The following is a 57,671-nucleotide window of genomic DNA, read 5'->3' as shown; positions in this document are numbered from 1 at the left end:
TTGAAGAGTGAAGCAGGCTCTTATACGGCGAAGAGCAGTGGCACGACCGAGGCGCTTGAAACCTATACGCTTCCGAGTGTGCAGCAGGCCCGATATGTGCGGATCCTAGCCAAGGGCAACACCCAAGGCATTTGGAACTCCATATTGGAAACCAAGATATACGGTCAGCCACAGGCTGGACAATTCACGAGCCTGCCCATACAAGATGTAAAGTGGAGCACAGCTCCTAGCAGTGCCAATGACGGGTGGAAATCGATCGACGGCAATCTGACAACGTATTGGACAGCGGAGGGTTCCGTTCAATGGATAGCGTATGATCTGGGTTCACTACAAGACATTCACGCTATCGCCTTGGCTTGGTTTAAAGGAAATCAACGTACTGCGTTCTTTGACATCGATGTATCGGCAGACGGAGAGCAATGGTCGCGCATCGATATGGGGATGGGGCCTTCTAATCCGGGTCAACTGCCGCCACGTGGGGCTAATAAAACGAATTTCAGCAAGGCTGTCCGTGAGTCCATTGAGGCTGCAGCTTTGAGATATGTATTACTGAATGACGTGGATCAAGGAAATCAAGCTGTTCTTATGATGAAAAACTTTCTGAATTCGGTTGATTTCTCAAACCCTAACCAATACCATCAAATCGGCGATACGATCAATATGGCCGCCATTGTATACGATTGGTGTTACCCTCTGATGTTTGACACAGAACGGGATGCAGTTGTCATTAAGATGAAGGCGCTTGCGAATTATTCGGAAATCGGATATGACAATTTAGTGACGAATGCCGTGGAAGGCCATCCCAGCGAAAGTATGGTGATGAAAGATCTGTTTGCGGCCGGTGTTGCGGTGTACGAACGTGATACCGAAATTTACGAAAAGGCCGCGGGGGCTGTCTTCAATAAATATGTACCTGTGCGCAATTTCTGGTATGAATCGGGCATGCATCATCAAGGCGACTCTTACGGCATGCAAGGGCGATATGAGCCGGAGCTATGGTCGCAGATCATTACGCGCCGTATGGGGCATGAAGACCTCTTTACCGAAAAGCAAGGGGACGTCTTGATGCGGGCTATTTATACCCGCAGGCCGGATGGCCAATTGCTGCGTGACGGGGATTCCTATCAGGACGTCTATACGATCCCGAATGTAACTTGGAAATATGAGACGGTATCAATGCTGGCAGCCTCTCAATACGAAAATCCTTATGTGCGGGATATGTTCCTCAAGGAATACGTGCCGGGGTCGGTAGATGCAGTCATGGAGATGCTGCTTGTACCGTCCAATATGGTGAGCCGCCCAGTCGATGATCTGCCGCTTACCCAATATTTCGGATCGCCGATGGGTTCGATGGTGGCGCGTACCGGCTGGGATGACCCGGTCGGCATTAACAAAAATTCTCCATCCGTCGTCGCAGAGATGAAAATCGGCGGATATTGGTTCGGGAATCATCAGCATTTGGATATGGGCAGCTTCCAGTTGTACTACCAAGGCTCGCTTGCGGTGGACAGCGGTATGTATTCAGGTGTTTTAGCGCCAGGCCAGACAACGACTCAAGATTATGGGAGCGATCATGACCGTAATTATTTTAAAAGAACCATTGCTCACAATTCCATGCTGGTGTACGATCCTTCCGAAGTTTTCCGGTACAGGGGGTGGCAACTGGATAATGACGGCGGGCAGCGTTGGGCAAACTCCACCTATGCCGAGGCTCATTCCCTGGAACAGCTGGTGGGGAAAGATTACAGCAGAGCCAAAGTAACAGGACACGAATACGGAACCGATCCGTACGCGCCTGAGTACAGCTACATCAAGGGGGATCTGACGCAGGCGTACTCGGATAAAGTGAAGCAATTCGAACGCTCGATGATGTTTTTCAATTTGAAAGACAGCACGCATCCGGCTGCTATGGTTGTCTTCGATAAAGTCGTATCGAAGGACAGCAGCTTCGAGAAATATTGGCTGCTTCACAGCATGGAGAAGCCCGAAGTGAATGGTTCGGCTGCAACCATAACAAGGAACAATAGCGACTATTCAGGCAAGCTGGTCAATGAAACGCTGCTGCCTTTGAATGCTTCGGTTGACATTGTTGGTGATCACGATTACAACTTTCAGGTATTTGACACGAGCTATGATCAGTGGCCCCTCGAGCCGCCGAATCTGCCGCCAGGACAGTATACGATTGAGCAAGGGGCGTACCGGGTCGAGGTTAAACCGACCATTAAGGCGGAAACGGACTATTTCCTCAATGTTATGCAGGTAATGGACAGCGGACAGACAGTGACGCTGCCAACCCGGCGCCTGGATGCGGACCTCATGACCGGCGCGCAGATTGACGACCGCGCGGTCTGGTTCAGCAAAAGCGGCAAACGATTAAATCAAACGGTGACTCTGTCCGCTTACGGCTCGCAACCGGAGATGATGTTGACGGTAGCGGATCTGCAGCAAGGCAAATGGCGGATTTCGATGGCCGGGAAGCCCGATCAATTCGGCGAAGTGAGCGATGAAGGCGGCGTACTGGCCTTCCATGCGCCGGCAGGCAGCTATACGCTAACTCCGCTCGGGATGATCGACGATGTTGCGCCTTCTACGAGAGCGATCATCTACGGCGATACGGGAGCGGGTACATTTAATAATCATGCGGTAACGGTAAAATTCGAGGCGAACGACAAGCTTTCCGGCGTTAAGAAAACGGAATACCGCTTGAATGGCGGCGCTTGGACGACGTTTGCAGATTCCGTTTCCTTAAGCGGCAGCGGCATCTACACGCTCGAATACCGCTCCGAGGATAACGCGGGGCATGTCGAGGCTGCGAAGCAGGCCGTTGTTGGAGTAGATACGATCCAGCCGACCGTTGTGTGGAGCGGAATCGCCGAAGGTGGCGTATACAGCAGCCCTGTAACCCCAACGGCAGCGGCAACTGATGAATTGAGCGGCATCGCAAGTGTGACGTATAAGCTGAACGGAGCGCCTTGGACAGCCGGAGGAGCTATCTCGGCGTTGGGCAACCACATCCTGGAGGCTGTGGCAACGGATCTGGCGGGGAACAAGACGACATCGACTGTAAAATTTGCGATTCAGGCCGTCGCAGGCTCATCCGTGACGCTGTCCGATCCGCAGACCGTGCGTCCCGGTGAAGTATTTACGCTTCAGCTTGGCATCGCGCAAGCGGTGAATATATCTGCCCTGGATATCAAGCTGAGCTATGATAAAGCCGTGTTTGAATATGTAGGCGCGGAGAGCGATCGTACGGGAACGTCTATCGCGCGCACCCAGCATGATGACGTAAACGGAACGCTTCGTTTCCTGGTCGCTAATGCAGGGACAACGGGCGTCATGAACGGGGATTCCCCGGCTCTGCGGCTGCAGCTTAGAGCCAAAGCCGAAGCGGCCGGCGGAAGCGGAGTGATTGCCGTTACGCAAGCGGTACAATCCGATGGTCAAGGTGCGGAGTCGTCGTTAGGCTTAGTCTCACGGACCATCCAGGTCGTGAACCAAGTGACCAAGGCCGAGCTTCTTGAAGCTATTGCGGGTGCGGTATCCCTCCGGGATACCGCCGTCGAAGGCACGTCGAACGGCCAGTTTGTGCCCGGCACACTGACCTCGCTGAAAACGGCGTTGACGTCGGCGATTACAGGAGCTCAAGCGGTGGCTAACCAAACGTCGGCAACTCAGGCAGCGATTAACCAGGCTGCCTCCGACCTGCAAGCGGCGGTCGGCGTATTCGAAAGCGGACGGATAGTACCCGCAACCGGGAATGTGGCCGATCCGCAAAACACGGGCATTACGGTCGGCGATTTAGGTTTTGTAGCACTCCGCATGTGGCTGACGGAGGCGAGCTCCGAGTGGGCAGCGGCGAAAGCCGCGGATATAAACAAGGACGGCACTATTGATATTTTTGACCTTACTTTTATTGCGCTGAGGGTAGAGTAATGGTTTGGAGCGATGAACCGGAGGGAGCTGGGCAATGAAATGAAAAACAGACTGCGCGGTTGGGCGGCAGGGCTCATGCTGCTGACGGCAGTCTCCGGTTATAGTAACGATGCAAATGCGGAAACGGGAGAGGGACTTGCCGGGACGGTATTCTTCGGCAGGTCCCCTTCCGGTCTGCAGGCCGGAGATACGTTTGCCATAGAGATCAAGGGCAGCGGCTTGGTCGATCTGTACGCTTATGAGGCGGCCATAGGCTTCGATCCGGATAAGCTGGTTCCAGGCGAAGCACAAAGCGGGCTGCCGGGCGGTTACGACATTACAAAGGAAGAGCCGGGAGTTATCCGCATGGCTTCTACCCGGATAGGCAGCGGGGAAGGGATAAGCGGCGAGCGAGTGATCGGACGCTTGACGTTCAAGGTTCGCCAGAGCGGAATGACCAGGCTAACGCTGGATCGAGTAGTGCTATTGGATTCACGCCTGGAGCGGAAAACGATTGAGCATGCCGGCGAAGCGGAGCTGTCCGCTGCAGGCGAGCAGGAACAGAACGGCCAGAAGGCTTGGATTGATCCAAGGGACAGCGAATAATCTGTTCCTGCCGGAACGGATGCAAGCACATTTCTTTATTTGGACCACCATTTCTTGAAACCGTCTGCTAGTTTCGTTACATACCGGAGGCCTATAATAAATGTAAGAAAACGCTAACATCTTGTTGTACAGCTTAGGGGTCATGGTCCAACAGCCTATAAATAAAGGGAGGGTACACATACAATGAAAAAAATGGTAGCCCTGGGGCTAGCCGCAGCGTTCACGCTTACAGCGTGCTCGAATAATCAAACGTCCGAGGCGCCTGCAGGCGGATCGTCTGGAGAGTCGGGAGCGTCGAAACCGGCTAAGCTGAGTTTAAACTGGTCGGTAACCGGGGGGCTTCTGGCTAATGTAACGCTGCCGTCCGCCGACAAAGATTTTGTCAAGAAAACCATTGAAGAGAAGTTCAACGTAGACCTTAAAATCGATTATATGGGGGTCGGTAAGGAATATCACGATAAGCTGAATGCTACGCTGGCCGGGGGCAGCGCACCCGATCTGTTCATCGCCGGCGGAGCCGAGTCCCAGAAATACATTAACGACGGCATAACCGCGAACCTGACTCCGTTTTTTACGAAAGAAGCTTTGCCCAACTACTACAAATGGGTGTCCAAGGAGGAAGTGGACGCGTTCCAGCTTAAGCAAGGGGAGTTCGTGCGCGGCATCCAGCCGTTCCAGCGCAATACGTATGCAGCCTGGTATATCCGCAAGGACTGGCTGGATAAGCTCGGGCTGAAAGCGCCCAAAAATTATGAGGAGCTCACCGAGGTTCTGATCCAATTCACCAAGAACGATCCGGACGGCAACGGCAAACCGGATACGTACGGCTTTACGACTGCGGGCAACGGGGTCAACCTGCCGCTCGAATTCCCGCAATGGCTGAATAACGGCCTTGTCGCCGACTTCATGATCCAGGGTGATAGGTATGTGGATAACCGTACGGATCTGAAGGTCCAACAGGTCATTGATCAGGTGGTGGAGTGGATCAACCTGGGCATCGTAGACCCTGACTGGTTCCTGAATAAAGGAACTGCCCCTCTTGATAAGGCCGCGCAAGGAAAGGTCGGATTTCTTTTCGGAGCAACCAAAAATTTTGCGCTTGATAGTGTAGCTACGAGCGTCCAGAACCGGACCAAAGCTCTGGATCCGAAAGCCGACTGGCAGCCGATCTTCCCATTGGATCAACCGGTGATCTGGAAATATAACGTTCCGGAAATGACGATCCTGATCAGCAAGACAACGGCTGACAAAAACCCGGAGAAGGTGAAGCGTTCGGTTGAAATTCTCGATTGGCTGACCAGCGAGGAAGGGTTCCTCTTGACTCACTACGGGCAAGAAGGGAAGCATTACACCAGATCCGGCAATAAAATTACCCTGAATGCCGCAGCGTTCGAAGCGGACATTGCCAAAGCAGGCAACTGGATCAATGTATATGGCGTATTTACGCCGGATGAGCCGGAGGTGCTTGGCCTTGAGCTGATTGACTCCCGTGTATCGGAGCATGACCGCGCTATTCTGAAGACGGTGGAGGGCTACCCGAAGCACAACGCGCTGCCCCCGGTAAGTCTGGTTCCGCCTGCCGGCATCAACATCGGAGACTTCCGCAAGGAAATGAGCAAGTACCACGCCAAGGCTGTGCTTGACGATAAGAGCGGCAAAAACTGGCCGCAATACCGGGAAGAGCTGATGACCAAGTTCAAGGGCAGAGATATCTTCAACGAATATACCAAGCAGTTGAATTCCGTTCTCAAAGACAAGCAGCTGGCAGAGTTTAAATAAACGCGTCAAGGCATCGAGGGGAACCCTGGATCATTCACGGGTTTCCTTCTGCCTTCTACGGCAGATACAGCCAGGAGGAGATGGCAATGGCGGAAACCATAGCTGTTAAAGCAGATAAGCCGGCAACGGCAAGAAAAGTAAAGCAGGGCAAGTGGCGGAGTATTGTCCGCAACAAATGGTTTTACCTCATGATGGTACCCGGACTCATCTATTATATATTGTTTCATTACGCCCCGATGGCGGGGACGTTGATTGCTTTTCAGAATTACAACTTAATGAAGGGCGTTTGGGGAAGTCCCTGGGTAGGCTTCGATAATTTCCGTGTGATATTCGAGACGCCCGAGTTTCCGCAAATTATTCGCAATACCCTGCTTATCAGTGTTTACAAAATTGTGGGCGGCATGGTGCCTGATGTGATCCTTGCCTTGATGCTGAATGAGGTTAGGGTGCGCTGGTTCAAAAAAGCAGTTCAAACGATTACGTACGGCCCGTATTTTCTTTCCTGGGTTATCGTGTACGGTCTGGTATTTTCCTTCCTCGCTCCGGGCTCCGGCTTAATTACCACGCTGGTGCGCGATGGGGGAGGGGGGCATATTGATCTGCTGACGAACAAGGATTTCTTCCGGCCGATGCTGGTTCTTACGGAAATCTGGAAAAACACGGGATTCGGGGCCATTATTTATTTGGCGGCTCTCGCATCCATTAACCAGGAACTTTATGAGGCTGCCGTGGTGGACGGCTCCGGGCGTTGGCAGCAGCTCTGGCATATAACCCTGCCGGGCATCCGCGATGTGTTCGTCCTCCTGCTCATTATCCGGATCGGCGGCATTCTGGACGCGGGCTTTGACCAGGTATTTATCTTCTTGAATGCCCGGGTGTATGACGTAGGGGATATTGTGGATACGTGGGTGTACCGTTACGGCTTTGAGCGCTTGGAGTTTGGCGTAGCGGCGGCGATGGGCGTTTTCAAGTCTATCGTGGGACTTATTCTGGTGCTGGGGGCGAACAAGCTGGCTAAAAAGGTCGGCGGCTCCGGCATATGGTAAAAACGGTTAATTAAGATCGACTAAAGGAGGGGATCCGACATGTCCTTCGTCATACAGAGGCATAGGACCAAAGGGGATAAAGCGGCCGATGCGGCGATTTATACGGTATTGGCTTTGTTCGCACTCGCTACGTTGTTTCCGCTGTACTATGTGGTGATCGTATCGGTGACCCCTTATGTGGAAGTGATGCGCAACGGCGGGTTTGTCATTTGGCCCGAGCAGTTTACGTTTAAAGCGTATGAGGAAATATTCGGAAGTCCGCGCATTCCTCAAGCTCTCAAGATCACCGTATTCATCACGGTCGTGGGCACGGCGCTCAATCTGGCGGTCACCACGCTGCTCGCTTATCCGCTTTCCAAGAAACACATCCCGGGACGCAACTTTATCCTGATGGCGCTTGTGTTCACGATGATCTTCAGCGGCGGAATCATCCCGCTCTACATTGTCGTGCGCAGCCTTGGGTTGTACGACTCGGTCTGGGCTCTGATCATTCCGGGAATGGTGTCGACGTTCAATCTGCTGATCGTGAAGACGTATTTCGAGAATTTGCCGTCAGAGGTCGAGGAAGCGGCCAAAGTGGACGGCTGCGGCGATGTGACGACCCTGTACCGCATCGTTCTACCGTTATCCGCGCCGATTATGGCGACGATTGGGTTGTTCTATGGCGTCACGCATTGGAATGAGTATTTCAAGGGCATCTTCTACCTGTCCGATAAAACGCTGATGCCGATGCAGGTAGTCTTGAGAAGCATGATCCAATCGCCGAACGTCAGCACGGAGCTGTCCTTGAACTTCCTGGAGATGGACACGCTTCCTCCGGAAACGGTCAAGATGGCTGTCGTCGTCGTTGCGACGCTGCCGCTGATGGTCATCTACCCGTTCCTGCAAAAGTATTTCATCAAAGGAGCGCTGCTCGGGTCCGTAAAGGGGTAACGGGGGGCATTCAAATTCAGTAAAGCGTCAAGCGCACGGAATAGCTTTCGAACCGGCAAGAAGAATCTCCGCTGAAGCGCAGCGGCTCAGCTTGGGAAGACTTCGCTAGAAATTTCTTCTATAATAATAGGATCAGGCCGAAGGGAGAAGTCTCTCATGATCCGAAGGATGACAGGAACCCGCTTTGCGTCCAGCGTCAGTACCAAGCTGTTCGTCCTTACCTTTTTGTCCGTCATCGTGCTGTTTGTGATCCTTGCTTTGTTTGGCTACCAGAGGCTCTTCGGTCCTATCCGGCAAAATAACGAAAAGGCGCTGCAAAGCTCGGTTGTTCAGGTCGAGAACTATATCAAGACGTTAATGAATTCGATTCAGACGCAGCTGATCTTCCTCTCGAATCCCGTGCTCTACAATAAAATGGACGCCGCCGATTACGATTCGCTGGTCGAGGATATTATGACGTTCCATCAAGATGAAATTCACAGCATTTATTTGATCGAATACGACAAGGTTAAATTCAGTTATCCTTATGGCTACCGGTTTTCCATTCTCCCCGAACGGATTGAGGAAATCAAAAGCAAGGCCAGCAAATCAGGCTTCTGGTGGAGTCCTCCCTATACGCTGAATGCGCGCTCTGTGATTACGGTCGCCAAGCAGATTGACAGCAACCGGGCTGTGGCTCTGGATGTGAATTTGAATGCCTTGACCGGTTCCCGGATCGTCCAGGGTGGGCAGCAGCGAATCTACCTGTTCACCGGCCAGGGGGATTATTTGTCCACCAATACCTACCTGGCTTATCCGGAGATGTACAAGGATCATCTCGAGATGATGGAAGCGCTTCGGGCGCTAACCCGGCAAAGCGGGACGGCCTATAATACCGTTCATACGACATATGGCGATTATACGGTGCTGAGCAGCAACCAGAACCGGTGGGACTGGTTCGTCTTCTCGGTCATCGAGGAATCGCATGCGTTCCCGCTGCTGAATTCATTGAAGCGCCAGATGCTGATGGTGCTGCTTTTGGCAGTCATCCTGGCCTTCATCGTGTCGGCGTGGATTACGAATTATATCCGCAGACCGGTGAGCGCGATTACGCGGCAGTTCAAGGCGGCCGCCAGAGGCGAGCTGGATGTGAGAATTGCGCTGAAGCGCAGCGACGAATTTACGCTTATCGCGGACGGCTTCAACCGGATGATGGGCAACCTGCAATCCTTGTTCGAGGACTTGAGGGTAGCCGAGGAGAAGAAGAGGCATCACGAGCTGAAGGTGCTGCAGTCGCAGATCCACCCCCACTTTCTCTACAACACGCTGAACGCGATCTACTGTCTGGGGGAAACGGGGCAAGCCGGGACGATGAGCCAGATGATCGGTTCGTTAATGGGCCTGCTGCAATATTCCACCGATAAGGTCGGCGACATCGTGACGGTGGAGGAAGAGCTGCGGCAGTTGGATAACTATGTGCAGATCATGAGCTTACGGTACGGGGCCGTGTTCGAGCTTGACGTTGCTGTGCCCGAGGAGGACCTCTCTGCCATGATCCCCAAGCTGACCTTGATTACGCTGGTCGAAAACAGTATCTTCTACGGGCTCGGCGCAAGCAGGACTAACCATATTATCGTATCGTCGCGGCCCGAGGCCGGCGAAGGCTTGGTGCTGGAGGTGTCCGATACCGGTACGGGTATCGATCCGATGAAGCTGGCTGCGCTTATGGAAGGGGAAGCGGCTCCGAATCCGTACAAAGGTCTGAACAATCTCGGCCTGCGCAATGTGCATGAACGGCTGCGTCTGACTTTCGGGCATCCGTACGGCCTGCAATTTGAGAACGAGCCGGATGAGGGACTTACTGTCAGCATACATCTCCCAAGAAATAGGGTGCAGGGTCAGTTGGCGTAAACGGAGGAGGCGGCAGCGATGTTGAAAGTACTGATCGTGGATGATGAGCAATGGGTGCGCGAGCGGTTCTCCGACCGTATTCCATGGGCGGATGCGGGATTTCGGCTTATAGGAGCTGCCGCGGGAGCGGAGGAGGCTATCCGCATGATGGAGCGGGATGAGCCGCATCTGCTGATGACGGATATTACGATGCCGAACATGAGCGGGCTGGAGCTGGCAACCTATGTGCGTAAACGGTGGCCGCGCGTCCGGGTCGTTATTTTGACCGCATACGGCGAATTCGAATATGCCCGGCAAGCCATTGAGCTTGGGGTGGATAACTACTTGATCAAGCTGGCGCAGACACCGGAGCAAATATTGGAGGTTTGCCGCAAAGCGGCGGAGGCCATCGAGCAGGAGTTGGACATCGAGCAGAAGCTGGAAATGCGCCGCAAGCTGGAGTGGGAACGGGAATGGGAGAAAAAGCGCCAGTGGACGGAGCGGCTACTCAAGGATCGCGAACGGGCGGGGATCGGTCAGAGGGACGGAGCTTGGTTCGGGAGCATGCCCCAAGACGGCCATATCGCTGCGCTGACGCTGGGCTGGAGCCAGCCGCAAGGTCCCGGCCCCGGTTCCGACTCCGGAGGAAGCGTATGGAGCGCCACGGAGGATGGCCTGCAGCTGCAAATGCAGATCGCCGAGTCGCTGGAGGAGCGGCTCCGTACGGCTCCGGCAGGAGCCGGCTGGGTCGTGCTGCTGCCCGTCCGGCTGAACCGGATACATATCCTGGCCGGCTGGAAGCAGCCGCCTGACGGCTTCGGCCTGAATCGGCTGGCCGAGGCCGCACTGGACATCGCGGAGGCAGCCGCCGGGACGAACGGCATGGTCTACGCCGGAGCCATCCGCAGAGCCGGCGAGCATCCGCTCGAGGCCGGCCGGATTGCCGAAGGATTGCGACAAGGGATGGACGGACTTGCCAGCTGCTTCTACAAGCCGCATACGCATGCCGTCATCAGGCAGATCCCGGCCATGCGGAGGCTTGACGAAGAGTCTGCGGCGGAACGGATGGCTCCTCTTATAAGAGCGCTTCAACGGGCAGACGCCGCAGCGTTTCAAGAGGCGGCCGCGGCGATGACGGCGCTAACCGAGCCGCCGCTGCATCCGGATGATCTGCTTCGCATGACGCGGCAGCTGTTCCATCCGGGCATTGTGCATTTGCCCGCTTCCGTGACCGGCCGGCTGGACGAGGTCGACCAGCTCGAGTCCTGGCCCGCTTATTGCGGCTGGTGGAAGGAGACGATTCGCCTCGTCAGCGAGTGGCTGAACGGGCGTTCCCTCCCGCCGTCGGCGGTCCGCCGCGAGGTGCAGCTCATGTGCCGCCATATCCGCGAGCATTACAAGGAAGACGTACAGGTTGCCGAGCTGGCGGAGCTCGTCCATCTGCATCCCTCTTATGCCGGTCAGCTGTTCAAGCAGGAGGTCGGCGAGAATGTGTCGGATTACTTGAACCGCGTGCGGATGGAGAAGGCGGGAGAGCTGCTGGAGCAGACGACGATGAAAATTTATGAGGTATCCGGCGCGGTCGGCATCTCGGATTACCGGTATTTTTGCAAATTGTTCAAGAGCTATACAGGATCGACGCCCACACAATACAAACAAAATAACGCCTAATGGGATGGAGCGGACCTAAGCTCCCTCCCATTTTTTTTAACCGCCTGCCAAGCGGCTCCGCCGCCCTTACCCCGCTAACTAAAACGGTTGGAGCGATACTGGCTCGGGGACACGCCTTCCCGCTTGCGGAAAGCCCGGGAAAAATTGTTCTCGTCTACGAACCCTACCTGCTCAACAATTTCTTTAATGGACAGATGGGTCGTTTCGAGCAGTTCTTTGGCCTTCTCAATGCGAATTTTGGAGACATACTGCATCAAGGGAAGGCCGTTCTTGGTTTTAAAATAGCGCGTGATATAAGAAGGCGTAAGCGACAGCTCCTCAGCGACTGTGGAGAGGCTGAGGTTGCAGTCCATATAATTGTGGGAAACGTACTCTAATATGGACGTGTACAGCCGATTATTATTGGCGTCTTCCCCGAGGCTGTCTTGTATGCTGCGAGTCGCATCAAGCAGATTGGCACATGCCTCTGCGACGGTGTCAGATTGGAATTCGGATAGCGACTCCAATTTATACTTGATCGCTTCGCGATGGGACAGCGGGATATTGTTGACGAGCTGGTTCAAGGTGAAAATGATTTGTTGAAAAGTGCGGCGGAAGGCGGCGGCATCCTCCAGCCGGGTAAATTTTTCCTCCATCTCCTGGATCAACAGCTGCAGATGCTCCGCGTCCTTGGAGCAGACCGCCGCATGGAGCGCTTCGGCCGAATCGGCAATTTGCCGCTCATCGACCGTCGCGTGCTCCATTTTTTGCTGAGACCATTCCGATGGAGTGATAATAGACTGTTTGCCGGCAAAAATCCGATACTCCGCAAGCGATGTGGCCGAGCTGAACGATTGATGCAATTCATTCGTTGGCTGAGGCTCTCCAATCATGCAGGACAACGACAGGGAAAAATGCCTCTGCATAAACGCGATGATCTGCTCGGAAAGAGCGCGGCTGCGGGCTTCCCACTGATCGGCAAATTCGTTATTCCACGAAATAATACCGACGATCCCATTGTCGATGGCCAGATCAAGCGCATAGTTCACGCCATGCACACCGGATAAATTTTCCAAAATATTGCAAATGGTATGTTTCATCAACCATTGCTCGCTCAGCGGTTCTTTGCTTAACTTGGCATTATAATCATCGAAAATGATGACAACGACGTTGCTGGTGTTTCGCGTACCGAATAGTTTGTGCAAGGCCTCCCGGTTATCCTGCGTCGTATTGTCTACGTTCAACTTCCCCATTAAGACGGCCAGCAACAACTGGTTCCTCGTCAAAACCTCCTGATTATGCATCATAGTAGACAAGTGGATGCTCTCATCTCTCATCTGCTCGATGTAGCGGGTTAGCTGGCTTAGTTCATCATTGCCTGTCGTAGACTTGTCCTGCGGCAAGACCGGAAAACGATTGGATAACTCCTGGATCGGTTGATAGCTTTTGTGGGCGGACCTGAAGCAGAGCACGATTCCCAGAGCAAGAGATACAAGAAATATGGTGAGTGAAATCGCGAGCGCCACGTAATATTCGTGAAAATAGTCCGTACTGCGAATGGCATTCACCACACGAAACTTCTGTTTCGCCGACGTTTCCTGCATGAAGAGGTAGCCGGAGATGCGTGATTCCGGATTTTGCGCCGCGGCGGCAAGTTCGCTCCATGTTAGACCGGAAGATCCGTTTAGATATAGAAAAGGCATATTGTGCTGATCAAAGACAATCAGGCTGCTGCCCCTGTCGATGGTTTGTTGGAAATTGCCGAGCAGAGCCGGATAGTTCAGCTTGTAGATCATAATGCCGCTCGAAAAGGGCGTGCTATCCAGCGGAACCAGAAGCAGCAGCACTTGTTCCTTGCCTTCAGGGTTGGCATCGCCCGCCAGCGAGGACAGCAGAATAGGGGATCTTAGCTGCTCCAGCTTGCTCTGCAGCAGTTCCGGCGAGATTCGGCCATCGCTCACGAGCCGGCTATAGCTTTCGGGCGTATAAATGCCGGTATCGGTAAAAATGCTGTTTTTAAGCGAGCTGTAGGGTGTGTTTCGATAGAACAACCCGATGGAATCGAGATCGGCGGAAAGCGCTTTTAATTTCTCCAGCTCATCGGCGATCAAATACGGATATTGTAATTGCTCTTGTAATTGGTAGGGAAGCAATTTGGTGTCCCGGGACAAGGTCAAGGTCAATTTCTGCAGATCTACGATGCGCGTGTCCAGCAAGCCGGTCATATGCGCCGTAGAGCGATGAGTATTGTCCATAAGCCGATTATAGGTATTGGATAGCGAAATAATATTGGTCAACAGCAGTAACAGACCTGTTACGGCCAGGATCAGCAGATGTCTGAGAAGAAATTTTCGATAGAGCTTGGACTGAATCGCTTTCCGCATAGTAACCACTTCCTCTGACCTGTTCGGTCTTGATTTCTTTACGAGTATATAAATTTTGCGTTATGTTATCAATTCATAGAGGCCGAAAAGCTGAAAATTGACTAGGTATTGAGAAAAATGCAGGGTGTTATTGGGGAGCTAAAGCCATATTTTGCTGAGAAAAGCCGATTATCAATCGTTGTCGGGGCATCCAACTCTATTTTATACTCAGAGCCATAGGAAAGCGGTTCAGGCGCCAAATCGTTTTCCAAGTGTCAACTTTTGTATAGTTCGACGAAGGAGGCAGCTAGATGACCACGAAGACCAAGGCTGCAAATGAACCGATACCCAGGTCTGCCCTCAAAAGATTCAGATTGGGAAATAATTGGGACTATCTGATTTTCGTTATCCCGGTTGTCCTTTATTTTCTTATTTTTTGCTATGGACCTATGTATGGTGTGCAGCTGGCATTCAAACGATTCAACCCTATTCTCGGCATTATGGATAGTCCATGGATCGGTTTCGATAACTTTGAAAGGCTTTTCAATTCCTTTCAATTTTATCGCATTGTTAAAAATACGCTGGTCATTAATTTGTTCAAAACACTGATCAGTTTTCCCATTCCGATCCTGCTTGCCCTTATGTTCAATGAGATGAGAAAGGAGAGACTGAAGAAAACGCTGCAGACGATCACCTATGCACCGTACTTCATCTCGACGGTCGTCTTTGTGGGCATCATTCATTTATTTCTCGGCGGGGAAAACGGCTATTTGAATCATCTGCTCGGAATGATCGGCCTCGATGCCATTCCCTTTCTAACGAGTCCCGACTATTTCGCCGGTGTGTATATCGGTTCCGACATTTGGCGCAATAGCGGCTGGAATTCCATTATCTTTATCGCGGCGCTGGCGGCCGTAGATCCGCAGCTGCATGAATCTGCCCAAATCGATGGGGCCAGCCGGTGGAAGCGGATGATTCATGTGAATCTGCCGTGCATTATGCCGGTCATTGTGATCCAGTTCATTTTGCTCATGGGGAAAATGATGACGCTCAGCTATGAGCGAATTCTGCTTATGCAGAACAGCTTGAATATGGAAGCGTCAGAGGTCATCTCCACTTACGCTTACAAGACGGGTCTGATCAATATGGACTATGGATTTTCTACCGCTGTCGGTCTCTTTAACAATGTCATCAACATCGCTTTGCTGCTTGCAGCCAACAAGCTGGCCAAACGATACAGCAGCAGCAGTCTGTTCTAAAAAGGAGAGGTGAGCATGGAGGCCGTTACCCACAAAATTCGGGAGTCTAACGGGGATCGGATTTTTCTGGCCATTACTTATACGCTTATCGCGATTCTTGTGGTCATTGTGCTTTACCCGCTGCTTTATGTCGTGAGCGCCTCGTTCAGTGATCCCAAGCTGGTAATAGCCGGCAAGATCGGGCTGATCCCGAGCGGATTTAACCTGGAAGCGTACCGGCGGGTATTTACGAATACGGAAATATGGATCGGCTACCGCAATACGCTGCTCTATACGGCCGTAGGAACATTAATCAATATTTCGATGACCATGATGGGCGCCTATCCGCTGGCTCGCAGAAACTTCCCCTGGCGTCGCGGGCTTATGGTATTTTTCACGATCACGATGTTTTTCAGCAGCGGAATTATCCCTATGTATCTGCTTGTGAAGGGTTTGGGGCTTTACAATTCAATGTGGGCTTTAATATTGCCTACGGCGATCAGTGTATATAATATGATTGTCGCTCGAACGTTTTTGGAAACGAATATCGATGAGCAGCTGTATGAATCCGCCTACATGGATGGCAGCGGCAATATCCGATCCTTTTTCTCCATTGTCCTGCCCCTGAGCGCGCCGATTATGGCTGTTCTTGTGTTGTTTTATGCGGTGTATCATTGGAATTCCTACTTTGAGGCGATGATTTATTTGAAGGATCGTTCGCTGTATCCGCTGCAGCTTTTCCTGCGGGAAATTCTCGTCATGAATCAATCCGATAATGTGATGATGGATTCGATCGAGATGGATACAAGCAAATTTCTCGTTGCCGAAGGGGTCAAATATGCCGTTATTATCGTATCCAGCGGACCGATTCTGATGCTGTATCCATTCCTACAGAAGTATTTCGTCAAAGGGATGATGATCGGTGCGCTTAAAGGTTAAGCGGATTACTAATTGAGGAGATGACTACGAATATGAAAAGAAAATTAGCCTTGCTGTCAGCTGCCATGCTGATCACCTCCATCCCGGTACTGAGCGCTTGCAGCGACAACGATAAGGGAACAGAGCCCGCCGCAGCCGGCGACAAGAAAACAAGCGCCAATATTACCAAGACGGGGATGCCGATCGCAAGCGAGCCTGTTCATCTGAAAGGGCTTGTCTCCAAATATGAGCTGGTCAAGGACTGGAACGAGCATAAAGGCTTGAAAAGCTATGAAGCGAAATCCAATGTCATCATCCAATGGGATACGGTCCCGCAAAACGCCTTTGACGAGCGCAGAAATCTGATGTTTGCGTCCAATGATCTGCCTGACTTCGTGATGCGGGCCAATTTGTCGCCGCAATTGATTACTTCTTATGCGGCAGCAGGTCAGATTATCCCGTTGGACCCTCTGATTGAGGCTGGTTATGCCCCCAACCTGGCAGCGCTTATGAAAGAAAATGACGGAATTCGCAAATCGATTACTTCGGCTGACGGCCATATTTATTCCCTTCCGAATATTAGCGAAGCGGATGGGCGCATCTCCTCCTCCTGGATCAATAAGAAGTGGCTGGACAAGCTGGGGATGCAAATGCCGACAACGACGGAGGAGTTTTACCAGGTGCTCAAGGCATTCAAGGAACAGGACCCCAACGGCAACGGAAAAGCGGATGAAATTCCCATCTCGGGATACAAAGAAGGCAACAAAAATTACGCAGATCAATTTCTGAAATCGTTCTACGGCAGCTGGGGATTCGGAGGAAATTCCGGGATCATCGCTCCTTTTATGGATGTCGACAGCCAAGGCAAAGTGCGGTATATGGCAACGGACAATACGTTTAAAGACATGATTACCTTCTTCAATAAGCTCTGGCAGGAGGGCTTGATCGATAAGGAATTTTTATCGCAGGATATGAAGCAGGAGATCGCGAAGATTGATGATGAGCGAATCGGCTATGTGGCGAAAGGCAACAACAATTTGTGGATGGGTAAGAACCGGAGTCATTACGTCCAGAATCCTGTCTTGAAAGGGATCGACGGCAAAGTGTACTGGGCGGGGATCAGCCCGAAAGTCCGGGATCTAGGCTCATTCGTGATTACAAGCAAAAACCCGAATCCCGAAGCAACGCTGCGCTGGGGAGATTACTTCCTGAGCGAGGAAGGGACTGCGCTGGCTCGGCTTGGGATCGAAGGCGTTACGTATACCGTCGGCAGCGATGGATTTTATAAGCTGAAGGACGAGTTCGCGAAAAATCCTAACGGACTTACGGTGGATGAGGCGCTTTCGGACTATACCATTTTCCAAGGCGGCGGCATCCCGCAGCGCGTCACGCAAAAGGTTGACCAAAGCGCGGCTGTGCTGCCGGAAATGATTGCGAATAAAGATGTCATTCGTCCTTTCCTGGTGCCGGATGAGAAGTTGATGATTCCTACGTTTACGGAAAAAGAGAATATCGAATTGAGCACGTATGCAACGGATATCGAAGCTTATGCCGATGAAAACATCGTCAAATTTATAACAGGCGCCAAGCCGCTCAGCGATTGGGATAAATATGTAAGCACGCTGAATAAAATGCAGCTTGATAAATACTTGGCGATCTATCAAGCAGCCTATGATCGCTGGAATCAGAAGTAATTCGTATTTGGAGGAGAGACAACCTATGAGGTTTTACGGCACAAGCGCAGCCGAAGGGATACCGAACCCCTTTTGCTTCTGCCCGGTTTGCAATCATGCGCGCAAGATGGGGGGAACCGAGATTCGCCGCCGTTCGATGTTCCGGATCGATGAGCAGATGTGTATCGATCTGGGCGCGGATTCATTTCAGCAAGCGATCGAGTATGGCGACTTTACGAAGCTTCGGCATGTATTGGTAAGTCATACCCATGAAGACCATTTCAGCTATATGATGATGAATGTTAGAAATATGTCGATCGATCGCTTGGAGGAGCCGCTGCATTTCTACTTTACCGATCGAGCTTATGATATCGTCGATTTCTATCGTCAAAGCCGGCCGATCATGAAAGGGATGACGGCCGATCTGGAGGCGCGCGGCGTCGTGGCCTTCCATAAGCTAGAGTTTAACCGGCCGGTTACGGTCTCCGGTATGCAAGTAACGCCGCTGCGCGGGAACCACCGGGGCAATATGGGGGAGGATTGCGCCAACTATCTGATTCAGAACGAGGATGGCCGGAAGCTGTATTACGGCGTGGATACGGGCTGGTATTTGCCGGAGACGTTCAAGCTGCTTGAGAACGCCGCCCTGGACGTATTGATCAGTGAATGCACCTTCGGATTGACGGAAGGCCGCGGCCTCCATCCGGGCGGTCATCTGGATGCCTTCAGCTGTATGGAGCTGTTCCGCCAATTGCTGGCGCAAGGCACTTTGCATGCAAACTCCCGCATTTATCTTACGCATATCAATCACTTTACCTCTACCCATGCCGATCTGGTCAGCTGGATTCAGGAGCAGTCGTTCCCATGCCCGATTACGGTGGCGTGGGACGGCATGGTCATTTGATCGATGCCAAAACGCGCACCGACGGAATGTCGGCGCGCGTTTGTTTTGCTGCCGAGCGCCCGGCCTGATCAGCAGGACGCTCTTGATTGACATCGGCTACAGGTTTCTCTCTATCTCTAAACAAAGCCCCAGATGATGTCCTCATTGAGATAAAATTGGCCTGTCGTACCGGTTCGTCATCGACGTCGGCACGATAGAGAAGGAGTAAATGATTAGTTCCGAATAAAGAGGCACGCCTACGCCGGTGTGCCTCTTTAGTTAAAAAACGGACTAAACAGGCGGGAAATCATCAACTTAATAAACATTCATATTTAAAATGTATTTAAAATAAGCTATGATATAAAAGGAGAGAGCACCTAATATTGAAAAATGGAGGCGGTTTCATGAACGATTGGATTCAGGCGGGTACGGTAGACGAACTTCGAGATCAAGGACCCAAGCTGATCAAGGGAGGCATCGTGGTGTTTTATCACGAGGATGAAGTGCATGCGCTGGACAATCGGTGCCCCCATCTCGGTTTTCCTCTCCATATGGGAAGCTTGTGCAACGGAATTTTGACCTGTCATTGGCATCATGCGCGGTTTGACGTATGCAGCGGCGGAACGCTCGATCCTTGGGCGGACGATGTGCCGGTACATGAGTTAACCGTTCAAGACGGCGTGATTTGGGTCAATCCGCTTTCCCGCAACGGCAATCAAGTACAGCTGTATAAGGACCGGCTTCGGAACGGCATCGAGCAAAATATCGGTCTTGTCATAGCCAAGGCCATCGTCGGGCTGATGGAGGCGGGCGTGCCTGAGACGGAAATCGCAGCGATCGGGATCGAATTCGGGGTCAAGCAGCGCAGGCAAGGCTGGGGCTCCGGCCTAACGATTTTGACCGCCATGGCCAATATCCTGCCCAAACTGGATAAACAAGGACGGATTCTGGCGTTGTTTCAGGGATTGCTGCATACGGCGCGCGATTCGGCCGGAAGCGGAACGCGTTTCCTGCTTGATCCGCTTCCCGATACGACCGTCTCCGAGGAACGGCTGACGCAATGGTACCGCGAGTGCATCGAGGTCCGGGATACGCGCGGAGCGGAGCGGCTGCTGTTGACCGCCATGCAGGCGGGGGCCGATGAGATGCGATTATTCACCATGATGAGCATGGCGGTGACGGATCATTTCTATATCAACGGCGGCCATACGTTGGATTTTCATAATAAAGCATTCGAGAGCCTAAAGTATGTCGGAGAGGAGCAGCGCAAGTATGTCCTCGCGTCGCTCGTCCCGATGCTGGGAGACGCCTCGCGCAGCGAGGAGCTGCACAGCTGGCAGTCTCCGGTCAATCTGGTACAGCCGTTGACGGAAGCGTTCGAGGAGCTGTCCGTCAAAGGCGTTTCATCCGGTGACGTGGGCTCCTGTATCGACGATGGGGAGCTGCTCCAAACGCTGCTCGGAGATGATCCGCTGCGGACGGTTCGCGTGCTGAAGGAAGCTTTGCTCGGCGGCGCTTCTCCGGTGCGCCTCGCGCAAATTGCGGCATTGGCGGCGGCGGAACGCGTCGTCCGCTTCCATACGCAGAACGATTTCGGGGATTGGATTGCGGTATTGCATACGTTCACGCACGCTCATGCCGTTCACGAAGGGTTGATCCGTTCCTCCAATCCGTGGCTGGTCCGCGGCATTTTCCATACGGCGGCGGCGATCTACCTCGACCGGTTCCTGAACATCCCGGCTGCCCCGAGACCGGCAGCGAGCGGCGCGGCTGAGGAAGCGCCGCAGCCCGCGGAGCTGCTTGAGATTCTCGACAAGCAGCAGCAGGTGGCGCCGGCGGCGGCCTGGGTGATCCGCTACTTGCGCAGCGGCGGCAAACCGGAGCCATTATTCAACATCTTGGGTCACGCGCTGCTTCGGGAGGATGCGGAATTTCACTCCTTCCAGATGTACGAGGCGGCCGTGGCGGAATATGACCGCTGGGCTTCCGAGTCGGGACCGTTCGCAGAGAAAGCCTGCGAAACGCTGATTTTGGCGGTTACCCGTTATTTGGCGGCGCATGCTCCGACTTCCCGCGAGCGGCCCCATACGGCGAAAATTGCATGGCGGCTCCATCGCGGCGAGAAATTGTTTGAAGAGGCTTAGAGGAGGCTATGAAAAAGAGCTGATTAAGGAGTATTCGCATGCTCAAATCCCAAAGACTGATAGAGCTTATGATGACCGTCAACCGGAAGCGCCGGTTCAAAGTCCAGGAGCTGGCCGATGAATTTGGCGTATCCAAGCGGACGATTCTTCGAGATTTGCAGGAGCTGAGCGAGCTTGGAGTGCCTTTGTACTCGGAAGTAGGCCCGCATGGAGGATACCAGGTAATCAGGGAGCGGGTGCTGCCTCCCATCGCCTTCACGGAGGAAGAGGCGGTGGCGATGTTTTTTGCGGTGCACGCCTTGCGTCACTATGCTTCGCTGCCGTTTGAAGCGGAATCCGCCTCGGCATTAAGCAAGTTTTATCTTCATATGCCCGGGGATACCCGCGACCGGATCGACAGCATGAAGAACCGGGTTGACTTTATCACGCCGGCGAGGCGCGATGCTTCGCCTTTTTTGCCCATGCTGCTCGATGCGGCCGTACACCAGAAGGTGCTTGCCGTTAACTACGAATCCAGGGATGAGGGGGCGAGCAGCCGCCGGATTCAGCCTGTATTTCTGTATGCGAACAACGGTTACTGGTACTGCACGGCGTATTGCTTCGAACGCCAGGGACTCCGCGTGTTCCGGGGGGATCGAATGCGGGATGCGGCGTACGATACGTCCGGGACCGAGCCGCTGAACCTGAGCGGCATAAGTGTGACAAGCCATGAAGCGGCTTCGCCTATGGAATCGCTTCGCCTGCGGGCGAAGCTGAGCCGGGCCGGTGTCCAGCGCTGCGAGGCCGAACTGTGGCTTGCGCCTATGCTGCAGGTGGGGGAAGACGGAAGCGGGACGATTGCTGCCAATATGCCGCGGACAGAGTTGTCTTTCTATGCCGAATTTTTTATCGGATTGGGCGATGAGGTCATGCTGGAGCAGCCGGCGGAGCTGAAGGAAGCGATCCGGCAGCGGCTCTCGGAGCTGTTGGCGCGCTATTCGTGAAGTCGGCATTTCTCAGGGCAGGCAAGTAAAAGGCTCCCGCCAAAAGCAGGAGCCTTTTTACTTTTCTTTCATTTAAGCGGAAGGACGCTGGGTGTAGATCTGAAAGGTCACGCCGAACTTATCTGTTACCACACCGAAGGCCGGGCTGAAATAGATGGACTGTAAAGGCATAACGACGTGGCCTCCCTGCTGCAAGGCGTCGTACAGCTGTTGCGACTTGTCCGTATCGGGCGTTGTGATGCAGATTTGGATGCCGTCTCCCATCTGGCTGGCTTGCCCCGGGAAAGTATCGTTGACATACAGTTCGGTCGCGCCGATTAACAAGATCGAATGGGCGATGCGCTCCTTGGCTTTTTCGGAAACAGGGTCGGGGCCTTCTCCATAGGTTTGTTGGAAAACAACTTGAGCCTCCAGCGTTTGTTCATAAAATGAGATAGCCTCCTTGGCATAGCCATCCAAAGAGATAGAGGGGGTTAATTGCAAAGCCATCGTAGCATGCTCCTTCCAAAAATGAGGTTGCCTGTCCGCGCTGAGGCATCGGGCTTGGTTATAAATATACAGGCCAATAGTGACAGATGTTGTCATGAATAGAAAAAAAGGAACTCCGTTCGCGGCTGACCGCTTATCGGAATTCCTCTATGGAGTAACGGTAAGGCCGGGCCGGCGTTAAAGATTGCCTGCACTAAACGTGTCGCCGCCGTTCATATCGCCGCTTTGGTAGCCTTGCCGGAACCACCGCATCCGCTGCTCGGCCGTCCCGTGCGTGAAGCTTTCGGGAACGACACGGCCCTGGGCCCGTCTCTGGATCGTATCGTCGCCGACGGCGCTGGCTGCGGTTAACGCCTCTTCCAGGTCGCCCTCATCCAGCAAATTCATGCTCTCGGCAAAATGTGCCCATACTCCGGCCAAGTAGTCCGCCTGAAGCTCGAAGCGAACTTGTATTTTATTGTATTCCGTCTGGCTCAAGCTCTTGCGCAGAGGGTCAAGCTTCCCGGTTGTCCCGAGCAAGGTTTGCACATGATGGCCCACCTCATGGGCGATGACATAGGCCATGGCAAAATCGCCGGGCGCCTTGAACTCCCTCTGGAGCTGATCGTAGAAGCTGAGGTCGATATACAGCTTGTGGTCGCCCGGGCAATAAAAAGGCCCCATAGAGGAAGCCGCGGCCCCGCAGGCGGATTGAACGCTATCCGTAAACAAAACCAAGGTAGGCTTTGTGTAAGTCAAGCCGCGCTCTTGAAATAATCGGGTCCATACATCCTCCGTATCGGCAAGAACGACGGAGACGAATTCGGCCAGCTCCTGCTCCTGGGCGGTTTGCGTATAAGGAGCGGACGTGCTGGTGCCTGCAGTACCCATACGCTGGAGCATGTCCCCTGGGTTGCCGCCCATAAGCATAACGATGATCACAAGGATGATTCCGCCCACTCCGCCGCCAATAAGCTTGCCGCCTCCCATGCCCCCCATACCCCGCCGGTCTTCCACATTCGAGCTTGCCCTTCTTCCTTTCCATTGCATAGCGCTTCCTCCTTCTGTATAGGCTGACGGCATGCCGCCGTCGTATTCATGCTGTGTATACAGAAGTTATACCCGGGATGATGTTCGTTCAATCTCGGAGCATCTTCGCCAGCGCAGTACATAGCTTCGGATGGCTGGGGCGCAGAGGCCGGTTTTATCCGAAAATAAGCAAAACGCCCGCATTATTTTTCGCTTTTTCCGAGCCGGGACCGCCTTTATGATGAGTAAGGGTGCTTCAAGTTAGGCGATTTCCTGAAAATAAGATCAACCGCTTGAACGAACAGGGCCGGGGAGGGAATAAACATCATGAATGCTATACGTCAACTGCTGCATTTTGGCTATCATCAGGCGATGAGCTGCCTATTTCCCGTCGCAATCTTTGGCACGCTGGCTATTTCCAATGTCATAGAGATGCCTTTTCTTTACCGCTATGACGCTATTCTGCTTGTCCTGCTTATCGTGCAATACGTGATGTATCGAAGCGGGCTCGAGACCCTGGATGAAATTAAAGTGATTTGCGTTTTCCACGTGATAGGGCTGCTGCTGGAGCTGTACAAAGTGAGGATGGGCTCATGGTCATACCCGGAGCCGGGATTTACGAAGCTGCTGGGCGTGCCGCTCTATAGCGGGTTCATGTACGCCAGCGTAGCCAGCTTTATGTGCCAGGTATGGCGCAGGCTGAGGATGGATATGACCGGCTGGCCGGGGCTGGCTTCGGCGGGCTTGCTCGGAGGAGCCATTTATTTGAACTTTTTCACCCATCATTTTATTCCCGATTTCCGCTGGTGGCTGACGGCGCTCGTATGTATCGTCTTCTGGAAAACGTGGATTATTTACCGGGTGCGCGCGGTCACGTATCGCATGCCCTTGACGCTCGCTTTTGTCCTCGTAGGCTTTTTCATCTGGCTGGCCGAAAATATCGCCACTTTTTTTGGCGCTTGGAAATATCCTGACCAGCACCAAACCTGGCAACTGGTCAGCTTCAGCAAGATCAGCTCGTGGTTTCTGCTGGTTATCATCAGCGTGATCATCGTCGCTCAGCTTAAATATGTAAAGGCCGGGCGGCAGTCGGGCGATTCCCAGCGCACTTAGCGTACCCGGGTAAAGCCGCCGGCCGCGTCCGCTTATTCATATAGTCGTACCCCCTGGCCGCAGAAGGCCAAGGGGTTTCAGTATGCCTGCGGCGGATAGTCGCCTTCGCCATGAATGAACGATGCAAGGAAGCGTCGGCCGGCCGGTTACCTCTTGGTGAAGCCGTTTTTCCTCGGCTTATGAACCGGGCGATGCGACGCCTTGCTTGGCCGATCGGCGACGGTAAACGATCAGCGTAACGGCATTCAAGACAAGTGTAACGATGAGAAGAGCGGCGGCGGCGGACACTACGGCGTCCGTGATGTCCAAAAGAGCGGACCAATCCTCATGCTTGATCAGATGAGCGGTGTAAAGCATCTGGAGGCAGAGCGAGACGGCGCAGCAGCTCAGGCTTAGCACGGCAAGTACAGCGCCATCCCGGCGCTTATCACTCGTCGTATAGAGCCATAGATTAAACACTGGCAGGATCCAGGCAAGCAGTCCAAGCAACAGACTGCCGAGATTTAACAACCCCATCATGTCGAGGCCCCCTTTGCAGGTATGACATGTTTATAGCGATTCGGTTATGGGTGCGGAGACGCCGGCGTTGAGCGCTGAGGCTCATCAGCAGGCCCAAGCCGGAAAGGGCAGGCTTGCCAGCTGCGAGTAGCCTCGCCCGGCTACGAGAAGGAAAAAGGAAGCAGGCTGCGGAACGACCGGATCGGCTTGAAATGCTTGACCAAATCACGCGCGGTTACGGGCTCGGGCCGGTCCAGCCAGCCGGCGGTATGAGCGAGGGCGCCGAGCAGGCGCTCGGGCCGAACTCCCGTCTTCCGCAGCGTGGTCAGAGTAAGATCCCGGTCCCGCTTGGACAGCCGCCGCCCGCCGGCATCCGCCAGCAGCGGCACATGGGCGAAGCTTGGCGGGCGAGTCCCCAGCGCTTCGTACAGAGCAAGCTGCCTCGGCGTCGAGTCAAGCAGATCCGCTCCGCGCAGGACATCCGTTATGCCCATGGCCGCGTCATCGACGGTGACGGCGAGCTGATAGCTGAACATACCGTCGGCGCGCTTGATAATAAAGTCGCCCAGTCCTTTGCTGGAGAAGCATTGCGGGCCGGCCAGCCCGTCGGGGAAGGAAAACTCCCGCTCCGGCATAATAAATCTCAGGGAAGGCGCCTTCCGGGCCGCCCGGACTGCGCGTTCAGCGGGCGAGAGGAAGCGGCACGCCCCCGTATAGACGGCGCCTTCGGACGCTACGCCATGCGGAGCATTGCCTACCATCGAGAGCTCGCTGCGGCTGCAGTAGCAAGGGTACACGAGGCCGGAATGGTGCAGCCGCTCCAGCGCCTGCTCGTACAGCCGCTCGCGCCGGCTTTGCTCATAGGGCGCATAAGGGCCGCCCTTTCGAGGGCCTTCATCCCAATCGAGCCCCAGCCAGAGTAGGTCGTCCTGAAGCTGTTCCGTGTAGACGGAGCGGCACCGGGACTTGTCGATATCCTCGATGCGAAGCACAAACTCGCCGCCGAGCTGGCGCATCTGCAGCCAAGCGGCCAAGGCGGTAAAGGCATTGCCGATATGAAGAAAGCCGGACGGAGTCGGTGCAAAACGTCCGCGTCGGTTCATGGTTCACACTCCTTGCAGCATGCCAAAAAAGAGCAGCTATACCGCTCTGCCCGGCATCATAAGGTTAGGAATCAGCTGCCCCTTGTCTCAGGGTTAAGCCATATATTAGCATGCGCGGACATACGCTGGCAAGCCGCCGCCGCGTCGAAAGGGACCGTAAGCAGTAACCGGAAAATCGTCTAAACGCACCCGACTGGTGAGCAAAGGTATGGGAGTTGTACGAAAAACCATCTAAACGCTCTCGCATGGTGACTTCAAGCAGAGGAGTTGTACGAAAAACCGTCTAAACGCCCTCGCATGACGGCAACGGCCGGCACAGCCAGACGGTATGGGTCGGCGAGTCCACGAACTGGACGAATACATCCGCATTCGGGGAATTGAAGTTGGCAGCGCCTTAAGATAGGGCAGGTTGAAAGAGGTGGTGGAAAGTATGGATGTCATTCGTCGCGTTCAGGCGAATCTTCATCTGAGTAATCATCGCGGCCCGGCCGAAACGGGACGACTCATAGCTGCATCAAATTGATAGGGATGTGCGCGTTAGCTCATTTCTATTTGAAAGCCCCTCTATGCCACAGAAGGCAAGGGGGCCTTCCGTATGCCTGCCGCCTACCGATGTGCCGGGAAGCTGGACCGGAATGCTATAGAACTCTGACCGTAAGACCAAGTCTGGCGTTTTTTCCTGTTTGCATAGATCTGACATAGGATATACGTTGCATCTTTAAATTATGTTATAGCAAGAAAAGTGAAAACGATTACATACATAACGGATTGCCGTCAATAAACAAACAAAGGGGAACGCTGCGATGTTCGGTTTCAAGCTAAACTACAAACTATTTTACCAATATATGGACCCTTACATCGTTGTCTTACTGGTTCCAATCATTATTATCGGCCTTACGGTGTACAGCTATTTCATACAATTGCTGCGGGAAGAAGTCATCCGCGGAAACTTGAACCTGTTGGCCCAGGTAAAGGATACGATCGATGTCAAAATGAACGAGTTCGGCAATATCGCCTATCATATTGCTTCCAACCCGAATCTTACTCCCTATGCGGCAACCAAAAGCGCATATAGCGAAATGAACGCGATATTCGAGCTTCGCAATTACCTTTTGCTGTAAACGCCGGTGCCAAAAGCAAAGATGTCGAAGCCTTGTTCCGTTATGCGATTAAGGAAGCGGGCTGGGATTACCAGGCATGGACGCCAACGCCCGTTCCGGGGAGCGCCATGGATGACGACTACAGCAAGGGCCTGTTTCTCGGTGAAAAAGCATTTCAAGCCAAGTATAGTCTTGTCACCAGCGTGACGTTCGATAATCATGCCGATTATCAGGAGGCGGAGCTTGTCGTCGTTCAGTCGCGGGCGGCGGATACAGGCTTGTGGGCAAGAGCTGCGGCCTATTCGGCTCCTACGGTTCCTTATAAAATGGCGACGTACAATACCGTACTGAAAATCGAATTGCGGAACGGCAGCGGTCCGGCGACGGCGCTAACGACAAATCTTCCTATGGAAGCGCAGGGAGCGGCAGGCTTGATCCTTCGGGTCAGGGGCATGTTTTATGAGCAGGCCTACGGACTGGGGTGACCGACAGGAGTTACGTCTAAACCAATATTAGATGGACAAAACCAGGCAAAAGAGATAACATAAGCTTTGATAATTTCATAGATTGCCAGATAAGGGTGCATGCAGTCCATTGGGGCTGTCTGCTTAATAGGGAAGTGCGGTTGAAAGCCGACGCGGTCCCACCACTGTAAATGAAGAGCGACTCTTCACAGAAGCCACTGTCCCGCTCGCGGGATTGGGAAGGCGAAGAGAAGCGATGACGCATGAGCCAGGAGACCTGCCTTTATCTAGGATGTTTCTAATTCTTTGGGGGTGGGAATGAGAAACAAGCGAGTAGTTTTGGCGTGGCCTGATAACGGCCGCTACGCCGGTTTGTATGGGAAATCGCTATTGAAATGAAAGCCATCCTTGTGTTCGGGGATGGTTTTTTTGCGTGGCCGAAATGAATGATGAAGCAGGAAAGAGGAGTGCAGATGATGTATCGATTTATACCAAAACCACTGATTGCGCTATGGATGTCGCTGATGGTGCTGTTCTCGTCGCTGGGCGTACTGACCGGGCCGGTTCCAGCGGCTCAGGCGGCAGCCGGAACGGGGCCAAGCTCGATTCGGGACTGGCTGCCGGCGCCCGGACAATTCGTCAATGAAGCAGGCTGGGGAGGCAAAGACGTTCTCGGCGACGGATGGACCAATAATCCAGGCTCTCCGGGCGTGTCGCTCGGTTCCTTTGGCGGCAGCATTGTGTTCAAGTTTGATGAGCCCATTAAGAATGACCCCAAACATCCGTACGGCGTTGATTTTACCGTATTCGGCAATGCTTTCGCTGGCAATGAAGAGCCTGCAGGCGTGGCGGTCGCCCAGGATGACGGGACCGGCAACCCGGGACCATGGTATTCTATTGCCGGATCGGAGCATTACGAGGACGACACGATCTGGGATTACCGGGTCACCTATACAAACCCCGAGCCCGAATTCACAAGCCCGAACGGAGTCAACATCCCTTGGGCGGACAATCAGGGCGGCAGCGGGTTTGTTAAAACGAACAGCTATCATAAGCATGCTTATTACCCGATTCCATCCCATTATCCGCTGGCCCCGGCTGATTTCAACAATCAGTCCTATACCTATGCCGGCGTCAAAATCAATGTAAGAAAAAATGCATTCGGCTATCCCGATACGCATGGAAACGGCAGCGCGCCTTACGATGTGCCGGCGAATCCCTATCTGGCGTCGCCGGTCAATGGCGATCCGATCGATATCAGCTGGGCGGTAGACAACGAGGGCAAGCCTGTAAGCCTGAGCAGCGTCAGCTATGTCAAGGTATATAACGTCGTACAGATGGACGGCGGCGCACTCGGAGAGATCGGCCCCGAAATCTCGGCGCTGCATAAGGTATCTCCGAACGAGGATGTCCAGGAGACAGCCGATCTGACCGGCATCGTTCTGCGAGGGGTAGGCACGGACGTACCGGTAACGAAGGAGGTTTACGTTACAGCGGGCGTTTACGCCTATGAGCATATTCGCATCAACGCCGATAAGATCAAGCTTACGGCCAAGGGCAGCGCTTCGACTGTATTCGTCAACAATCAGAGGGGCGAAGCCGGGACGGAAGTCGATAAAGAGATTACGCTGAGCGAAAGCAAGCCCAAGCTGGTCCGGGTAATCGCCCAGGACGGCATTCATGCTCCCAAAATATATGTGCTGAGCATTACGAAAGGCTCGGAGTCCGCAACGGCGGATAAAACAGCGCTGTATGCAGCCATAAGCGACGCGGAGAAGCTGGCTCCGGGGCCGTATACCGAAGCCAGCTGGCAGACGCTGACCGGCAGCTTGGCGGCAGCCAGGATCGCCGCCGGGAACGACGCGGCCACCCAGCAAGAGGTGGATCTTGCGCTATCGGCGCTGACATCCGCTATCCGCGGACTGGAAAACAAGACTGCGGAGCCGCAAACGATCTCCGCTTCCCTGACTATAAGCGGGTATAGCGCCACAGCCGGCAAAAGCGTTACGCTGGCTCTGTCGGATATGGTGGTGGAAAACGGCAAGTCCGCCGCTTACGCCATCGGGAAGCTGCTGAACGAGCGCGGCGTTTCGTTCGTGAATGAAAGCGGCAATTATATTACCAGTATCGGCGGATTGGCAGTAGGAGACGGCGGCATCAAGAGCGGCTGGATGTATCTGGTCAACGGACAATTTGCCATGGAAGGCATCGGGGATTATGTGCTCAAAAACGCCGATGCGATCACGTTTGTCTATACGGACGACTACGAGCAGGACATCACGGCGATAGCCGACAAGACGGCGCTGAACGCCGCAATCGCCGAGATCGAGGTTCTAAAGCAAGGCATTTACACAGACGCGAGCTGGCAGACGCTGCAGCAGAAGCTGAAGCTGGCCAAGCAGGTAGCGGCTGACAGCGGCGCGATCGCGTATCATGCAAGCAGCGCGCTGGCGGCATTGAACGCCGCCTACCAGGGTCTGGTTCAAGCGGAGACGATTGCGGTATCGTTCGCCGTGGAAGGCTACAGTGCGGCTGCGGGCAAGGACGTCAGCCTGCCGGCAAGGACGCTGACCGTGGCGAAGGGCCAGACGGCCGCGGCTGTTATCGCCCGAGCGCTGGACGAAGCGGGCGTGTCCTTTGATGACAACGGCGGCGTATATATCTCAAGTGTCGGCGGGTTGGGGGCATTTGACGGCGGCCCTAACAGCGGCTGGCTTTATAGGGTAGATGGAAGCTATCCCAACGTAGGCATGGGAGATTATACCCTCACACGAGATGCTTCGATCATACTGCGATATACGGATGATTACAGACAGGAGTTTCCTGAAGAGCCGGATACAGTCAAGCCGGATATTCAGGTAACCGGGGTCTTAAACGGTCAGGAAGTATCCCAGCCTGAGCTGAACTTTCAGGTAAAGGTGACGGATAACTCAGCCGAGCCGATTACGCCGGCAGTAACGCTGAATGGCAAGGTCCTCTCCGGAGATCACGGGGGTTATCGGGCGACGCTGGTTCCGGGGACCAATACGATCCGGATCACGGCGGCAGACTCGAGCGGCAATACGGCTGAGTTAACCTTAAGCGTCAATTATTCGGTTCCGCACACCGCTACGCCTCAAGAGCAGCTTTCAGCCAATCTGGCATATTTGCTGAAGACCGTTGACAAGCCGAAGTTCGGGACAGTGAGCGGAGATTGGTCGGTGCTGGCTATGGCACGTGCCAATCACCCGGTGCCGGACGGCTACTATGAGCTTTACTACAGCAACGTAGTCAGCGAAGTGAAGCGATTAACAGACTCAAATAATGGCGTGCTGGACAAAAACAAAAGCACGGAGCATGCGAGAGCGATTCTCGCATTGACGGCGATCGGGAAAGATCCCCGCGATGTCGACGGCTATGACCTTACGAAGGCGCTGTCGGACTATGATTATATTCTCAAGCAAGGACTCAACGGACCTATATACGCCCTGCTCGCGCTCGATAGCCGAAATTATGCGATTCCCGCCGCAGCCGAGGGCAAGAAGCAGGCGACCAGGGATAATCTGGTGGAAACCATCCTTAGCTATGAAGCCGGCAAGGGAACAAGCGATGCAGGCGGGTGGTCGTTGACCGGCGGCAAGAAGGCGGATGTCGATATAACCGCCATGGCGATCCAGGCGCTTGCGCCGGATTACGAGAAGAAGGAAAATGTCACGGAAGCCGTTAATCGGGCAGTCGTGTGGCTCGCCAAGTCCCAGAACGGCGACGGCAGCTATTCCAGCTTCGGAAGCACAAGCAGCGAAAGCCTGTCGCAGGTGATCGCCGCTTTATCCGCTATAGGTATAGATGCAAGCGGCGATGAGCGATTTGTTAAAAATGGCCGGTCGGTAATGGATGCCTTGCTGACGTTTGGCTCGCCGGACGGCGGCTTCCGGCATGTCAAGTCGGGGCGGATCGACGCGATAGCTACCGATCAAGGCACGCACGCCCTCATAGCCTACGACCGGCTGGCGAACAAGAAGAACCGTCTTTATGATATGACGGACGTTGCTGTGGTCGAGCCGGGCAGCGAGGAGCTTCCTTTGCCGGGCGGCGATCAGCCGCGGATCGATATTCCGGCGGACAACAAGCCGTATACGATCCCGATCACGAGTGCGGATGCAAATAAAGAGATTACGGTGAACATTCCAGAGGCGAGCGGAGCCGTTATCCGTGTCAGCTTGCCTGCGAATAGTCCCTTGCCTCAGCTTGCGGCGGTCAAGGGGCCGGTGTCGATGCTTATTCCCAAGGGAGCCAGGATCGAATCCGGCGATGCTTCCTCGCTCGAGCTGATCACCTCCAGAGATAAGGCCGATTCCGGGCTGAGCCAGCAAGTAGGCAGCTTGCTTGCCGGCGGACGGAAGCTGGACGCGGTCCATCAGGCGATCACGCTCGGCGGCAGCGGGGCTGTACAGTTCAATGAATTCGTTACGCTGACGCTAGCCGGTATGAAGGGCAAGGAAGCCGCGTTTATTCAGAACGGGGTGCCGAGCCTTATTCAGAAGGTAGCGGACGACCAAGCCGGGCTTGCCGGCGGCAAGCAAGAGTATGCGTATGACAGCGGAGAAAATCTGATCGTCAAGACAAAGCACTTCACGGACTTTATTGCATTTACTTCGTCGGCTTCGGGGAATCCAGGCGGCGGAGGAGGAGGGGAAACGGACCCTCCGCCGACAGGTACGGTTACACTGTCTGTCGAGAAGCGCGCGATTCAGAAGGATGACGTGATTCCTCCGACCCGCGTGGCGCTAAGAAGCGGGGATACGGCCTGGAGTCTGCTGAAGCGGGAGCTCGACAGCCGCGGAATTCGTTATGAAGCTAGGTGGGACTCTGTTCGTAACAGCATTTATGTCGAATCGATTGACGGTGACAGGGAGTTCGACCATGGTCCAGTCAGCGGCTGGCTGTACTATGTGAATGACGATATGCCGAATAAGGGCGCAAGTGAATTCCAGCTTAAAGATGGAGACATTGTCAGATGGCGTTATTCCAAAGATATGGGAGAAGACCTCAAGTCGCCGACAACGGGCCAGCCCGCTACAGGCGCAGGAGGAGGCGGAGGAGCCGCTCCTGCCGCTAACAAGACGGTCATCGATATTCCGTCCGATATTACGAGCGACTATGTCGTGAAGATCACGAAGGAGCATAAGGACAAGGAACTGGTCACCGTCAACATCCCGAATGTCAAGGCGAAGGTGATCCTGAACCTGGATGAGGTCAAGGACAGTCTCCCTGCTCTGACCGCCGTCCGCGGCGATGTGACGGTTACGGTGGACAAGGGGACGGCGCTGAAGTCCGGCGAGCGTCAAGTCGAGCTGCTGACCGCCCTGAACGCGAGCGATGCCAAGCTGCTGGAGTTGGTTCGCAACGGGCAAGAGGGCAGCGATGCCAAGCCGGTCAAGCTAAGCCATGCTTATGCGCTGGGCAGCGCCGGTCAGCCGCCGGTGTTCGATAAGCCGGTATCGATCGTGATCCGCAAGGCCAAGGACCAGCTCGCCGGCCTGATCGAGGGCGATACGTTTACACCGATCGTCTTGTATGATTCGGAAGCGGAAGGCGCCAAAGCTGTGAAAGGCCGGGAAAAGGCCGCTTACGCTTTTGTCCAAGGCCAGGACCTGGTGATCAAAACAAATCATCTGGCAGCGCTGGTGACTTATACGAGGGTGGCTGAACAGCCGGTGAAGGAGCAGCCTGCCGGTCTGGAGGCGCTGTACGCGGATGCCTCTTCGATCGCCGATTGGGCGGTAGATGCGATCGGAGAAGCTACGCAGCAAGGCTTCGTCAGCGGCGGCAGCTACGGCCGGTTTAATCCGAAGTCGGCCGTGACGCGAGCGGAATTCGCCAAGATGCTGTCCGGTGTGCTGGGACTGGATACGGATGCGGCTCCAGCCGCAGGCTTCCATGACGTTACAGCTGAAGATTGGTTCTATCCTTATGTAGGGGCTGCTGCTCAAGCGGGAATCGTGACGGGCTATAATGACCGGTTCTATCCGAATGACCTGCTCAGCCGTGAAGAGCTGGCGGTTATCGTGGCCAGAGGGCTTGCTCTTCCCGCCGCTGGAGCGCAGACGGCTGCGCCGGCGGATATCGACGAGGTGGCGGACTGGGCCAAGGCGGAAGTACAGTCCGTCATCGCGCACGAGCTGATGTCGGGATGGGACAACCGATTCCAGCCGGGCGGCGAAGTCACCCGGGAGATGGCGGCCGTCGTCGCCATGAGAGCTTATCGCTACAAGGAGGCGGCTCCGCAGGAGCCCCTCCCTCCTGCCCCGTCTGAGCAGCCCGAGCGGCTGCAGCATGAGGCTGCCTCCAAGCAGATCGGCGCTACGGCGGCTTATCTGCAGCAGACGGTAACCGATCCGACTATCGGCACGATCGGCGGGGATTGGACGGTGCTGGCTCTGGCCCGCTCCGGCATCCCCGTCCCCGATGCTTACTATGCCAAGTATTATGCCAATGTCGAGAAGCGTTTGAAGGAGCAGGAAGGCAAGCTGCATGCGGTCAAATACACCGAGTATAACCGGGTTATCCTTGCTCTGACCTCGATCGGCAAGAACGTGGATGAGGCAGCCGGCTACAACTTGAGGGAACGGCTTGCGGACTATGATGCGTTAATCAAGCAAGGGATCAACGGCCCTATCTTTGCCCTGATCGCCCTGGACAGCAAAGGTTACGAGATCCCTAAGCCGGAAGGCGTGAAGACACAGACGACAAGAGAGCTGCTGATCAAGTTTATATTGGACCGGGAGCTGTCCGGGGGAGGCTGGGCGCTTGGCGAGCAAGCGACTGTGGCCGATGCGGACATTACGGCGATGGTTGTCCAGGCGCTGACTCCTTATTACGAATCGAATAAGGACGCGAAGGCTGCGATAGATCGCGCGATTGGTTGGCTGTCCAAGGCTCAGACGGCGGACGGCGGGTATGCGAGCGGGGAGTCGGCCAATTCCGAAAGCGTCGCCCAAGTGGTGACCGCCTTGTCCGGCCTCGGCATCAATCCGCATACGGATGCCAGATTTATCAAGAACGGCAGCTCGGCCGTGGACGCTCTGCTGGGCTTCGCCGCGCCCGGTGGCGGCTTCTACCATGTGAAGCCGGATGGGGTAGACAACGGCGGCGCCAAGCCGGGCACAGTCGATCCGCTGGCAACCGATCAGGCGCTGTACGCCCTTGTCGCTTTCGACCGTATGCTGCAAGGCAAAAACCGCTTGTACGATATGACCGATGTGAAGTAGGAAGCTGTGACGGCCAACTCGGCAAACAATAACGGATAGGCTTATGGAGCTGGTCCGATGAAGCTTGCCGGAGGGCTCAGGCCGAAGGAAGGTTTGAGCAGGGTGATGCCGGGCTGCGGAGCTAACTGAGTATAAGGTGTGATAAGCCATGTCGAGGAAAAAATGGCTGGCTGCTCTGGCGGTGATCGGGCTTCTGGTCATCGCCTTCTTCTGGGGCGGAGACAACCCGAGTCATACGGGCAGACAGGCTGCCGGAGGTCCCGAGGCGTATGGACCGGGCAGGATGGCTTCGCCCGAAGCTTCGAGTCAAGCCGGGAGCAGAGCTGCTGGGGCAGAATCGGAGAACGGGAACGCGGCGGGAACCGGCGCCGGATTGGGAGACGAGACCGGAGCCCGGTTCGGGGAGCGAGCCGGGAGTGAAACCGGAGCAGCGGCTGAGGGCGGGAGCGGTCAGCTGGAAGCAACACCGCCGGATAAGCTGCCGGCCGGCGAGTCCGGTGAAGCGGCTGCTTCGCCGAAGAACAGCCCGGTCGGGGACTCGCTTGCGCAGCAGCCGGGGCCGACCGCAGAGGCTGCGGGTCGCGGAGCGAAGGGCGGCAATGCGGAGACTTCCCGGCCGGAGGCTGCACCGGCCGGGAAGTCCGGCGGCGTTTCGGCTGATGCGGCTCTGCCCGGTATAGGCGGGAAGGAAAGCCAGGCTGAGCCGCGATCCGAGCTTGCGCCTGGCGGCGGCGCAGGCACAGCCGGAACCATAGCCTCGTCCGGCGAAGAGGATAGGGCGGCCCGGGGGACTGAATCTCCCAAGGGCAATTCCCTCACGGAGACGGTTCCCAAGGGGAAGCCGCAGCCGGTCGAGTGGCAGGATGCCAAGATCGACAAGACGAAGGAGGGGACGGTCACCCTGTCCGTCAGCTGCAAGGCCATCTTGAATAATCTGGATCGGCTTGATCCGGATAAGAAGGATATTTTGCCGGAAGATTGCTTGATCTACAAGCCTCAGCAGGTCGTTTTCTACGAAGGAGAGTCGGTGTTCGATGTGCTGCTGAGAGAGATGAAGAAGCATAAGATTCATATGGAGTTTGCCATGACGCCTGTCTATAACAGCCATTATATCGAAGGCATCCATAATATTTATGAATTTGACTGCGGAGAGCTGAGCGGCTGGATGTACAGGGTAAACGGCTGGTTCCCCAATTATGGAAGCAGCCGGTATCCGCTCAAGGACGGCGATACCGTGGAATGGCTTTATACCTGCGATCTGGGGCGCGACATCGGCGGAGATCCTGCGGCGGCGGGAGGCGGGGGATGATGCGCGACGCTTTCTCAAGCTTCCATCCCGCTGTCAATTTTGTTTATTTTACAACCGTTATCGTAGGCAGCATGATCTTTATGCATCCGGTGCTGCAAGCTATAGCGCTTCTGAGCGCGAGCGCCTACGCCTTGCTGCTGAGAGGAAAGAGGGCGGCCAGATTCAATCTGCTGTATATGGCGCCGCTGCTTCTGCTGATGGCGGTCGTCAACCCGTTGTTTAACCATGCGGGGATCACGATTCTGGCCTATTTGCCCAGCGGCAATCCGATAACGCTCGAATCCCTGGCATACGGACTGGCGGCGGCATGCATGTATGTGACTGTTATTATATGGTTTTCCTGCTATAACGTCGTGATGACCTCGGATAAATTCATTTATTTGTTCGGGAGGCTTTGGCCCGCCCTTTCCTTGGTTTTCTCCATGACGCTTCGCTTTGTCCCCCGGTACGGGGAGCAGATCCGGATCATAGCGAACGCCCAGGCCAGTATAGGCAGGAGCGCAGGGCAGGGCGGTGTCCTGGAGCGGGCGCGCAACGGAGTCCGCATTCTCTCGATGATGACGACGTGGGCGCTGGAGAACGCGATCGAGACCGCCGATTCGATGAAATCCCGGGGGTACGGCCTGCCTGGCCGGACAAGCTTCGCCCTTTTCCGGTTCGACCGGAGGGATCAAGCCGTATCCGCGGTTTTGTTCGGTCTGATGCTGATCGTGGGCGCGGGCGCTTGTGCAGGGTACAATACGATGCGCTTTTTCCCGTCGATCCGTCTGCCGGAGCTGTCCTTGCCGAGTTTGGCGGTATATGCCGCTTATGGCCTGCTGTGCCCGCTTCCTGTGCTCATACAATTGCTGGAGGAGATCAAATGGAGATTTACCGCATCCGGGAGCTAAGCTTTGCTTTCCCGCAGCAGGAGACGGCCGCTCTGTCCGCTATCGACCTTTCGATCCGCGGAGGGGAGTTCATCGCCTTGTGCGGCCAATCCGGCTGCGGCAAGAGCACGCTGCTCCGGCATCTGAAGACCGTGCTTACGCCGCACGGCAGCCGCAGCGGAGAAGTTCTCTTCCGCGGACGTCCGCTGCAGGAGGCGGATCAGCGCACCCAGGCCGCTGACATCGGCTTTGTGTTCCAAAGCCCCGATAACCAGCTGGTGACGGATAAGGTATGGCATGAGCTGGCCTTCGGATTGGAGAGCCTGGGCTGCGACCAGCGGACCATCCGGCTGCGGGTTGCGGAGATGGCCAGCTTTTTCGGCATTCAGAGCTGGTTCCACAAGCGTGTAACGGAGCTGTCGGGAGGCCAGAAGCAGCTGCTCAATCTGGCTTCGATCATGGTTATGCAGCCTTCCGTGCTCATTCTCGATGAGCCGACCTCCCAGCTGGACCCGATCGCGGCAGCGGATTTTCTGGAGACGGTGAGCAAGCTGAACCGGGAATTGGGAACGACTGTGATCATGAGCGAGCACCGGCTGGAGGAGGTGCTGCCGATCGCGGACCGGCTCATCGTGCTGGACGGCGGAGCCGTGCATGCGGACGGGCCTCCGGCCCAGGCAGGCGGGCTGCTGCGCTCCTTGCGGCATCCGATGTTCGCGTCCATGCCGGCGCCGATGCAGATTCATGCCGGTGTCGCCGGGGAGGGGGAGGGCCCGCTTACGGTCAAGGCGGGCAGACAATGGCTCAGCGGCTGGGTCGAAGGCACGCGATCCGTGAGCGGCCGGGAATGCCTCGCGGACCAAGCGCCGGCGGAGTGGAGCATGTCTGCCGAAGGCCGGACCGCCGCGGCTGGAGCCGGAGCTGAAGCCGCAGCCGAAGCCAAGGCAGCAGCCAATGTCTCTGCCGCCACCGCAGCCATGGCCAAACGGCCAGCCGTCATTCAGTTCAGGGATGTCTGGTTCCGGTACGACAAGGTTGGCGACGATACGATCAAGGACTTGTCCTTGGACATCCGGGAGGGTCAGTTTTATTGCATCGTCGGCGGCAATGGCGCCGGCAAGACGACGGCCCTGTCGCTCATCAGCGGTATCCTCCGGCCTTACCGGGGCAAGGTGCTGGTACAAGGCGTCAATCCGGCCAGAAGAGGGAGCGGGCCTGTTGCCGTGCAGGGCGGGCTGGGGGCGCTGCCGCAAAATCCCGCCGCGCTGTTCGTCAAGAAGACCGTGGAGCTGGATCTGTATGAGATGCTGTCCGGCACGCCTCTCAGTCCGCAGGAAAAGCGCAGGAAGGTAGACGCGGTCATCCGTCTCGCTGAGCTGGAGCGCTTGCTGCTTCGGCATCCTTATGACCTGAGCGGAGGCGAGCAGCAGCGGGCCGCGCTGGCCAAGGTGCTGCTGCTGGAGCCGAAGATTTTACTGCTGGACGAGCCGACCAAGGGGCTGGACAGCAGCTTCAAGGCCAAGCTGGGCTCATTGCTGAGGCGGCTGCATGAGGAAGGGATGACCATCGTCCTGGTATCCCATGATATTGAATTTTGCGCCAAATACGGAGAGGAATGCGCGATGTTCTTCGACGGCAGCGTTATGACCTCGAAGCCGGCGAAGTCTTTCTTCGCAGGCAACAGCTTCTACACGACTGCGGCTAACCGGATGGCTCGCCATATATGGAGCGATGCCGTGACGGCGGAGGAGGTGATCGAGTTATGCCGAAGCAGCATGACGGAGGCCGGAGTCTAAGCCGGCGGACGATCTGGTCGGCCCTGCTTATCCTGCTCGTCATCCCGGCGACGATAGGGCTGGGCATCTTCGTGCTCGATGACCGGAAATATTATTTTATCAGCCTGCTGATCATCGGGTACACGATGATTCCTTTCGCCCTGACGTTCGAAGCCCGCAAGCCGCAGGCCAGAGAGCTGATCGTGATCGCCGTGCTGGCCGCCATCGCCGTGGCCGGCCGTGGAGCCTTCTTCATGCTGCCGCAGTTCAAGCCCGTGGCAGCGATCGTGATTATCGCAGGCGTGTGCTTCGGCGCGGAAGCGGGCTTTCTCGTAGGGGCCGCCGCCGCCTTCGTGTCCAATTTTTTCTTCGGACAAGGACCATGGACGCCGTGGCAGATGTTCGGCTTCGGCATCATCGGCTTTGCGGCCGGTATCCTGTTCAAGAAGGGCTGGCTGCGGAAAAGCCGGCTCTCCCTATGCTTTTTCGGCGGCTTGGCGACATGGATTCTGTACGGAGGGCTGATTAATCTGAGCTCCGTATTGATGGTTGCCTCCGGGCTGTCCAGGGAGGCGCTGCTGGCCGCGTATGCGTCGGGCTTCTGGTTTGATCTGGTGCATGCAGGCGCGACCGTGTTTTTCCTGTTCCTGATCGGGGGACCGATGATAGAGAAGCTGGAGAGGATCAAGCACAAATATGGGCTGCTTGATCCTTAATGCCGGAAGCTGCCTGAGAGCTTCCGGCAATTTAATATGCAGCCGCGCTTGAATAATGGATACCAATTGTCTATAATGGATACAATGAGTCCATAATACGGACGCAATCTTTCACCAAAGAGAGGCGCAAATTATGCAGTTTTCCAAAAGCACCGGGTATGCGCTGCATGCCTTGATTCACTTGGCGCGTGCGGAACGCGGTTCTTATGTGGGGATCAAAGAGCTTTCGGGCCTCCTTGGAGTATCCGTGAGCTACTTGTCCAAGGTCATGTCCAAGCTGCGGCAGGACGGCATCGTGCGAGCGGTGACCGGCGCAAGCGGCGGTTACGAGCTGGCGAAGCCAGCCGATGAGATTACATTTCTCGAGGTCATCCAGGTTGTCGAAGGCCGTCAGCCACTGTACGAATGCTTCGAGATGAGCGAGCAGCGCCATCAGTTATTCTATGAGGCGAAGACGGCAGAGCTTGCTCCTTCGCAGGGCTTGGGCGGCAAGGAATGTCTGGTCAGGCAGGTAATGGCCGGAGCCGAGAGGCAGATGCTTCAGTATTTGCAGCGGCATACGATACAATCCGTGCTGGAAGCGGCTTCCTTCGACTGCGGCTCGAAGCCGGAAAAGCCGCACTGAGCTTTTTTGCACGCCAATTATGGATATTATAGATCCGGGAGGTAATTGAAATGGGGATTCAAATGGAGCAGCTCATCGATGTAGGCATTATCGGAGGCGGACCGGCAGGCTTAAACGCCGCTCTTGTACTGGGGCGGGCCCGGAAAAGCGTCGTCGTCATAGACGAAGGCCGGCCGCGCAACAGAGTTACACACGAAACTCACGGATTTCTGACCAGAGACGGCATCCGTCCGGATGAATTCCGGCGTGTTGCAAGAGAGCAGATCCGGTCGTATCCTTCTGTTCAATTCATCGACGAGGCGGCTGTTTCGGTAGAGGGGGCAGACGGGCGATTTCAGATCACGACAGCCCAGGGGAACATCGTGACTTGTCGCAAGCTGCTTTTTGCTGTAGGGAAAAAGGACCTTCCTGTCGAGATCGAAGGCTTGGCCGACGTCTATGGCAGCAGCGCCTTCGTCTGCCCCTATTGCGACGGCTGGGAGCTGCGGGACCAGCCGCTCGTGCTGATCGCCAAGGGCGCGCGGGCGTTCCATCTGGCTCAAACCATTGCCGGCTGGAGCAGCCGGTATCAGCTTTGCACGAACGGCCCAGACGAGTTGACGGATGAACAGCGCGAAGACTTGGAGCGGCATCAGGTTCCGGTCTATCGGGCGCCTATCCGGCGCATTGAATCGAAGGAAGGCATTGTGGAGCGGGTTGTGCTGGAGGACGGGACGCATCTCTCATGCCGGGGCATCTTTTTCTCGCCGAATCTTGCCGCAGGGTCCATGCTGCCGCAGGCGCTTGGCTGCCGGATGACGGAGACGGGAACAGTCGCTGCCGACGTTCTCGGCAAAACGAATGTGCCCGGCGTCTACAGTGCCGGAGATGCGGCGACGGAGATGTATCAGGCTATCGCGGCCGCTTCGATGGGATCGCTGGCTGGGGCGGCCATCAACAGCGAGCTGCTGGCAGAAGCGTGGGCGAGCCGGGCGTAGGTCGGAAGCTCAGACTAGGGGCGGAAGCCGGGGAGGAGTATTTCATATGAAGGTTAAAAGGATCGTCGCCAATATCGCTTCGGCGAATATAGCGGAGGCCGAGAGATTTTATCGGGATGCGCTTGGTCTCGACCTGCTGATGGATCACGGCTGGATTGCCACGTATGGCTCGGAGGCGAAGATGAGCGTACAGCTCAGCGTCGCTTCGGAAGGAGGGTCAGGCACGCCGGTGCCCGATCTGTCGATCGAAGTCGATGATGTGGAGGCTGCCTACGCACGCATGCGGGCAGCCGGATTCCCCGTCGAATACGGGCCGGTTGACGAGCCATGGGGCGTGCGGCGGTTTTATGTCCGCGACCCGCTCGGCAAGCTGGTCAATATACTGGCCCACCGCTAATTTCTGCTTGGACTGACGTCCGTTCCCGGCGCTGCACGCCCGTAACGGACGCCGCGGCCAGCAGCTAATGTCCTGCGCCGGGAGCACGCAGCAGCGAGGTATAGAGCTTAATGACGCTCAGATGCATGCCTTCATGGAATAAATTGAAGCTGACAAATTGTTCAGGCGTCTCCAGCAGCATCCCGGCCGAGGTCGTATAAGGCTGGGCGGCTTTCTCCGGCATGCGGTGCGACAAAGCCTCGCGGATTCGCCCGGGCTGTCCCTGCAGCAGAACCCTCAGTTCTTCCAGAGTAGGAACGGGAGCCGTTATGGAAGCGGGCAAGGTCAAAGGCGAGGTTCCGAACTCGAACCGCTCCTTGAACCCGGGGGGCAGATGCAGCGGCAGCCCCGAATATTGGAAGCAATACCTTTCTAGCACCACATAAACATGGCCGAAGTGCCAGCGGATATTATTGCGGAACCCCTCCGGAATTTTATCCGCGGCCTCCTCCGTTAGGCCGTCCATCCATTTCAACGTCTGACTGCGCACAAAGTCCAGTTGTCTAAATAGAAAATGATCCATTTCCATCCACTCCTTCAGAATTTTTAGTAGAGAGCTTATCATGAATTTCGGCAGTTGTATACTTGTTTTCTTTCCTGCACCTATTGCCTGAGTTTATCAGCCGCAAGCCACTCCAGGCCGCGGCCGGATGATTTCGAGGTTAGGACGAACAGAACCAGTCCCGCTTTGGCGGTGGGCTGGTTTTTTCTGCTGCTTACCGGTTACGACCCCCTATGGCATAACGCGAGACGCCGGATACAAGGACCTCCCCAAAACAATAAAAATCCTCTTGCCAAAATTATATATTATATATAATATATATTATATAAAGACAACACGTCATATAAGTTGACATCAATGCATGCCCTAAATGCAGACCTAACCGGCCTTGTATAAGCTGCAGGAGGTCCTTGGACTTGGACCTGGACTTGGAACTTAACGGGAGAGTCGCGAAGGTCAAGAGGCGGCCGGTTCCTGCGAACAGCGCCGAGACCTGCCAGCGATCACTGTATAAAATGAGAAGCAATCGGAAGAAAAGAGGGATTTGAACAATGAAGGACATAACGACCAAGCTATCCTTTATGGATAAACAAAATATCAGTCACGATCTGGTGGAATATTTCAAGGGGTTGATTCTGAGTGGAGAGCTGAATCCGGGGGATCGCATCGTCGAGACGAAATTCGCCCGTGAGCTCGGCATCAGCCAGACGCCCGTGCGCGAAGCGATGCATATCCTGTCGGGCGAGGGCGTGGTCACGATCGTGCCCAACAAAGGCCCTGTCGTCAACGAGCTGCAGCGCAGCGATGTGTACGAAATTTACTCACTGAGAGCCGCTATCGAAGGGTTGGCGATCCGAATCGCAACCCAGATCGCTCCGCAGGAGGCGATAGAGGAGCTGGAGCGGTTCTATCTGCAGATGAAAGAGAAGCTGAAGGACGATTCGATCGCGTCGCTATTGAAAGACTCCTTGTTCATCCATCAGTCGATTATCCGCTTGTCCGCCCATGCGCGTTTGATCCATACGTATGAGTCGATTTCCTTCCAGATCTCGCTGGTCAACCGGATACTCGGCTCGGAGTCGACCAAGGAGAAGGAGGTGGAGCAGCATCTGGAACTGATCGAGGCGCTGAAGCAGCGTAATCCCGATCACGCGGAGAAGGTGATGCGCAAGCATATTTACCGCTCATATCGGGAGTTCATCGAGCTGGACGAGGATAAGCATTGGGAGGATGGGGAAGCGCTCTGGTTCTAAGGGGCTGCCGAGGTTGAACAATTCGGACTAAGGGGTGGTGCGAATGACGGACACGGTATTGGAGATGACGGGAATTAGTAAAACCTTTCATGGAGTGAAAGCTTTAAGTGAGGTCTCGCTTCGGGTTCGGCGGGGCGAGGTGCATGCGCTGATGGGCGAAAATGGAGCAGGCAAATCAACGCTGATGAAAATATTGACCGGCCTGGTCAAGCCGGACGAGGGGGAGATCCGCTTCCAGGGAGAGCGGGTGCGGATCGATACCCCTCAGCAGGCGCTGGCTCTGGGCATCGCGATGATCCATCAGGAGCTGAGTCCGATTCCCGATATGACGATAGCCGAAAATATCTTCCTGGGCCGGGAGCCGATGCGCGCAGGACTATTTTTGGACCGGAGGCGGCTGCATCGGCAGACCCGGGAGCTGCTGGAGCAGTTCGACCTCCGGGCGGAGCCGGGGGAGCTCGTCGGAAGCCTGAGTGTGGCGCAGAAGCAGATGCTGGAGATTATCAAGGCGGTGTCGTACGAGGCTAAGCTTATTATTATGGATGAGCCTACCTCGGCATTGTCGGATAATGAAGTGAAAACGCTTTTTCGGACTATCGAACGTCTGAAGTCGAGAGGGGTGCCGATCATCTACATCTCGCACCGGATGGAGGAAATCTTCGCGATGACCGACCGGGTAACCGTGCTGCGCGACGGCCAATACGTCGGGTCTGAGCCAACCGCCGATCTGGATGCCGGCCGTCTTATCTCAATGATGGTCGGTCGTCCGCTGGATGCGATCTTTCCGAAGGAAGCGGTTGCACCGGGGGCAGTCGTGTTCGAAGCGGACCGGTTGACGCGCTCCTCCGTATTCGAGGATGTTTCCTTCCAGGTGCGAGCCGGCGAGATCGTCGGTATCGCCGGTCTGATGGGCGCAGGACGCAGCGAGGTGATGCGGGCCATATTCGGCATCGACCGGCTGGATTCCGGCGAAGTAAAGCTGGCGGGCCGTCCGGTTAAGATCCGGCATCCGGCCGATGCGATCCGATCCGGCATCGCGATGGTGACGGAGGACCGCAAGGAGCAGGGGCTTGTGCTATGCCGGTCTATCCGCGAGAATATGACCCTGGCCCGAATGCCGTTCTCCGGTGGCAGTCCTTTCATCTCCGGGAGCGGTGAGGCGGGCAGCGTGGATGAGATGACGGGCAAGATCCGGATCAAGATGAGAGATATGGAGCAGACGGTGCAGAACCTCAGCGGAGGCAATCAGCAGAAGGTCGTAATCGCGAAATGGCTGATGACGAAGCCGAAGCTGCTTATCCTCGATGAACCGACAAGGGGGATCGACGTAGGCGCGAAGGCGGAGATTTACAAATTAATGTCCAGTCTGGCGAAAGAGGGGTTGGCGATTATCATGGTTTCATCCGAATTGCCCGAGGTGCTCGGGATGAGCGATCGGATACTGGTCATGTGGCAAGGACGAATCAAGGGAGAGTTCCAGCGGGATGAAGCGACGCAGGAGCAGATTCTGACCTGCGCGATCGGAGGTGGGCGGATTGCTTAATGAGCTGCTTTTGGGCCGCAAGGCGGGCTCGCGTGACGGCGCAGGCTTATCCGCCGGGATGATGCGCAAGTACGGGCTGATTGTCATCCTGCTGCTCGCCGTCATTGCCCTCAGTATAGTCTCCGATGCCTTCCTCACCGTCACGAATATTATGAATGTGCTCCGTCAGGTATCGATTAACGGCATTTTGGCGATCGGCATGACCTTCATCATTCTGACAGCAGGCATCGATCTCTCCATCGGCTCCATGATGGCCGTATCGGCCGTAATCGCAGCCAGCATCGTCAATGTCAATCCCGATCTTGCCGTCGTCGCTCTGCTCGCGGGCATGCTGGCCAGCGGGGTGCTGGGCGGCGTCAGCGGTACGATGAGCGCCAAGCTGAATGTAGCGCCTTTCGTCGCTACGCTGGCCATGATGACGATAGGCCGGGGGATCGCCCTGATCTATACGAACGGCCGCCCCATCGTCATCGACTCTCCTTCCTTTAAATTTCTGGGGCAGGGATACATAGGACCGGTTCCCTTCCCGGTTGTTCTGTTTGTAGCGGTTGCCGTGCTGATGAGCATTGTTCTGTACAAAACGAAATTTGGCCGTTATATCTATGCGGTCGGAGGCAATGAGAATGCGGCTCATATATCCGGCATCCGGGTCAGCCGGGTCAAAATTTGGGTGTATATCATTAACGGTCTGCTGGCCGGTCTGGCCGGCGCGATGCTGGCTTCGCGCATCAGCTCCGGGCAGCCCAACAGCGGCATGGGCTACGAGCTGGATGCGATCGCGGCCGTCGTCATCGGAGGCACGAGTCTGTTCGGCGGCCGAGGCTCCATGCTGGGCACGATCGTAGGCGTCCTTATTATCGGCGTCATCAACAACGGCTTGAACCTGCTTGACGTGTCTTCCTACTGGCAGCAGATCATCAAAGGCGTCATTATCGCCGGGGCGGTTATCCTCGATCAGCGGGCCAAGGGCAAGTAATCTCCTGCAAGCCCAGAGTCGAGCCTGCGCAGGCACGGCCGGCTCTGATGCTATACAATACTAAGCGGACGAAGGGAGAAAGAGAGATGGGAACAAGAAAGAGCTGGAGATGGTTGGGTTCATTGGCGTTGACGATGGTGCTGCTGGCGGGTTGTGGAACCGGAGGAGGAGCAGGCCAGTCTGGGCCGGAGGCTGCAGGCGGCTCGGGAGGCGCTGCAGGAGGGAACGCCGGCAAGTACCGGATAGGCGTTGCGGCGCAGGGGCTTTCTCATGAGTTCATCAAGTCGCTGGTGGAGTCCATGAAGCAGAAGGCGGGCGAGCTGAACGTCGAGCTGCTGGTGATGGACAGCCAGGATAAAATCGAGGAGCAGCTCAATCAGGTCGATAATCTGATCTCGCAGAAGGTCGATGCGATTATTTTGAACGCAGTCGATATGGTCGGCTCAAGCCCGGCGGTCGATAAGGTGAAGCAAGCCGGCATCCCGCTTGTCGAAGCGATTACTTTTACGAAAAACGAAAACTATGACGTATTCGTAGGCACCGACCCCGAGCAGTCGGGCATCATGATGGGCGAAATTTTGGCCAAGCAGCTGAACGGCAAAGGCAACGTCGCTCTGCTCCAGGGACAGATCGGCCACTCGGCGGAAATTACCCGGGGGGCGGGATTGAAGAAGGCTTTGTTCGACAAGTATCCGGATGTAAAGCTTGTGACCCAGCAGACCGCCAACTGGAACCGGGACGAAGCGATGAGGATCACGGAGGACTGGCTGCAGCGCTTCCCTCAGATCCAGGCGATCGCCGCCCAGAACGATGAGATGGCGATGGGCGCTCTGCAAGCCGTGGAGGCATCCGGCCGCAAGGATATCATCATCGTCGGAATCGACGGAATCAACGATGCGCTCAAGGCAGTGAAGGAAGGCCGGATGGCCGCTACCGTGCTCGACAACGTGACGGCCGAGGGCAAGCGGGCCGTAGAGGTCGCCGTAGGCTTGATCAAGGGCGAGAAGTTCCAGAAGAAAGAGCTGGTCGACTATGTGCCGGTCAATAAGGATAACGTAGGCAATTACTACAAATAAGAGTCGCAATATTCAGTCAAAGGAGCGGATATCGATGCAGGCAAGTCAGGATCGGCGGCGTCCCGTATTGCTGCCTACCCCCAAATCGGCCGTAGAGCGGCATGGTGCGTTAAAGCTCGGCAAACGGTCCGTCAGACTCAAAGCGGACGCATCTCTCGAAGGGGCAGCCCCCCTCATCCGCCTGGAGCTGGAGAAGATGGGGCTGGCGACAGCGCCGGCAGAGGAGGGTGCGCATGAGAGCATGATCACCCTGCGGGGCAGGGAGACGATGTCTGCGGAGACGAGGGAGCTGCTAGGCAGGCAGGCTCACCCGGCTCAGGCTTACCGGCTGGAGATCGCGCCGGACGGGGCGACCGTCTGCGCGCTGGAGCGCGAGGGAGCGCTGCATGGCATCGCGACGCTTCTGCAATTGCTCGAAGAAGCCGGGGATGCCGGTATCCCGGCCGTAGAGATCACGGACGGGCCGGACATCGCCCGCCGGATTATTTCGCCGACGCTGACCTGGTATGCGGGCTTTGCCCGGGCCGGCTTCGGCACCCAGTTGTGGGACGGGGAGCGCTGGAAGTCGTTCGTGGACTGGTGCTTCAGACGCAAGATCAATGCGCTCAATATCGTCATGTACGGCTTTTGGCCATTCGAATTCTCCGAGTATCCCGAGACGGTGCTGAGGGACCTGCCGGTAGACACCTGGTCCGCGGAGATCGGCGACTGGGTCGGCGTTTCGTATACGCATCCGAACTTGCGCAAGCCGTTTCTGGAGGAGCTGATCCGTTATGCGAACGAGCGGGGGATCGCCGTCTATGCTTACATCGGGATGAATTCCTACAGCGGAGGTTATCCCGTCGCTCATCCGGACAGGCGCAGCGTGCTTTCGCCGGAGCTGGCCGCCGCCGGCCATGTCAACAATTACGACTCGCTCTGCACCTCGCGGGAGGATGTGCGCCGCTACCTGATCGCCAGCGTCAAGCGGATCGAGGAGCTGGGGTTCAACGGTCTCGTCTTCGAGGAAAGCGAGGAGGTGCAGTGGTTCTGCCAATGTGAGGAATGCCGGCGGAAATACGGCCACCTGTCTCCCAACGACGCCAAGCACAGCGTAACGGCCGAGCTGCTTGCGGCATATATCCAAGTGCTGAAGCCGGAGACGCTGGTCGGCATCCGCTGGCTGCGGGAGCCGCCCATTGTGAAGGACGAAGCCTGTCTTGCCGCCTGGCGGGACCGGCTGCCGGAGCGGGTGAAGCTGTTCTGGGCGCCGGGCCTGGAGGATGACGACGGCGAGTTTTTGAAGTGGGTGCGGGTGTTCGGACCGGATAGAATCTGGTCGCGCAACTGCGAGGGCAGCGGGTTTGCGGCAAGCTTGGGACGGATTCCATACCTCATCCCGGACACATTCCCGGAATCGTTGCAGAGCTATGCGTTTCAGCATCTGTGGAACGACATCGCCCAATTTCAGGGCGCCGTCAATACCGGTTGCGCCGCCATTAACGGCTACGGCTTCGAATGGTACGGTCATGAGCTGTTTTTTATGGCGACGGCCCAATATGGCTGGGACTGCTGGCGGCTGGAGCGCAACGAATTTCTTGCGCATGCGGCCATTCATCTGCACGGCCGGACGAACGGCGAGCGTTACGAGCGGCTGATCCGCATCCTGCCCTGCATTCATGAGACGCAGATATGTCCTTCCCTGCCATCCTTTCCGTTCATGCCGAACAAATATGTAGGCGAGGAGGGGCTCGCTTACCTCGAGTCGAGCGCCATTGCGGCCGCCGAGGCTCTCAAGGAGCTGGACGCAATCCTCGGCTCCGGAGAGCTGACGCAGGTCCAGCGGGAGAACGCCGAAGCGACGCAGGTGATGACCTTGCGGATGAAGGAAGTGATCGCCGCCGGCATCGGCTTTAACCGCTTCCTGCAGGAGCGGGATGCGGATCAGCCCGATACCGGCAGGCTGTACAGCTATGCCCGGCAAGCGCTGCGGCATGCGGAGGAGAATTACCGGCTGATCAAGGAGCATTACTTCGATACGAGAGAACATAGCTGGACCGGGGTGCCGATCGGCGAATATTACATTCCGATGGTTATCAATGAATATAAAAAGACGTTCCATGAGGTGCTCCGGGACCCCGAGTTCGCCCCTGACGACCATGTGCCCTACATCGTCGGCGGCGAAAGCCTGCCATGGGAATGGCTGCTGGAGTGGGGACCGCGCATAGCCGCAGCCAAGCCGCTTGCCGCTGTCCGGCCGCAGAAGGAGGCGGCGCGATGAAGCATCCGGCTGTCGGCATCCTGGAGGAGCTTGTCCGGATTCAAAGCGTAAATCCCCATTATGGAGAAGGCGCAAGGGGCGAGCAGGAGCTGTCGCGGTATGTCGAGGCTTACTTTGCGCGGCTGGGACTCTCTGTCCGGCGGCAGCAGGTGGCCGAGGGCCGGGACAATGTGATCGTGGAGCTGAAGACGGGGCATCCCGATTCGCTGCTGCTGTTCGAGGCTCATATGGACACGGTATCCCTCGGCAGCATGGAGCAGCCGCTGGTGCCGGTAATCCGCGACGGGCGGCTGTACGGCAGGGGGGCCTGCGACACGAAGGGCTCGCTGGCGGCCATGATGTACGCGTTCGAGCAATGTGCCCGTCGCCCCGAAGGGCTGCAGTCCGACTTGGTGCTCTGCGCCTCGGTCGATGAGGAGCATGCGTTTACCGGCCTGCTGAAGTTTTTGGAGCTCGAGCTGCCGGTAACGGCTGCGGTCGTAGGCGAGCCGACGGAGCTGAAAATCGTCGTCTCGCACAAGGGCTGCGCCCGCTTCGCCGTACGGACGGGGGGCAGGGCGGCGCACAGCTCCGTCCCTCACGAGGGAGTTAATGCAATTGTGGGCATGGCCAAGGTCATCGGATATGTGAACGATCGGCTTGCCCCGACGCTTACGCGTCTGCTTGATCCGCTATGCGGACCGGCGACGATATCCATCGGGACGATCCGGGGAGGCAAGCAGATCAACATCGTGCCGGAGAGCTGCGTTATCGAAGTGGACCGGCGGATCATTCCCGGCGAGCAGCCCGAGCAAGTGCTCTCCGAGATTCGCGAGGAGCTGCTGCGATGGTGCGCGGAGGAGGGGATCGACTGTACGATCGAACCGCTGCTGCTCGACTGGGCGCTGAATACCCCGCAGGGCGATCCGTTGGTCCTCAGCGCGCAGAAGGCCGCAGCCTCGCTTGGTCTGGCGGACGGACTATACGGGGAAACCTATGGCAGCAATGCGAGCAAGCTGCAAGGCATCCGGGGAATCCCGAGCATCGTCTACGGTCCGGGCTCGATCGCGCAGGCCCATTCCCGCGAGGAATGGGTCGGCGTCCGCGATGTGGAGCAGGCGGCCCGGTTCTATGAGCAGCTGGCACGGAGCTACAGGCGATCTTAGGAGGCTTAGGCATAGGCTGCCGCCACGGTTCCATCTCGGGAAGGACCCCATGCGAGCAGCATGCGGCAGGCAGCCGGAGCGGAAATCAGTGAGCGGTGGAAGAACATGACGGAAAACGGCAGGACACGGCCGGCGCTGAGAACAATCGGGAGACCAGAGAATCGCCTAGGGCAGACAAAGGCACCGGGCGAGCATCAAACAAGTAGTTTCAGGTAGCGGTCCGGCTTCCGGCCGGCCGCATTGAACCTATACCGGAAGGAAGGCGAGTTATGAACATGGAAATCATTCGCACCGACAAGGCTCCTCAGCCTGCGGGCAGCTATTCGCAAGCGGTCAAGTTCGGCAATATGGTGTATGTGGCCGGAACGTGCCCATTCGAGCTCGGGTCGAATAAGGTGATGTACCCGGGCCGGATGGAGGAGCAGACCAAGCTGGTGCTTACCTATATGTCGGCAGTCCTGCAGGAGGCCGGAAGCTCTCTTAAGCATGTGCTTAAGGTGACGGCTTTCCTGGACGATCTTGATGCATTCGGCGAGTACAACAAGGCTTATGCGGAATTTTTCCCGATCGACCCTCCGGCGCGCAGCACGGTGGAGATCGGCAAGTTTCCTCCTGGCATGCGGGTGGAGATCGAATGCACGGCGTATATCCCGGAATGACGGGGAGAGGGGAGAGCGGCGATGAGAATCGCGGAACGGGTATACCTGGTCGGCAGCGGCAAGTTTGGCATGGAGCTGAGCGAGCCGACCGATTGCAATGTGTATCTGCTCGACGGAGGGGAAGAATGCGCGTTGATCGACGCCGGCGGAGGGCTGGAGCCTGAGCGTATCGAAGCTCACATCGAAGCAAGCGGCTTCCGCATGGAGCGGGTCAGGACGCTTGTGCTGACGCATGCGCATGCCGATCATGCGGCGGGGGCGGCCTACTTTCAGAAGACGTATGGCATGAAGGTCATCGCTGCCGCCGAAGCCGCGCCGTGGCTGGAGGGCGGGGACATGGACAAAACAAGCTTGCGTCACGCCCAGCGGGGAGGCGTCTATCCGCCCGGGTTCGTCTTCCCGCCTTGCCCTGTCGCACGCACGGTACGGGAAGGGGATGAGATCGCGATCGGCGATCTGACGCTTCGCGTCATCGACAGCCCGGGACATGCCCGCGGACATATTTGCCTGCTGTGGGAAGAAGGCGGACAGCGCAGTTTGTTTGCGGGAGATACCGTATTTGCCGGCGGGAAGGTTGTCATCCAGTATATATGGGACTGCCGGATCGACGAATATGCGGCCACGCTGGCCAAGCTTCATGCGCTTGGCGCCGACCGCCTGTTTCCCGGACATGGCCCGTTCCTGCTCGCCAGAGCTCATGCGCATATCGAACGGGCGCATGCCTGCTTCGAGCGGCTGGAGGTTCCGCCGAACTTGTGAGAGCGGGAGCCCGTGGCAAGGATCGGGCTGTCCTTGCTCTCGGAGGGCGGATCGGGCGGGCTGTCATCGGCGGCGGGTATGGGAGAGGCAAGCCGCACAAAGCATAAGCATAAACTCCGGTCAGTCGGAGTCCGGCCTTCGTGACCGGAAATACATGCAGTAATGGAGGGACAGCCGGATGAACGCATTAATCGACAAAAAGGATTTTATCGGCTTGGAGCGCTGCTCCTGGTTCTATAGCGGCGCGGAGACGCCGACTCACCGGGGGGTGCTTCAGGCCGTAACCGACTATTTGCACGCGCGCAGTCTGGGACCTGTCGGACGGGAGCGCAATGCGGCGACCGAGGAGCGCTGCAAGCGGAATCTCGCTCTTCTGCTCGGAGGGCAGCCGGAGCATATTGCTCTGATGTCCAATGCATCGGAGGCGATCTCGATGATCGCGCAAGCGCTGCCTTTCCGCCCTGGGGACAATGTTGTCCTGCATGTGCTGGAATTTCCGTCGGGCGTGCTTCCGTGGCTGGCACTGCAGTCGCAAGGCGTCGAGGTGCGGGTCGTCCCGCATCGGGACTGGCAGATCGATGAAGCGGATCTGCTCGGCCGCATCGACAGCCGGACGAGGCTGGTCGTCACGAGTCATGTCAGCTATCTGACAGGCATCCGCTTCGATTACCGCCGGCTGTATGAGCATGTCCGGCAGACGGATGCGCTGCTGCTGCTTGATGCGACACAATCGCTGGGCGTGGTGCCGGTGGACATGATGATGGCCGATCTGGTTGTCAGCAGCTCCTACAAATGGCTGCTTTCCATCCACGGCGGGGCGGTGCTCGCCGTCAATCCGCAGCGCACGGCTCATCTTGCGCCCCGGTACGTGGGCTGGAGAAGCGTTAAGGCAGCCGCTTCGGGAGAAGCCAAATTCCAAGCCTTCGAATTTCAGCCCGATGCCCGCCGCTTCGAGCTGGGCTACCCGGCATATTCGACGGTGTATGCGCTGGAAAGCTCGACCCGGCTGCTGCTGGAGGTGGGCATCGACAGCATCGAACGGCATGTGGCTGCGCTTGGCGATGTCCTGATTCCTTTCTTGTCCGGGCTTGGACTTGAGGTCACTACGCCTTCGGAAGCCGGCAGGCGAGCCGGCAACATCAGCTTCAGACATGACGATGCCGAAGCCGTAGCGGCAAGGCTGCAGGAGCGGAGCATTTATGTCATGGGCGGGGACGGCAGAGTGCGGATTTCCGTGCATGCTTTCAACGATTCGGGCGATATCGGGCAGCTGATGCAGCATCTCCCGGATTGCCTGTAAATAAGACTCGGGGCAGGATAAGAGGAGAGAGGGAGGACGACAATGAAAGCTTTGGTATGGACCGCGCCTGAGACGATGGAATACCGGGAGACGCCGGAGGCGGCGCCTTCCGCCGGGGAAGTGCTGATTCAAGTGGAGGCCGTCGGCATATGCGGCTCCGAGATCGAAGGATATCTGGGGCATAACAGCCTGCGCGTGCCGCCGCTGGTGATGGGCCACGAGTTTTGCGGCCGCATTGTGAAGCTGGGGCCGGGCGCCCCGGAGCATCTGGCGGAAGGACAGAAGGTGGTGGTCAATCCGCTGACCTCCTGCGGCACTTGCATCTCCTGCCGCAAAGGGCATACCCAGCTGTGCGCCTCGCGCCGGATCGTCGGCATTCACCGGCCCGGCGCGTTCGGCGAGCGGGTTGCCGTACCGGCTTCCGGGGTCGTGCCTGTACCGGAGCCGCTGGATGCTTACCGGGCCGCGCTCGCGGAGCCGCTGGCCTGCTCCCTGCGGGCCACTCGCCGCGCGATGGCCAGGCATTTCAGCCCGAACGTGCTCGTCTTCGGCGCAGGAGGCATTGGCCTGCTGTGCGCCCAGGTGGCGAAGCTGCTCGGGGCGGAGCGCGTCACGATAGCGGATACGCAGGAAGAGCGGCTGCAGATCGCCCGGCGTCATGGGGCGGATGAGGTGGTGAATCCGGCGGCGACTGACGTGTCTTCCTTTTTGGCTGAGCGCCTGGGAGACAAAGGAGTCGACGTCGTGCTGGATGCCGCAGGCTTCCAGCCTACGCGGGCATCGGCGCTGTCTATCGTCAATCCTGGAGGGACGGTGATGAATATCGGACTTGGCATCGACGACACGACGATCCGGGTCAATCATCTGATCCGCAGCGAGATCGAGGTACTCGGCTCCTTCTGCTACACGGCGCAGGATTTTCATGATGCGGTCGGACTGCTCGCCGCCGGACGGATCACCGAGCAGGGCTGGACCGAGGTGCGCCCGCTCTCCGAAGGAGGAGAAGCCTTCCGGGATCTCGTCCGAGGCAAAGTCAAGCAGGGCAAAATTTTTCTGTCCGTGAACGGGGGCTGAGAAGGGATGGAGCGGCTGCAAGTAGGAATCATCGGCTTTGGAAGCTGGGGAGAATGTCACTTGGAAGCTTATCGGGCCCTTCCCTTCGTGGAAGTCGCCGCCGTATGCGATGCCGATCCTGTCAGAAGGCGGATCGCTTCGGAGCAGTACGGGGTTCCGCTCGTCGTAGAGCGTCCCGAGGAGCTGCTGGCCCAGAAAGGAATTCGACTGGTCAGCATCGTGACGTTCGAGCGCAATCATCTGCAGCCGACGCTGCTCGCTCTGCAGGCAGGCAAGCATGTGCTGGTCGAGAAGCCGGTTACGACCGACGTGGAGGAGGCGAAGCGCATGCTGTCCGCCGCCGCTGAAGCCGGCCGCTGGATCGCGCCGGGCCATCTGCTTCGATTCGAGCCGAAGTACGCAGAGGTTCGCCGTCTGATCGAAGGCGGCCAGCTCGGTGAGATCGCCTCGCTGTATCTGAAGCGTTCCCGGCAAAGCTCGCTGTATGCGACTTATAAGCGGACGCATACGGTGTATGAGCTGACGGTCCATGATATCGACCAGGCAATCTGGTATGCAGGCAGCCGGGTGAAGCAGGTGTACGCTTCCGGGCGCTTCCTGTCCGGGGCCGAGGCGCCGGAGCTGCTTTGGGCGCAGCTGCTGTTCGACAACGGGGTTGTCGCCATGCTGCACAGCAACTGGCTGACTCCCGATGCCGCCGGGCTCGCGATTCACGACTATACGGAGGTAGTCGGCGCCAAAGGAATCGTGCAGTTCGATACCCATGCGGCGGGCGTTCAGCTGCTCGGGGCGGCCGGCAGGACGACGACCGATCTGTCCGTTCACCATCGTCAGGGCGGCCGGGTAATCGGAGCGCTGAAGGAGCAGCTGAGCTATTTGAGCCAGTGCGCTTTGCGCGACCAATGGCCGGATGAGGTGTCGTTCGAGGATGCGCTGCATGGTATCGAAGTCGCCCAGGCGATCGTACAGTCTGCGGCCCGCGGCGAAGTTGTCGGACTTGCCTGATAGGGAGCAGAGACCAACTAACGGGGAGGCAGGAAGCCATATATGAGATGGGTACAGTTCGTCAATCGTTCGGATCGGGAAAACCGCTTGCGGCTTGGGATATGGACCGAAGATGGGATGGTGCGTCCGCTGCAGGAAGGGCTTGATCTGAAGTCCTGGATCGCCCGGTGTGCGCAGACGCCCGGCCTGGCCAGGCCGGAAGAAATCATGCCATGGGCAGGGGAGGCGCTGCCGCTGGAGGAGGTCCGGCTGAAGGCCCCGCTGCATAATCCGGATAAGCTGATCTTCGTCGGCTTGAATTACCGGGACCATGCGGAGGAATCCAAGATGGCGGTGCCGCAGGTGCCGGTGCTATTCGCCAAATACGCAAATTCTATCGTAGGGCCGGACGAGGATGTGATCATCCCCGCTGAAGTACGCCAGTGCGATTATGAAGTGGAACTGGCCGTCGTTATCGGGCGGACGGCCAGGAATGTCCCGATCGAAGACGCGATGGACTATGTGTTCGGTTATACGATCATCAATGATGTCAGCGCGCGGGACATTCAGTTGAACGAAGGGCAGTGGACGCGAGGCAAAGCGATCGATACCTTCGCGCCGATGGGGCCGTGCGTCGCGACCTGCGACATAATCCCGGACCCGCATCGGCTGCAGCTTTCGCTGATGCTCAACGGCCAGACCATGCAGGACTCTAACACGAAGGAACTGATCTTCGATATCCCTTATCTGGTGTCCTTCTTGTCGAGAACGATCACCTTGTCGCCGGGGGACATCATCAGCACCGGCACGCCGCCGGGCGTCGGCATGGGACGCAAGCCTCCCGTCTGGCTGAAGCATGGCGATGAGACGGCCGCATTTGTCCAAGGGATTGGCACGCTGGCCAACCGGTATGTGGAAGAAGACAAGCAGTCCGGCTGAAGCGGGCTGAAGAATAGCATGGCGATGAGACGGCCGCATTTGTCCAAGGGATTGGCACGCTGGCCAACCGGTATGTGGAAGAAGACAAGCAGTCCGGCTGAAGCGGGCTGAAGAATAAAGGGAAGCAAATGGCTCCGCTCTGTCAAGTAGACAGGGGCAGGACTATGCTTATGTTGCAGACTTGCTCGACTTGCTCAACGCTGCCTGCTCATCGCCGTGAGGCCATGAGCGGGCTTCCGCCGTTTTTGGGCACGTACATCACCGCTGCTCCTGCTTAAGCTCCGGCCGCCTGAGCCTCGGTTGTAATCATCCACAAAGTGCCGAACTTGTCTTCGAGCTCCCCGAATAGGGCTCCCCAGAAAGCAGGAGTAAGCGGATGTCTGATCCTGCCGCCCTCCGAGAGCCGTTCGAACGCTTCTTGCGCCTCCTGATTCGTCCCGAATTCCAGATTTATCGTGACCGTGTTGCCGCGGACAAGCGGTTCGAACATAGAGTCGGACATCAGAAATGTAATCCCTCCCGCCAAAAGGCTCAAGTGCACCACTTTATCCTCCCAGCCCTCCTGCGCGCCCTGCATCTGTCCGTGCGTGACGATGGAGAGAATTTCCCCTCCGAGCGCCTGCGTATAGAATTCGGCTTGCGTTCTTGCATCCTCCGACTTGATATAGGTGGTAAGCTTCGCCATAACCATCCATTCCCTTCTCTATGTAGTTGCTGCTTGTAGCTTTAGCGTAGCATATACGCGCTACCCGGGTTTCTTTTGGATTGCTGAACGGCCGGGCAGCATGCCGGAAGGACGGGGAGCGGCGGTCCGCCGCCGAAGGCAGGCGCGGAGCAAGAGGGTATATGACAAGTTCAGCGAATGTCCTGCCCCAATCTGTGCTACAATAAGGCCATTCCAATCATAACGGTTCGGCATAGCCGGTATATGCCATGAGGAGAGGATGGGTTCGGATGCGCATTAAAGTTCAACTGTCCGTCGGGGATCAAGCTGTCAGGGAAGAGGAGCTGACGATCGCGGAGAGCAAGCTGGGAGAACTGACCGACGAGGAGATCGAGCAGGCGATCGAAATCAAGATTCGCGCGTGGGCGGATAAACTGATCCGTATCGACTGGGAAGTAGCGGAAGAATAAAAACTGTCAATCGTCTGAGAAAATGTCACCTTAACTTTTCCGAGAAAATGTCACTTTTAGAATAAATGGAAGCCGCCTACCAGGAGGCCTCCGAATAGCGGTTGTGCTGTGAATAGATGGCATCTTGGAATGAGCTCTTGGATGTGGTACGCTTGGATTGGTTTTGAGTCTCCGCGGTTCTCCACGGATGACTGCTGGCGGGTTTGCGTGGCTGCGCAGAGCCCGCTTTTTCTTTTGGCGCAGAAATCCGTTTCGGCCGTTCCGTTGGCTTAAGCGCAACTGCCTTGCCCTGAAACCACAAAATGACTTCTTCGTCTAGCGTCACACGGACTTCGACG

Annotated in this window: 44 protein-coding genes, 1 pseudogene and 1 riboswitch (1 of these 46 running past the window's edge); of the genes and pseudogenes, 37 read left to right on the top strand and 8 right to left on the bottom strand. The window is 56.4% G+C overall.

Going from position 1 to position 57,671, the window contains the following annotated elements; all coding sequences use genetic code 11:
• The 7 genes from BLR08_RS23190 to BLR08_RS23160 all read left to right on the top strand — a co-directional run.
• Positions 1-3,933, top strand: the 3' portion of a protein-coding gene (locus tag BLR08_RS23190) for an OmpL47-type beta-barrel domain-containing protein (protein WP_083537458.1). 2,148 nt of this gene lie to the left of the window's left edge; 3,933 of the gene's 6,081 nt are visible here — the last part of the coding sequence; its start codon lies beyond the left edge, outside the window; the stop codon is at positions 3,931-3,933.
• Positions 3,934-3,972: 39 nt separating this feature from the next.
• Positions 3,973-4,518, top strand: coding sequence for a cohesin domain-containing protein (locus BLR08_RS23185; protein WP_143014441.1), 546 nt, complete (start codon positions 3,973-3,975; stop codon positions 4,516-4,518).
• 183 nt (positions 4,519-4,701) lie between these two features.
• Entirely contained in the window at positions 4,702-6,297 is a 1,596-nt protein-coding gene (locus BLR08_RS23180; protein ID WP_072335781.1) for a type 2 periplasmic-binding domain-containing protein, read from the top strand.
• Between the two features lie 86 nt (positions 6,298-6,383).
• On the top strand, positions 6,384-7,343 hold the full coding sequence (locus BLR08_RS23175) for an ABC transporter permease (protein WP_072335778.1): 960 nt from the start codon (positions 6,384-6,386) through the stop codon (positions 7,341-7,343).
• 39 nt (positions 7,344-7,382) lie between these two features.
• A complete protein-coding gene (locus BLR08_RS23170) occupies positions 7,383-8,276 on the top strand; it encodes a carbohydrate ABC transporter permease (protein WP_072335775.1) in 894 nt (297 codons plus the stop codon).
• Positions 8,277-8,432: 156 nt separating this feature from the next.
• Complete coding sequence (locus BLR08_RS23165) at positions 8,433-10,166, top strand: cache domain-containing sensor histidine kinase (protein WP_072335772.1); 1,734 nt, start codon at positions 8,433-8,435, stop codon at positions 10,164-10,166.
• A gap of 18 nt (positions 10,167-10,184) precedes the next feature.
• Positions 10,185-11,816 (top strand): response regulator transcription factor, encoded by a 1,632-nt coding sequence (locus BLR08_RS23160; protein ID WP_072335769.1) that lies wholly within the window; start codon positions 10,185-10,187, stop codon positions 11,814-11,816.
• Positions 11,817-11,890: 74 nt separating this feature from the next.
• Here the strand turns inward: BLR08_RS23160 and BLR08_RS23155 are convergent, their stop codons facing one another.
• On the bottom strand, positions 11,891-14,179 hold the full coding sequence (locus tag BLR08_RS23155; protein WP_072335766.1) for a helix-turn-helix transcriptional regulator: 2,289 nt from the start codon (positions 14,177-14,179) through the stop codon (positions 11,891-11,893).
• 290 nt (positions 14,180-14,469) lie between these two features.
• Here BLR08_RS23155 and BLR08_RS23150 point away from each other — a divergent pair, with 290 nt between their 5' ends.
• The 6 genes from BLR08_RS23150 to BLR08_RS23125 all read left to right on the top strand — a co-directional run bounded on the left by BLR08_RS23150 (position 14,470) and on the right by BLR08_RS23125 (position 21,997).
• A complete protein-coding gene (locus BLR08_RS23150) occupies positions 14,470-15,417 on the top strand; it encodes an ABC transporter permease (RefSeq protein WP_072335761.1) in 948 nt (315 codons plus the stop codon).
• 15 nt (positions 15,418-15,432) lie between these two features.
• Entirely contained in the window at positions 15,433-16,335 is a 903-nt protein-coding gene (locus tag BLR08_RS23145) for a carbohydrate ABC transporter permease (RefSeq protein ID WP_072335758.1), read from the top strand.
• Between the two features lie 32 nt (positions 16,336-16,367).
• Entirely contained in the window at positions 16,368-18,008 is a 1,641-nt protein-coding gene (locus BLR08_RS23140) for a type 2 periplasmic-binding domain-containing protein (protein WP_072335755.1), read from the top strand.
• Positions 18,009-18,033: 25 nt separating this feature from the next.
• Positions 18,034-18,891 (top strand): MBL fold metallo-hydrolase, encoded by an 858-nt coding sequence (locus tag BLR08_RS23135; protein ID WP_072335753.1) that lies wholly within the window; start codon positions 18,034-18,036, stop codon positions 18,889-18,891.
• A 383-nt stretch (positions 18,892-19,274) separates the two neighbouring features.
• Positions 19,275-21,014, top strand: a complete 1,740-nt coding sequence (locus tag BLR08_RS23130; protein ID WP_072335750.1) for a Rieske (2Fe-2S) protein — start codon at positions 19,275-19,277, stop codon at positions 21,012-21,014.
• A gap of 38 nt (positions 21,015-21,052) precedes the next feature.
• Positions 21,053-21,997, top strand: coding sequence for a helix-turn-helix transcriptional regulator (locus BLR08_RS23125; RefSeq protein WP_072335747.1), 945 nt, complete (start codon positions 21,053-21,055; stop codon positions 21,995-21,997).
• Positions 21,998-22,069: 72 nt separating this feature from the next.
• On the opposite strand, the gene BLR08_RS23120 is transcribed toward BLR08_RS23125, so the two are convergent.
• Complete coding sequence (locus BLR08_RS23120) at positions 22,070-22,486, bottom strand: VOC family protein (protein ID WP_072335744.1); 417 nt, start codon at positions 22,484-22,486, stop codon at positions 22,070-22,072.
• Positions 22,487-22,663: 177 nt separating this feature from the next.
• Positions 22,664-23,515 (bottom strand): KPN_02809 family neutral zinc metallopeptidase, encoded by an 852-nt coding sequence (locus BLR08_RS23115; RefSeq protein ID WP_072335741.1) that lies wholly within the window; start codon positions 23,513-23,515, stop codon positions 22,664-22,666.
• A gap of 306 nt (positions 23,516-23,821) precedes the next feature.
• Between BLR08_RS23115 and BLR08_RS23110 the strand changes: the two genes are divergently transcribed.
• Complete coding sequence (locus BLR08_RS23110) at positions 23,822-24,607, top strand: DUF817 domain-containing protein (protein ID WP_072335738.1); 786 nt, start codon at positions 23,822-23,824, stop codon at positions 24,605-24,607.
• Between the two features lie 177 nt (positions 24,608-24,784).
• On the opposite strand, the gene BLR08_RS23105 is transcribed toward BLR08_RS23110, so the two are convergent.
• Both BLR08_RS23105 and gluQRS read right to left on the bottom strand, forming a co-directional pair.
• Positions 24,785-25,126 (bottom strand): hypothetical protein, encoded by a 342-nt coding sequence (locus BLR08_RS23105; RefSeq protein ID WP_072335735.1) that lies wholly within the window; start codon positions 25,124-25,126, stop codon positions 24,785-24,787.
• Between the two features lie 140 nt (positions 25,127-25,266).
• Positions 25,267-26,208, bottom strand: coding sequence for a tRNA glutamyl-Q(34) synthetase GluQRS (gene gluQRS, locus BLR08_RS23100; RefSeq protein ID WP_072335732.1), 942 nt, complete (start codon positions 26,206-26,208; stop codon positions 25,267-25,269).
• Between the two features lie 803 nt (positions 26,209-27,011).
• On the opposite strand from gluQRS, the gene BLR08_RS23095 reads away from it, so the two are divergent.
• From BLR08_RS23095 to BLR08_RS23050, 10 genes are all read left to right on the top strand, one after another.
• The gene (locus tag BLR08_RS23095) at positions 27,012-27,329 is read left to right on the top strand and encodes a hypothetical protein (protein WP_072335729.1); all 318 of its coding nucleotides are present in this window, start codon (positions 27,012-27,014) and stop codon (positions 27,327-27,329) included.
• Positions 27,330-27,361: 32 nt separating this feature from the next.
• Complete coding sequence (locus BLR08_RS23090) at positions 27,362-27,793, top strand: hypothetical protein (protein WP_072335726.1); 432 nt, start codon at positions 27,362-27,364, stop codon at positions 27,791-27,793.
• 76 nt (positions 27,794-27,869) lie between these two features.
• Positions 27,870-28,072: riboswitch (cobalamin riboswitch) on the top strand.
• Between the two features lie 173 nt (positions 28,073-28,245).
• Complete coding sequence (locus BLR08_RS23085) at positions 28,246-35,022, top strand: DUF4430 domain-containing protein (protein ID WP_072335723.1); 6,777 nt, start codon at positions 28,246-28,248, stop codon at positions 35,020-35,022.
• Positions 35,023-35,170: 148 nt separating this feature from the next.
• Positions 35,171-36,331: a DUF4430 domain-containing protein gene (locus BLR08_RS23080; protein ID WP_256257758.1), complete on the top strand. Its 1,161-nt coding sequence runs from the start codon at positions 35,171-35,173 to the stop codon at positions 36,329-36,331.
• Complete coding sequence (locus BLR08_RS23075) at positions 36,328-37,221, top strand: energy-coupling factor transporter transmembrane component T (protein ID WP_072335720.1); 894 nt, start codon at positions 36,328-36,330, stop codon at positions 37,219-37,221. The genes BLR08_RS23080 and BLR08_RS23075 overlap by 4 nt, the downstream gene beginning before the upstream one ends.
• Complete coding sequence (locus BLR08_RS23070) at positions 37,194-38,996, top strand: ABC transporter ATP-binding protein (protein ID WP_072335718.1); 1,803 nt, start codon at positions 37,194-37,196, stop codon at positions 38,994-38,996. The genes BLR08_RS23075 and BLR08_RS23070 overlap by 28 nt, the downstream gene beginning before the upstream one ends.
• On the top strand, positions 38,963-39,691 hold the full coding sequence (locus BLR08_RS23065) for an ECF transporter S component (RefSeq protein WP_072335715.1): 729 nt from the start codon (positions 38,963-38,965) through the stop codon (positions 39,689-39,691). The genes BLR08_RS23070 and BLR08_RS23065 overlap by 34 nt, the downstream gene beginning before the upstream one ends.
• A gap of 133 nt (positions 39,692-39,824) precedes the next feature.
• Positions 39,825-40,316, top strand: coding sequence for an RrF2 family transcriptional regulator (locus BLR08_RS23060; RefSeq protein WP_072335712.1), 492 nt, complete (start codon positions 39,825-39,827; stop codon positions 40,314-40,316).
• 62 nt (positions 40,317-40,378) lie between these two features.
• Positions 40,379-41,293, top strand: a complete 915-nt coding sequence (locus tag BLR08_RS23055) for an NAD(P)/FAD-dependent oxidoreductase (protein WP_072335899.1) — start codon at positions 40,379-40,381, stop codon at positions 41,291-41,293.
• Positions 41,294-41,339: 46 nt separating this feature from the next.
• Positions 41,340-41,690 carry a VOC family protein gene (locus BLR08_RS23050; protein WP_072335709.1) on the top strand — a complete coding sequence of 117 codons (351 nt, stop codon included), beginning with the start codon at positions 41,340-41,342 and terminating at the stop codon, positions 41,688-41,690.
• Between the two features lie 64 nt (positions 41,691-41,754).
• On the opposite strand, the gene BLR08_RS23045 is transcribed toward BLR08_RS23050, so the two are convergent.
• On the bottom strand, positions 41,755-42,252 hold the full coding sequence (locus tag BLR08_RS23045; RefSeq protein WP_072335706.1) for a DinB family protein: 498 nt from the start codon (positions 42,250-42,252) through the stop codon (positions 41,755-41,757).
• Between the two features lie 530 nt (positions 42,253-42,782).
• Between BLR08_RS23045 and BLR08_RS23040 the strand changes: the two genes are divergently transcribed.
• From BLR08_RS23040 to BLR08_RS22985, 12 genes are all read left to right on the top strand, one after another.
• Positions 42,783-43,484 carry a GntR family transcriptional regulator gene (locus BLR08_RS23040; RefSeq protein WP_072335703.1) on the top strand — a complete coding sequence of 234 codons (702 nt, stop codon included), beginning with the start codon at positions 42,783-42,785 and terminating at the stop codon, positions 43,482-43,484.
• A 43-nt stretch (positions 43,485-43,527) separates the two neighbouring features.
• Positions 43,528-45,027 carry a sugar ABC transporter ATP-binding protein gene (locus BLR08_RS23035; protein ID WP_072335701.1) on the top strand — a complete coding sequence of 500 codons (1,500 nt, stop codon included), beginning with the start codon at positions 43,528-43,530 and terminating at the stop codon, positions 45,025-45,027.
• Complete coding sequence (locus BLR08_RS23030) at positions 45,020-46,003, top strand: ABC transporter permease (RefSeq protein WP_305367651.1); 984 nt, start codon at positions 45,020-45,022, stop codon at positions 46,001-46,003. The genes BLR08_RS23035 and BLR08_RS23030 overlap by 8 nt, the downstream gene beginning before the upstream one ends.
• An 86-nt stretch (positions 46,004-46,089) precedes the next feature.
• Positions 46,090-47,079: a substrate-binding domain-containing protein gene (locus tag BLR08_RS23025; RefSeq protein ID WP_143014440.1), complete on the top strand. Its 990-nt coding sequence runs from the start codon at positions 46,090-46,092 to the stop codon at positions 47,077-47,079.
• 34 nt (positions 47,080-47,113) lie between these two features.
• Complete coding sequence (locus tag BLR08_RS23020) at positions 47,114-49,339, top strand: glycoside hydrolase family 20 zincin-like fold domain-containing protein (protein WP_072335695.1); 2,226 nt, start codon at positions 47,114-47,116, stop codon at positions 49,337-49,339.
• Positions 49,336-50,484 carry a M20 family metallopeptidase gene (locus tag BLR08_RS23015; protein WP_072335692.1) on the top strand — a complete coding sequence of 383 codons (1,149 nt, stop codon included), beginning with the start codon at positions 49,336-49,338 and terminating at the stop codon, positions 50,482-50,484. The genes BLR08_RS23020 and BLR08_RS23015 overlap by 4 nt, the downstream gene beginning before the upstream one ends.
• Positions 50,485-50,753: 269 nt before the next feature.
• Positions 50,754-51,143: a RidA family protein gene (locus BLR08_RS23010; protein WP_072335689.1), complete on the top strand. Its 390-nt coding sequence runs from the start codon at positions 50,754-50,756 to the stop codon at positions 51,141-51,143.
• A 21-nt stretch (positions 51,144-51,164) separates the two neighbouring features.
• Positions 51,165-51,902 (top strand): MBL fold metallo-hydrolase, encoded by a 738-nt coding sequence (locus tag BLR08_RS23005; protein ID WP_072335685.1) that lies wholly within the window; start codon positions 51,165-51,167, stop codon positions 51,900-51,902.
• Between the two features lie 178 nt (positions 51,903-52,080).
• Positions 52,081-53,202, top strand: a complete 1,122-nt coding sequence (locus BLR08_RS23000; protein WP_072335682.1) for an aminotransferase class V-fold PLP-dependent enzyme — start codon at positions 52,081-52,083, stop codon at positions 53,200-53,202.
• 42 nt (positions 53,203-53,244) lie between these two features.
• The gene (locus tag BLR08_RS22995) at positions 53,245-54,276 is read left to right on the top strand and encodes a zinc-dependent alcohol dehydrogenase (RefSeq protein ID WP_072335679.1); all 1,032 of its coding nucleotides are present in this window, start codon (positions 53,245-53,247) and stop codon (positions 54,274-54,276) included.
• A gap of 6 nt (positions 54,277-54,282) precedes the next feature.
• Complete coding sequence (locus tag BLR08_RS22990) at positions 54,283-55,281, top strand: Gfo/Idh/MocA family protein (RefSeq protein ID WP_072335676.1); 999 nt, start codon at positions 54,283-54,285, stop codon at positions 55,279-55,281.
• A 42-nt stretch (positions 55,282-55,323) separates the two neighbouring features.
• The gene (locus BLR08_RS22985) at positions 55,324-56,199 is read left to right on the top strand and encodes a fumarylacetoacetate hydrolase family protein (RefSeq protein WP_072335673.1); all 876 of its coding nucleotides are present in this window, start codon (positions 55,324-55,326) and stop codon (positions 56,197-56,199) included.
• Positions 56,200-56,473: 274 nt separating this feature from the next.
• Here the strand turns inward: BLR08_RS22985 and BLR08_RS22980 are convergent, their stop codons facing one another.
• Complete coding sequence (locus BLR08_RS22980; protein WP_072335892.1) at positions 56,474-56,884, bottom strand: VOC family protein; 411 nt, start codon at positions 56,882-56,884, stop codon at positions 56,474-56,476.
• A 269-nt stretch (positions 56,885-57,153) separates the two neighbouring features.
• Here BLR08_RS22980 and BLR08_RS22975 point away from each other — a divergent pair, with 269 nt between their 5' ends.
• Positions 57,154-57,333, top strand: coding sequence for a hypothetical protein (locus BLR08_RS22975; RefSeq protein ID WP_072335670.1), 180 nt, complete (start codon positions 57,154-57,156; stop codon positions 57,331-57,333).
• Positions 57,334-57,409: 76 nt separating this feature from the next.
• Here BLR08_RS22975 and BLR08_RS31485 read toward each other — a convergent pair.
• Positions 57,410-57,671 (bottom strand): annotated as a pseudogene (locus BLR08_RS31485) (integrase); the annotation flags it as partial.

Source organism: Paenibacillus sp. cl123 (assembly GCF_900101595.1).
Taxonomy (GTDB): Bacteria; Bacillota; Bacilli; order Paenibacillales; family NBRC-103111; genus Paenibacillus_G.
The sequence above is the reverse complement of the archived record's forward strand: the minus strand, read 5'-3'. Positions and strand labels throughout refer to the sequence as shown.

What these genes read in the sequence shown, in the direction of transcription:
- BLR08_RS23185 (WP_143014441.1), top strand. Translation starts at nt 3,973, where the DNA reads ATGAAAAACAGACTGCGCGGTTGGGCGGCAGGGCTCATGCTGCTGACG.
- BLR08_RS23180 (WP_072335781.1), top strand. Translation starts at nt 4,702, where the DNA reads ATGAAAAAAATGGTAGCCCTGGGGCTAGCCGCAGCGTTCACGCTTACA.
- BLR08_RS23175 (WP_072335778.1), top strand. Translation starts at nt 6,384, where the DNA reads ATGGCGGAAACCATAGCTGTTAAAGCAGATAAGCCGGCAACGGCAAGA.
- BLR08_RS23170 (WP_072335775.1), top strand. Translation starts at nt 7,383, where the DNA reads ATGTCCTTCGTCATACAGAGGCATAGGACCAAAGGGGATAAAGCGGCC.
- BLR08_RS23165 (WP_072335772.1), top strand. Translation starts at nt 8,433, where the DNA reads ATGATCCGAAGGATGACAGGAACCCGCTTTGCGTCCAGCGTCAGTACC.
- BLR08_RS23160 (WP_072335769.1), top strand. Translation starts at nt 10,185, where the DNA reads ATGTTGAAAGTACTGATCGTGGATGATGAGCAATGGGTGCGCGAGCGG.
- BLR08_RS23155 (WP_072335766.1), bottom strand. Translation starts at nt 14,179, where the DNA reads ATGCGGAAAGCGATTCAGTCCAAGCTCTATCGAAAATTTCTTCTCAGA.
- BLR08_RS23150 (WP_072335761.1), top strand. Translation starts at nt 14,470, where the DNA reads ATGACCACGAAGACCAAGGCTGCAAATGAACCGATACCCAGGTCTGCC.
- BLR08_RS23145 (WP_072335758.1), top strand. Translation starts at nt 15,433, where the DNA reads ATGGAGGCCGTTACCCACAAAATTCGGGAGTCTAACGGGGATCGGATT.
- BLR08_RS23140 (WP_072335755.1), top strand. Translation starts at nt 16,368, where the DNA reads ATGAAAAGAAAATTAGCCTTGCTGTCAGCTGCCATGCTGATCACCTCC.
- BLR08_RS23135 (WP_072335753.1), top strand. Translation starts at nt 18,034, where the DNA reads ATGAGGTTTTACGGCACAAGCGCAGCCGAAGGGATACCGAACCCCTTT.
- BLR08_RS23130 (WP_072335750.1), top strand. Translation starts at nt 19,275, where the DNA reads ATGAACGATTGGATTCAGGCGGGTACGGTAGACGAACTTCGAGATCAA.
- BLR08_RS23125 (WP_072335747.1), top strand. Translation starts at nt 21,053, where the DNA reads ATGCTCAAATCCCAAAGACTGATAGAGCTTATGATGACCGTCAACCGG.
- BLR08_RS23120 (WP_072335744.1), bottom strand. Translation starts at nt 22,486, where the DNA reads ATGGCTTTGCAATTAACCCCCTCTATCTCTTTGGATGGCTATGCCAAG.
- BLR08_RS23115 (WP_072335741.1), bottom strand. Translation starts at nt 23,515, where the DNA reads ATGCAATGGAAAGGAAGAAGGGCAAGCTCGAATGTGGAAGACCGGCGG.
- BLR08_RS23110 (WP_072335738.1), top strand. Translation starts at nt 23,822, where the DNA reads ATGAATGCTATACGTCAACTGCTGCATTTTGGCTATCATCAGGCGATG.
- BLR08_RS23105 (WP_072335735.1), bottom strand. Translation starts at nt 25,126, where the DNA reads ATGATGGGGTTGTTAAATCTCGGCAGTCTGTTGCTTGGACTGCTTGCC.
- gluQRS (WP_072335732.1), bottom strand. Translation starts at nt 26,208, where the DNA reads ATGAACCGACGCGGACGTTTTGCACCGACTCCGTCCGGCTTTCTTCAT.
- BLR08_RS23095 (WP_072335729.1), top strand. Translation starts at nt 27,012, where the DNA reads ATGTTCGGTTTCAAGCTAAACTACAAACTATTTTACCAATATATGGAC.
- BLR08_RS23085 (WP_072335723.1), top strand. Translation starts at nt 28,246, where the DNA reads ATGATGTATCGATTTATACCAAAACCACTGATTGCGCTATGGATGTCG.
- BLR08_RS23080 (WP_256257758.1), top strand. Translation starts at nt 35,171, where the DNA reads ATGTCGAGGAAAAAATGGCTGGCTGCTCTGGCGGTGATCGGGCTTCTG.
- BLR08_RS23075 (WP_072335720.1), top strand. Translation starts at nt 36,328, where the DNA reads ATGATGCGCGACGCTTTCTCAAGCTTCCATCCCGCTGTCAATTTTGTT.
- BLR08_RS23070 (WP_072335718.1), top strand. Translation starts at nt 37,194, where the DNA reads ATGGAGATTTACCGCATCCGGGAGCTAAGCTTTGCTTTCCCGCAGCAG.
- BLR08_RS23065 (WP_072335715.1), top strand. Translation starts at nt 38,963, where the DNA reads ATGCCGAAGCAGCATGACGGAGGCCGGAGTCTAAGCCGGCGGACGATC.
- BLR08_RS23060 (WP_072335712.1), top strand. Translation starts at nt 39,825, where the DNA reads ATGCAGTTTTCCAAAAGCACCGGGTATGCGCTGCATGCCTTGATTCAC.
- BLR08_RS23055 (WP_072335899.1), top strand. Translation starts at nt 40,379, where the DNA reads ATGGAGCAGCTCATCGATGTAGGCATTATCGGAGGCGGACCGGCAGGC.
- BLR08_RS23050 (WP_072335709.1), top strand. Translation starts at nt 41,340, where the DNA reads ATGAAGGTTAAAAGGATCGTCGCCAATATCGCTTCGGCGAATATAGCG.
- BLR08_RS23045 (WP_072335706.1), bottom strand. Translation starts at nt 42,252, where the DNA reads ATGGATCATTTTCTATTTAGACAACTGGACTTTGTGCGCAGTCAGACG.
- BLR08_RS23040 (WP_072335703.1), top strand. Translation starts at nt 42,783, where the DNA reads ATGAAGGACATAACGACCAAGCTATCCTTTATGGATAAACAAAATATC.
- BLR08_RS23035 (WP_072335701.1), top strand. Translation starts at nt 43,528, where the DNA reads ATGACGGACACGGTATTGGAGATGACGGGAATTAGTAAAACCTTTCAT.
- BLR08_RS23025 (WP_143014440.1), top strand. Translation starts at nt 46,090, where the DNA reads ATGGGAACAAGAAAGAGCTGGAGATGGTTGGGTTCATTGGCGTTGACG.
- BLR08_RS23020 (WP_072335695.1), top strand. Translation starts at nt 47,114, where the DNA reads ATGCAGGCAAGTCAGGATCGGCGGCGTCCCGTATTGCTGCCTACCCCC.
- BLR08_RS23015 (WP_072335692.1), top strand. Translation starts at nt 49,336, where the DNA reads ATGAAGCATCCGGCTGTCGGCATCCTGGAGGAGCTTGTCCGGATTCAA.
- BLR08_RS23010 (WP_072335689.1), top strand. Translation starts at nt 50,754, where the DNA reads ATGAACATGGAAATCATTCGCACCGACAAGGCTCCTCAGCCTGCGGGC.
- BLR08_RS23005 (WP_072335685.1), top strand. Translation starts at nt 51,165, where the DNA reads ATGAGAATCGCGGAACGGGTATACCTGGTCGGCAGCGGCAAGTTTGGC.
- BLR08_RS23000 (WP_072335682.1), top strand. Translation starts at nt 52,081, where the DNA reads ATGAACGCATTAATCGACAAAAAGGATTTTATCGGCTTGGAGCGCTGC.
- BLR08_RS22995 (WP_072335679.1), top strand. Translation starts at nt 53,245, where the DNA reads ATGAAAGCTTTGGTATGGACCGCGCCTGAGACGATGGAATACCGGGAG.
- BLR08_RS22990 (WP_072335676.1), top strand. Translation starts at nt 54,283, where the DNA reads ATGGAGCGGCTGCAAGTAGGAATCATCGGCTTTGGAAGCTGGGGAGAA.
- BLR08_RS22985 (WP_072335673.1), top strand. Translation starts at nt 55,324, where the DNA reads ATGAGATGGGTACAGTTCGTCAATCGTTCGGATCGGGAAAACCGCTTG.
- BLR08_RS22980 (WP_072335892.1), bottom strand. Translation starts at nt 56,884, where the DNA reads ATGGCGAAGCTTACCACCTATATCAAGTCGGAGGATGCAAGAACGCAA.
- BLR08_RS22975 (WP_072335670.1), top strand. Translation starts at nt 57,154, where the DNA reads ATGCGCATTAAAGTTCAACTGTCCGTCGGGGATCAAGCTGTCAGGGAA.